A 57,293-nucleotide genomic window follows, 5' to 3' on the forward strand; every position below is an offset into this window, starting at 1 on the left:
GCAGGCCCCATCCATGGGGCCTCAGCGCTTGACGGGCATCCATGCCCGTCACCTCCCTCCGCAAGCCCTCCGCTCGGCCTCCTGAAGTCGCAATCTGCGGCGCCTGAACTACCGCGCGCTTAAAAGCAAAAGCCGAAGCAAGAGCAAGAGCAAGAGCAAGAGCAAGAGCAAGAGCAAGAGCAAGAGCAAGAGCAAGAGCAAAGCGATGGCGCTGTGCTCAGCGCGGTTTCAGATCGAGCCGGCGCAAGTGGCAAGTCACTTCCTCGCGGTCGTGATACAGCTGCTTGCAGGCAATCGACACCCTGATCTTGCGCGCCTTGAAGGTCGCCTCCATGCGGTCGAGCAACCGGCGTACTTCGGCATAGCGCTGCTTCATCGGCAGCTTCAGGTTGACCACCGCCTCGCGGCACAACCCCTCGCCCAGCCAGGTTTCGATCAACGAGGCGGTACGCGCCGGCTTCTCGACAATGTCGCACACCATCCAGTCCACCGGCTGCTTTGGCTGCCAGGTGAAACCATCGGCCATCAGATGCTGGACAAGGCCGGTGTCCATCAGGCTTTCGGCCATCGGCCCATTGTCGATGGCCGTCACCAGCATGCCGCGACGCACCAGCTGGTAGGTCCAGCCACCCGGCGAGGCGCCCAGGTCGACACCGGTCATGTCGTCGCCCAAACGCTGCTCCCACTGCTCGCGCGGGATGAACTGGTGCCAGGCCTCTTCCAGCTTGAGGGTCGAGCGGCTGGGTGCCTCACGCGGGAACTTCAGCCGCGGAATGCCCATGGGCCACAACGCGCTGTTGTTGGCCGGGGCAACGCCGACAAACACCCGTCGGCCGCTGATGAAAGTGAGCAGCAGGCGCGGGCGGCTGGCGTCTTCGACCAGGCGGCCGGCTTTTTCCAGGGCCTTGCGCAACGGCACTTCGAACTTGCGGCAGAAGGTGGACAGCTCCTTGCCTTCGTTGCTGTCCAGCACTTCCAGCCACAGGCTGCCGAACACCGGCAACCCGGCCAGTTGCGCCAACAGCACACTGATGCGGTCGGTCTCCGGCAGCTCGACATAACCGCCACGGGCCCACTGCCGAGGGAAAATCAGCTCGTTGAAGCGCAACGCCCCCATCAACCGCTCGGCACCGCCCTCTTCGGTACTGACAAATTCAGCGCTGGCACTTTGTGGTTTGCCTTTGGCATAGCCGGCGATGCCCAGGCGGGCAGCATGTTCGCTGATTTCGGCGCACACCTCGCCCTCGAAACCGGGCCGGCAATGCATGAACAGGGTATTCATCTCTCACTCCACTACGGCGGGCGCGCAACAGGCGCCGGCAGGGCCGCGATGATAAAGGAAGATCGGAACCAGCGACACGCCCCGCCGGTCCAGAAAAGGGTCAGGGGCCGCAAAGCGGTCTAACCTGACCACTCAGCCAGGTCCGTACCGTGCGGATCGATACAGAGCGGTGACACCGGCAGACCTTGAGTAATTGCCGGGCACCGGCGCAGAAGGAGTTGGCAATGCCCTCGCTCGATAGCCTGAACACCCTCAAGTCCCTCCAGGTCGGCGACCAGACCTATCACTACTTCAGCCTCACCGAGGCCGCCCGTCAGCTGGGCGACCTGCAACGCCTGCCCATGTCGCTGAAGGTGCTGCTGGAAAACCTGCTGCGCTGGGAAGACGGCCATACCGTCACTGGCGACGACCTGCGCGCCCTTGCCCAGTGGCTGGGCGAGCGGCGCTCCGACCGCGAGATCCAGTACCGCCCGGCGCGGGTGCTGATGCAGGACTTTACCGGCGTGCCGGCCGTGGTCGACCTGGCCGCCATGCGCGCGGCCATGGCCAAGGCCGGCGGTGACCCGCAACGTATCAACCCGCTGTCACCGGTGGACCTGGTGATCGACCATTCGGTGATGGTCGACCATTACGGCACGCCGCAGGCCTTCGGCGAGAATGTTGATATCGAAATGCAGCGCAATGGCGAGCGCTATGCCTTCCTGCGCTGGGGCCAGAGCGCCTTCGACAACTTCCGCGTGGTACCACCGGGCACCGGCATCTGCCACCAGGTCAACCTGGAATACCTGGGCCGCACGGTGTGGACCGGTGAAGCGGATGGCCGCACTTATGCCTTCCCCGACACCCTGGTGGGTACCGACTCGCACACCACCATGATCAATGGCCTGGGCGTGCTCGGCTGGGGTGTCGGTGGCATCGAGGCAGAGGCGGCCATGCTCGGCCAACCCGTGTCGATGCTGATCCCGGAAGTGATCGGTTTCAAACTGACCGGCAAGCTGCGCGAAGGCATCACCGCCACCGACCTGGTGCTGACGGTTACGCAAATGCTGCGCAAAAAGGGAGTGGTCGGCAAATTCGTCGAGTTCCATGGTGACGGCCTGGCCGAGCTGCCCCTGGCTGACCGTGCGACCATCGCCAACATGGCCCCGGAATATGGCGCCACCTGCGGCTTCTTCCCGGTTGACCAGGTTAACCTGGACTACCTGCGCCTGTCTGGCCGCCCCGAAGCGGCCGTGCAACTGGTCGAGCAGTACTGCAAGGCCCAGGGCCTGTGGCGCCTGCCGGGCCATGAGCCGCTGTTCAGCGACAACCTGGCGCTGGACATGCACGAGGTCGAGGCCAGCCTGGCCGGGCCCAAACGGCCGCAAGACCGCGTAGCGCTGGGCCAGGTAAGCCAGGCTTTCGACCACTTCATCGAGCTGCAGCCCAAGCCACTGGCCAAGGAAGTCGGCCGGCTGGAAAGCGAGGGCGGTGGCGGCGTAGCGGTGGGCAACGCCGACCAGGCTGGCGAGATCGACTATAGCCATGCAGGCCAGACCCACACCCTGCGCGATGGCGCCGTTGTAATCGCCGCGATCACCTCATGCACCAACACCTCCAACCCCAGTGTGATGATGGCCGCCGGGCTGGTGGCGAAAAAGGCGCTGGAAAAAGGCCTGCAGCGCAAACCCTGGGTCAAGAGCTCACTGGCGCCAGGTTCCAAAGTGGTTACCGACTACTTCAAGGCAGCCGGGCTCACCCCCTACCTCGACCAGTTGGGTTTCGACCTGGTCGGCTATGGCTGCACCACCTGCATCGGCAACTCCGGCCCGCTGGATGAGGCAATCGAAAAAGCCATCGGCAGCGCCGACCTCACCGTGGCCTCGGTGCTGTCGGGCAACCGCAACTTCGAAGGCCGCGTGCACCCACTGGTCAAGACCAACTGGCTGGCCTCGCCACCACTGGTGGTGGCTTACGCCCTGGCCGGCAGCGTACGCGTGGACCTGACGTGCGACCCGCTGGGCACCGGCAAGGATGGCCAGCCGGTGTACCTGCGCGACATCTGGCCCAGCCAGCAGGAAATTGCCGCAGCGGTGGCCAAGGTCGACACGGCGATGTTCCACAAGGAATATGCCGAAGTGTTCGCTGGCGATGCGCAATGGCAAGCCATCGAGGTGCCACAGGCTGCCACATACGTGTGGCAGGCCGACTCTACCTACATCCAGCACCCGCCATTCTTCGACGGCATCGGCGGGCCACCACCACGGATCGCCGACATACAGGGTGCGCGGGTGCTGGCGCTGCTGGGTGACTCGGTCACCACCGACCATATCTCGCCGGCCGGCAACATCAAGGCCGACAGCCCGGCCGGGCGCTACCTGCGTGAGCAAGGTGTAGAGCCACGTGATTTCAACTCCTACGGCTCGCGGCGCGGCAACCATGAAGTAATGATGCGCGGCACCTTCGCCAACATCCGTATCCGCAACGAAATGCTGGCCGGTGAAGAAGGCGGCAACACCATGCACGTGCCCAGCGGCGAGAAGCTGTCGATCTACGACGCGGCCATGCGCTACCAGCAGGAAGGCACACCGCTGGTGGTCATCGCCGGCCAGGAATACGGCACCGGCTCAAGCCGCGACTGGGCGGCCAAAGGCACCAACCTGCTGGGTATCAAGGCGGTGCTGGCAGAGAGCTTCGAGCGCATTCACCGCTCCAACCTGGTGGGCATGGGTGTGCTGCCACTGCAGTTCAAGGCAGGCAACGACCGCAAGCAACTGGGGCTGACCGGCAAGGAGCGGATCGATGTGCTGGGCCTGGACGGTGCACAGATCCGCCCGGGCATGAGCCTGCCGTTACGCATCACCCACGAGGATGGGCGACTGGAGCAGATCGAGGTGCTGTGCCGGATCGACACGTTGAATGAGGTGGAGTACTTCAAGGCAGGCGGGATTCTGCATTATGTGTTGCGCCAGTTGATTGCAAGCTGAGCCCCGAAAGCCTGGGCCACCGCGCTGTGGCCCAGGCAGGCTATGCCATGCCTGAAATCCATCACGTTAAATAATCATTCAATAAAACCAGTCCCTTGCCGATACCTCTCGAAAGCCTTGCGGACTATCCACCCATGCGTAACAACCAGCCGATTACCCAGAGAGAACGGACTTTCCCTGCCCAGCAGCGGTTGATCTCCACCACCAACGCCAAGGGTGTGATCACCTACTGCAACGATGCCTTCATCGAGATCAGTGGTTTCACCCGCGAAGAGCTGACGGGTGCGCCGCACAACCTGGTGCGTCACCCTGACGTTCCGCCTGCCGTGTTTGCCCATATGTGGCAAACCCTCAAGCAGGGCCAGCCGTGGATGGGCATCGTCAAGAACCGCTGCAAGTCTGGCGACCACTATTGGGTCAACGCTTACGTCACGCCGATCTACGACAACAACCAGGTCGTTGGCTTCGAGTCGGTGCGGGTCAAGCCCACCGCCGAGCAGATCCGTCGTGCCGAGGCGCTGTACCAGCGCATCTACCAGGGCAAACCGCCGGTACCGCGCCGCGACAAGTGGTTGCCGGTGCTGCAGGACTGGCTGCCGTTCATCCTGATCAGCCAGGCAGGGTTCCTGATCGGCAACTGGCTTGGCCACTCCTGGGGCTTTGCCCTGGCCGCCGGGCTGTCCATTCCGTTGGGCCTGCTGGGCCTGAGCTGGCAGCAACGCGGCCTCAAGCGCCTGCTGCGCCTGGCCGAACAGACCACCTCCGACCCGCTGATCGCACAAATGTTCACCGACAGCCGTGGTGTGCAGGCGCGCCTGGAAATGGCCATGCTCAGCCAGGACGCCCGCCTGAAAACCTGCCTGACCCGCCTGCAGGACAGTGCCGAACACCTCAGCGAACAGGCGCGCCAGTCGGACGCATTGGCGCACAAGAGCTCCTCGGGGCTGGAACGTCAGCGGGTGGAAACCGAACAAGTCGCCGCCGCCGTCAACCAGATGGCCGCCACCACCCAGGAAGTGGCCAACCACGTACAACGCACCGCCGACGCCACCCAGGAAGCCAACCGCCTGACCAGCCAGGGCCGGCAGATTGCCGGGGAAACCCGCGAGGCCATCGAGCGCCTGTCGACCGCGGTGGGCGAAACCGGCCAGACGGTCACCCAGCTGGCCAAGGACAGCGACGAGATTGGTGGCGTGGTCGATGTGATCAAAGGCATCGCCGACCAGACCAACCTGCTGGCACTGAACGCAGCCATCGAAGCAGCGCGTGCCGGGGAAATGGGCCGTGGCTTTGCCGTGGTGGCCGATGAAGTACGCCAGCTGGCCCAGCGCACTGCCGAGTCCACCGGGCAAATCCACGGCCTGATCGCCAAGCTGCAACAAACAGCCAGCAACGCCGTGCTGACCATGGAAACAGGCCACCGCCAGGCGCAGGAAGGCGTCGACCGGGTGATGCAAGCCGACGAGGCGCTGGTAGGCATCAGTGAAGCGGTGGCCAACATTACCGACATGGCCACCCAGATTGCTGCAGCCACCGAAGAACAGACAGCAGTGGCCGACGAAATCAGCCGCAACATCAGCACCATCGCCGAACTGGCCGACCAGACCGCCGAACAGGCCCAGCATTCGGCACTGCTCAGCGAGGAATTGACCAGCACGGCGGGCAGCCAGTATTCGCTGGTGGAGCGCTTCAACCGCTAACGCGACTGGCCCGCGAGGCAGGCGGCGCACTGGGTGGCACGGGCTTCGCCCGCCAGCACTCCTGTACTAGCCCTTCAGGAAGTCAGCCACTCTCTGCGCCGCTGCCTGCAAATGCTGCTCGTGGCTGAACCCTGAGGCCTTCAACGGCTTCAGGTCATGGTCCCCTGCCACTAGCCAGCTCACCTCGATCGCCGGCGACAATGCATACCCTACCACCGCTTCGCGGTTGCCCAGCGCATCCCGCTCGCCCTGCACGATCAAGGTCGGCGTCTGCAACCCGGCCAGGTGTTCCACCCGCGGCTTTTCCGGCTTGCCCACTGCGTAGAACGGATAACCCAGGCACACCAGCGCATCCGCACCCAATTCGTCGGCCAACAGGCTGGCCATGCGCCCGCCCATGGACTTACCGCCCACGGCCAGCTTTCCCGCGACCAAAGGTCGCACCTGCCGGTACACCTCGCGCCAGCATTCCAGCAACACCTTCTGCGGGTTAGGCGGCCGCTTGCCGCCGTTGACCCTGCGCTCGGCCATGTACGGGAACTCGAAGCGCACTACCGCTACCCCAAGTGCCGCAAGCCTTTGCGCCATTTCGTCCATGAACCCGCTGTCCATCGGCGCACCTGCGCCATGGGCCAGGATCAGGCAGCCCTTGTAGCCGCTTTTACCTTCAACCTGCGCAAGATCGCAGCGCAAGCCTGGGACATTTCCGACCTTCGCCCATTGATCCCCGTCAATACCGGCACTTTGCCCATTAATCATGCTTGCCTCGCTGTAAAGCCTGCCAAATAACCGTGGATGGGAACCCATACATGAACACAACCAGCAGTACCGCCTATAACTACAAGGTGGTCCGCCAATTCGCCATCATGACGGTGGTGTGGGGAATCGTCGGGATGGGGCTCGGCGTCTTCATCGCCGCCCAGCTTGCCTGGCCTTCCCTCAACTTCGACCTCCCCTGGACCAGCTTCGGCCGCCTGCGACCCCTGCATACCAATGCGGTGATCTTTGCCTTCGGCGGCTGCGCGCTGTTCGCCACCTCCTATTATTCGGTGCAACGCACCTGCCAGACCACCCTGTTCGCACCGCGCCTGGCCGCGTTCACCTTCTGGGGCTGGCAACTGGTGATCCTGCTGGCGGCCATCAGCCTGCCGCTGGGCTACACCAGCTCCAAGGAATACGCCGAACTGGAATGGCCGATCGACATCCTGATCACCATCGTCTGGGTGGGCTACGCCATTGTGTTCTTCGGCACGCTGATGAAGCGCAACACCAAGCATATCTACGTGGGTAACTGGTTCTTCGGCGCCTTCATCCTCACCGTGGCGCTGCTGCACATCGTCAACAACCTGGAACTGCCGGTCAGCCTGACCAAGTCATACTCGGTCTACGCCGGCGCCACCGATGCCATGGTGCAGTGGTGGTACGGCCACAACGCGGTGGGCTTCTTCCTGACTGCGGGCTTCTTGGGGATGATGTACTACTACGTGCCCAAGCAAGCCGAACGCCCGGTGTATTCCTATCGCCTGTCGATCGTGCACTTCTGGGCGCTGATCACCCTGTACATCTGGGCCGGCCCGCACCACCTGCACTACACCGCCCTGCCCGACTGGGCGCAATCGCTGGGCATGGTGATGTCGCTGATCCTGCTGGCACCGAGCTGGGGCGGCATGATCAACGGCATGATGACCCTGTCGGGGGCCTGGCACAAACTGCGCAGCGACCCGATCCTGCGCTTCCTGGTGGTGTCGCTGGCGTTCTACGGCATGTCCACCTTCGAAGGCCCGATGATGGCCATCAAGACGGTCAACGCCCTGTCCCACTACACCGACTGGACCATCGGCCACGTGCACGCCGGCGCCCTCGGCTGGGTGGCGATGATCTCGATTGGCGCGCTGTACCACACCATCCCGAAAGTGTTCGGCAAAGAGCGCATGTACAGCCTCGGCCTGATCAACGCGCACTTCTGGCTGGCCGCCATCGGCACCGTTTTGTACATCGCCTCGATGTGGGTCAACGGCATCGCCCAGGGCCTGATGTGGCGCGCCGTGAACAGCGACGGCACGCTCACCTACTCGTTCGTGGAAACCCTGGTGGCCAGCCACCCAGGCTTTGTCGTGCGCTTCGTTGGCGGCGCGATCTTCCTCAGCGGCATGTTCCTGATGGCCTGGAACACCTGGCGCACCGTGCGTTCCCCGGCGCTCGATGTCGCCCCTGCGAACGCCCAGCTGGCTTGAGGAGTAATGCCTGATGAAACATGAAGTCATCGAGAAAAACGTCGGCCTGATGGCCCTGCTGATGGTGTTTGCCGTCAGTATCGGCGGCCTCACCCAGATCGTCCCGCTGTTCTTCCAGGACGTGACCAACAAGCCGGTGGAAGGCATGAAGCCCTATACCGCGCTGCAACTGGAAGGCCGCGACATCTACATCCGCGAAGGCTGCGTGGGCTGCCACTCGCAGATGATCCGCCCGTTCCGCGCCGAAACCGAGCGCTACGGCCACTACTCGGTGGCCGGTGAAAGCGTATGGGACCACCCGTTCCTGTGGGGTTCCAAACGCACCGGGCCAGACCTGGCCCGCGTCGGTGGGCGCTACTCGGACGACTGGCACCGCGCGCACCTGTACAACCCGCGCAACGTGGTACCGGAGTCGAAGATGCCGTCGTACCCGTGGCTGGTCGCCCAGCAGGTCGACAACAGCCACACCGACACCAAGATGCGCACCTTGCGCACCCTGGGCGTGCCGTACACCGACGCCGACATTGCCGGCGCCCGCGACGCGGTCAAGGGCAACACCGAAATGGACGCGCTGGTCGCCTACCTGCAGGTGCTTGGCACCGCGATCAAGAACAAGAGGTGAGTGCGATGGAACTGGACATCGGCATGATCCGCGGCCTGGGCACCCTGGTGGTGATGATCGCCTTCATCGGCCTCTCGCTGTGGGTGTTCAACCGCCGCCGCGACCGTGATTTCGCCGAAGCGCGCCTGCTGCCCTTCGTCGACGACCGCCTGCCCCCTGCCGGGCAGGAACCTGCTGCAAAAAGGAGTAACGGGCAATGACCACCTTCTGGAGTACGTACATCAGCGTACTGACCATCGGTAGCCTGATTGGCCTGACGTGGCTATTGCTCGCCACCCGCAAGGGCGAGAGCAAGAACACCACCGATCAAACCATGGGCCACAGCTTCGACGGCATCGAGGAGTACGACAACCCACTGCCCAAGTGGTGGTTCTGGTTGTTCGTCGGCACGCTGGTGTTCTCGGTCGGCTACCTGATCCTCTACCCGGGCCTGGGCAACTGGAAAGGCATTCTGCCGGGCTATGAAAATGGCTGGACCGGCGCCAATGAATGGCAAAAGGAAATGGACAAGGCCGACGCCAGGTTCGGCCCGATCTTCGCCAAGTACGCGGCCATGCCCGTGGAAGAAGTGGCCAAGGACCCGCAAGCGCTGAAGATGGGCGGCCGCCTGTTTGCCTCCAACTGCTCGGTGTGCCACGGCTCGGACGCCAAGGGCGCCTTCGGCTTCCCCAACCTCACCGACAAGGACTGGCGCTGGGGGGGTGAAGCGGAAACCATCAAGGCTTCGATCATGAACGGGCGCCACGGCGTGATGCCGGCCTGGGCGGAGGTGATCGGTGATCAGGGCGTGGCCGATGTGGCCGCATTCGTGCTGACCAGCATGGACGGCCGCACCCTGCCGGAAGGCGCCAAGGCCGATGTGGTCAAGGGCAAGGAAATCTTCGCTGCCAACTGCGTGGCCTGCCACGGGCCGGAAGGTAAAGGCACCCCGGCCATGGGCGCACCCGACCTGACCCACCCGCAGGCGTTCATCTATGGCTCCAGCTTTGCCCAGTTGCAGCAGACCATTCGCTATGGTCGCCAGGGGCAAATGCCGGCGCAGGCCGAAATCCAGGGCAACGACAAGGTTCACCTGCTGGCAGCGTATGTCTACAGCCTGTCGCAGGAGCCTGAACACCTCACCGCCCAGTAACGCCCCAGGGCTGCTTTGCAGCCCATCGCCGGCAAGCCAGCTCCCACAGGTATTGCACAGCGCTGAAGCCTTGCACTGTACCTGTGGGAGCTGGCTTGCCGGCGATGGGCCGCAAAGCGGCCCCCGCTCCTCCCCGCCACATCCCCCTCCCTTGCACCCCCTTCGAACAGAACTAAGCTTGTTGCCACAGTGGGCTTCGCTCCGAAAGGACCGAAGCAGACGCGGCGCATGGCCTGTCGCCGTCCCGATAAAAAGCTTGACCGATCGATCAGAAAAAGGTGAAAAACGGTACACATTACAAATATTTATTTGTGTACAATCGTCCAGACCCGATCACTGCGGGACATCAGTGAACGGGCCCGGACACGGGTCGGCGTACCAAAGTTGCGTTGCGGTAACCCAGGTGGTTATCAATACTGGCGCCGATTTTTCGACCAACAAGAACATCAAAACCGTGGAACCTTAGCATGAGCACAGCAATCAGTCCGACTGCTTATAACTATAAGGTCGTCCGCCAGTTCGCCATCATGACGGTGGTCTGGGGGATCCTTGGCATGGGCCTCGGCGTCTTCATCGCCTCGCAGCTGGTATGGCCGCAACTGAACCTGGACCTGCCCTGGACCAGCTTCGGCCGCCTGCGCCCGCTGCACACCAACCTGGTGATCTTCGCCTTCGGGGGCTGTGCGCTGTTCGGCACCAGCTACTACGTGGTGCAGCGCACCTGCCAGACCCGGCTGATCTCCGACAGCATGGCCGCCTTCACCTTCTGGGGTTGGCAGGCAGTGATCGTCGGGGCGCTGATCACCCTGCCTATGGGCTACACCACCACCAAGGAGTATGCCGAGCTCGAATGGCCGCTGGCGATCCTGCTGGCCATCGTCTGGGTTACCTACGGGCTGGTGTTCTTCGGCACCATCGTCAAGCGCAAGACCAAGCACATCTATGTGGGCAACTGGTTCTACGGCGCGTTCATCGTGGTTACCGCGATGCTGCACATCGTCAACCACATCTCGCTGCCGGTAAGCCTGTTCAAGTCGTACTCGGCCTACGCCGGTGCCACCGACGCGATGATCCAGTGGTGGTACGGCCACAACGCCGTGGGCTTCTTCCTCACCACCGGCTTCCTGGGGATGATGTACTACTTCGTGCCCAAGCAGGCCGAGCGGCCGATCTACTCGTATCGCCTGTCGATCGTGCACTTCTGGGCGCTGATCACCCTGTACATCTGGGCTGGCCCGCACCACCTGCACTACACCGCCCTGCCCGACTGGGCGCAATCGCTGGGCATGGTGATGTCGATCATCCTGCTGGCACCGAGCTGGGGCGGCATGATCAACGGCATGATGACCCTGTCGGGCGCCTGGCACAAACTGCGCACCGACCCGATCCTGCGCTTCCTGGTCGTTTCCCTGGCGTTCTATGGCATGTCCACCTTCGAAGGCCCGATGATGGCCATCAAGACCGTGAACTCGCTGTCGCACTACACCGACTGGACCATCGGCCACGTGCACGCCGGCGCCCTCGGCTGGGTGGCGATGATCTCGATCGGCGCCGTGTACCACATGATCCCGAAACTCTATGGCCGCGAGCAGATGCACAGCGTTGGCCTGATCAACGCGCACTTCTGGCTGGCCACCATCGGTACCGTGCTGTACATCGCCTCGATGTGGGTCAACGGCATTACCCAAGGCCTGATGTGGCGCGCCATCAACGATGACGGCACCCTCACCTACTCCTTCGTCGAAGCCCTGCAGGCCAGCCACCCTGGCTATATCGTCCGCGCCCTGGGCGGTGCGTTCTTCGCCAGCGGCATGTTGCTGATGGCCTACAACGTGTTCCGTACCGTACGTGCCGCCAACCCGGCACAGGCTGAGGAAGCCGCCAAGATCGTCGTTGTGGGAGCGCACTGATGAAGCATGAAGCCGTCGAGAAGAACATAGGCCTGCTGGCCTTCTTCATGGTCATCGCCGTGAGCGTCGGTGGCCTGACCCAGATCGTCCCGCTGTTTTTCCAGGACGTCACCAACAAACCGGTCGAAGGCATGAAGCCGCGCACCGCGCTGGAAGTGGAAGGCCGCGATATCTACATCCGCGAAGGCTGCGTAGGCTGCCACTCGCAAATGATCCGCCCGTTCCGCGCCGAAACCGAGCGCTACGGCCACTATTCGGTAGCTGGCGAAAGCGTGTGGGACCACCCGTTCCTGTGGGGCTCCAAACGTACCGGGCCAGACCTGGCCCGCGTCGGCGGCCGCTACTCCGATGACTGGCACCGTGCGCACCTGTACAACCCGCGCAACGTGGTGCCGGAATCGAAGATGCCGTCCTACCCGTGGCTGGTCGAGAACAAGCTCGACGGCAAGGACACCGCCAAGAAGCTGGAAGTGCTGCGCACACTCGGTACCCCGTACACCGACGCCGACATTGCCGGCGCACGTGACGCGGTCAAGGGCAAGACCGAAATGGACGCCATCGTCGCGTACCTGCAGGGTCTTGGCACCATCATCAAAAGCAAACGGTGACGCTGATGGATATCGGGATGATTCGCGGCCTGGGCACCGTCGTGGTGATGGTGGCCTTCGTGGGCCTGGCGCTGTGGGTGTTCAACCCACGGCGTAAAAAGGACTTCGACGAAGCGACCCAACTGCCCTTCGCGGATGACCCCTCCGCCTGCCAGCACGTCGAGCAAGCAAAAGCTTCTGGGAGCAAACAACAATGACAACCTTCTGGAGTCTGTACGTTACCGTCCTGACCCTGGGCACCATTTTCTCGTTGACCTGGCTGCTGCTGTCTACCCGCAAGGGCCAGCGCGAAGAGGTTACCGACGAAACCGTCGGGCATGCCTTCGATGGCATCGAGGAATACGACAACCCACTGCCGAAATGGTGGTTCTGGCTGTTCGTCGGCACCATCATCTTCGCCCTCGGCTACCTGGTGCTGTACCCGGGGCTGGGTAACTGGAAAGGCATCCTGCCGGGCTACTCGTACCTGGACAGCGACAAACAGACCGAGTTTTCCAATGGCCAGCCAGGCTGGACCGGCGTGCACGAATGGGAAAAGGAAATGGCCAAGGCCGACGCTCGCTTCGGGCCGATCTTTGCCAAGTTCGCCGCCATGCCCATCGAGGACGTGGCCAAGGACCCGCAGGCGCTGAAAATGGGTGCTCGGCTGTTCGCCTCCAACTGCTCGGTGTGCCACGGTTCGGACGCCAAGGGTGCCTTCGGCTTCCCTAACCTCACCGACAACGACTGGCGCTGGGGCGGCGAGCCGGACACCATCAAGACCACCATCATGGGCGGCCGTCACGGGGTGATGCCGGCCTGGGCCGAAGTGATCGGTGACCAGGGCGTGGCTGACGTGGCTGCATTCGTGGTCAGCAAGCTGGATGGCCGCACGCTGCCCGAGGGCGCCAAGGCCGATGCCGAGAACGGGCAGAAGATCTTCGCCGCCAACTGCGTGGCCTGCCACGGACCGGAAGGCAAAGGCACGCCGGCCATGGGCGCGCCTAACCTGACCCACCCGCAGGCTTTCATCTACGGTTCGAGCTTTGCCCAGCTGCAGCAAACCATCCGTTATGGTCGCCAGGGCCAAATGCCGGCTCAGGAACAGTTGCAGGGTAATGACAAGGTGCACTTGCTGGCGGCTTATGTTTACAGCCTGTCGCACAAGGACCAGGAACAGGCCAAGGCTGAGTAAGGCAGGCCTGGCCCTATCGCCGGCAAGCCAGCTCCCACAGGTACTCCACAAGTTCCGAACTTGATATCGGACCTGTGGGAGCTGGCTTGCCGGCGATGAGGCCAGTACAGCCCTGCATTTCTTGCAGGCTGATGACCTGGATCAATTGACACCCGCCATAACACGATTCACACCACGAACCCAACGCGACAAAAGGTCGCATCGCGATCCCATACCGCCATCAGCGGCGTATCATGGACCGTAGAGCGCTAGCAGATTGCGCGAGACTGCGGCCGGCACGCACTGGCCGCGGCGTTTCTCCACTGCCGTGGGACTTGATGATGAGCAAGCAAATTCCGGTACATGACGTCACCCCGCCTGCCAGCAAAGGGAAGGATTCCGTCGACCTCTACGCCTCCCGCGAGAAGATCTACACCCGCGCCTTCACCGGCCTGTTCCGCCGCCTGCGCATGGTGGGCGGCGCAGTGCTGTTCCTGCTGTACTTCGGCACCGTGTGGCTGAACTGGGGTGGCCACCAGGCTGTGTGGTGGAACCTGCCCGAACGCAAGTTCTACATCTTCGGCGCCACCATCTGGCCGCAGGACTTCATCCTGCTCTCGGGCATCCTGATCGTCGCCGCCTTCGGCCTGTTCTTCATCACCGTGTTCGCCGGCCGGGTGTGGTGTGGCTACACCTGCCCGCAAAGCGTGTGGACGTGGATTTTCATGTGGTGCGAAAAGGTCACCGAAGGCGACCGCAACCAGCGCATCAAGCTCGACAAAGCCCCCATGAGCGGCAACAAGTTCCTGCGCAAGTTCGCCAAGCACAGCCTGTGGCTGCTGATCGGCTTTGTCACCGGCATGACCTTTGTCGGGTATTTCTCGCCCATCCGTGAACTGGTCATCGAGTTCTTCACAGGCCAGGCCGATGGCTGGGCCTACTTCTGGGTCGGCTTCTTCACCCTTGCCACCTACGGCAACGCCGGCTGGCTGCGCGAACAGGTGTGCGTGTACATGTGCCCTTACGCACGCTTCCAGAGCGTGATGTTCGACAAGGACACGCTGATCGTGTCCTACGACCCGCGCCGTGGCGAAACCCGCGGGCCACGTAAAAAAGATGCCGACTACAAGGCCCAAGGCCTGGGTGACTGCATCGACTGCACCCTGTGCGTGCAAGTCTGCCCCACCGGCATCGACATCCGTGACGGGCTGCAGATCGAGTGCATCGGCTGCGCCGCGTGCATCGACGCCTGCGACAACATCATGGACAAGATGAACTACCCCAAAGGGCTGATTAGCTACACCACCGAGCACAACCTGTCCGGGCAGAAAACCCACATGCTGCGCCCGCGCCTGATCGGCTACGCCGTGGTGCTGCTGGTGATGATCATCGGCCTGGCCACCGCCTTCGCCACCCGTTCGCTGGTCGGCTTCGACGTCAGCAAGGACCGGGTGCTGTACCGCGAGAACGCCCAGGGCCGGATCGAGAACGTGTACAGCCTGAAGGTAATGAACAAGGACCAGCGCGACCACGTCTACGTGCTGGACGCCGCCGGCTTGCCGGACCTCAAGCTTGAAGGCCAGCGCGAGATCCGCGTGGCTGCCGGTGATATCGTCAGCCTGCCGGTGCAGTTGTCGGTCGCGCCCGAGAAATTGCCCTCGACCACCAACGAAGTCACCTTCATCCTCAAGAGCGCCGATGACAGCGACGCCCAGGTTGAAGCCAAGAGCCGCTTCATTGGCCCACAGATCCGCTAAGAGAGATAACGCACAATGCCTGCCACCGCCGCCAGCCCCTGGTACAAGCACCTCTGGCCCTGGATCATCATCGGCATCCTCACCACCTCGGTGTGCCTCAGCCTGACCATGGTCAGCATTGCCGTGAACAACCCGGACAACCTGGTGAACGACAACTACTACGAGGCAGGCAAAGGTATCAACCGCTCGCTGGACCGCGAACTGCTGGCCCAGCAACTGGGCCTGAAGGCCAGCGTGCACCTGGACGAGCTGACCGGCGAAGTGGACTTGCGCCTGAGCGGCAGCAGTGGCCCGCAAAACCTGGAGCTGAACCTGATTTCGCCTACCCAGCCGGACAAGGACCGCAAGGTGCTGCTGAGCCGGATCGAATCGGGGCGCTACGTGGGGCAACTGGAAGACAAGGTTGACGGCCGGCGCTTCGTCGAATTGCTGGGTAGCGAGGGTGGCCAGGTGTGGCGCTTGTTCGAAGAGGAAAAAGTGGAGCATGGCGTGACCTTGCAGCTGGGTGACGAAGCCCTCCAGGGCGCCGAGCACCAACAGTAGCAATACCGCAAATCCCTGTGGGAGCGGGCATGCCCGCGAATGCGATAACTCAGGCGAAGGTGTTTTCAGGCCTGATGCTTTCGCGGGCATGCCCGCTCCCACAGGGTTCCATATCTGCCTGAGCTGTCGCTTATGACCCAACCCACCCCCTGCTACCACTGCGCCCTGCCCGTCCCCGCCGGCAGCCGCTTCACCGCCGTGGTCCTCGGCCAGCCCCGGCAGTTCTGCTGCCCTGGCTGCCAGGCGGTGGCCGAGTCGATCGTCGCCGGTGGCCTGGAGCACTACTACCAGCACCGCAGCGACACCAGCGCCAACCCTGAAGCCCTGCCCAGACAGCTGCAAGACGAGCTGGCCCTGTACGACCGCAGCGATGTGCAGCAAACCTTCGTCCGCCACCAGGGCGAATTGGCCGAAACCACCCTGTTGGTCGAGGGCATCAGCTGCGCCGCCTGCGGCTGGCTGATCGAGAAACACCTGCGTAACCTGCCCAGCGTTGCCGAAGCGCGCCTGAACCTGTCCAACCACCGCCTGCTGCTGAGCTGGGACGACAAGCAACTGCCGCTCTCGCGCCTGCTCGCCGAACTGCGCCAGATCGGCTACGCCGCCCACCCCTACCAGCCCGACAAGGCCGCCGAGCAGTTGGCCCAGGAGAACCGCAGTGCCCTGCGCCGCCTGGGCGTGGCCGGGCTGCTTTGGTTCCAGGCGATGATGGCGACCATGGCTACCTGGCCGGAATTCAACATCGACCTGTCACCCGAGCTGCACACCATCCTGCGCTGGGTGGCGCTGTTCCTCACCATCCCGATTGTGTTCTACAGCTGCGCGCCGTTCTTCAAAGGCGCTGCACGCGACCTGCGTACCCGCCACCTGACCATGGACGTTTCAGTGTCACTGGCCATCGCCCTGGCCTTCGGTGCCGGCATCTGGACCGCCATCACCGGTAGCGGCGAGCTGTATTTCGACACGGTGGGCATGTTCGCCCTGTTCCTGCTCACTGGCCGCTACCTGGAGCGCCGCGCCCGCGAACGCACGGCTGCGGCCACTGCGCAGCTGGTCAACCTGCTGCCAGCCTCATGCCTGCGCCTGGATACCATCGGCCGCAGCGAACGCATCCTGCTCAGCGAACTGCAATGCGGCGACACGGTGCAAGTGCTGCCGGGCGCCGTGATCCCCGCAGACGGGCGCATTGTCGAAGGCCGCTCCAGCGTGGACGAGTCGCTGCTGACCGGCGAGTACCTGCCACAACCGCGCCGGGTGGGTGAGCGGGTCACCGGCGGCACGCTGAACGTCGAAAGCACGCTGAACGTGGAAGTCGAAGCGCTGGGCCACGATTCGCGCCTTTCGGCCATCGTCCGCCTGCTGGAGCGCGCCCAGACCGAAAAGCCGCGCCTGGCCGAAATCGCCGACCGGGCCTCGCAGTGGTTCCTGCTGTTCTCGTTGCTGGCTGCCGCGGCCATCGGCCTGTGGTGGTGGTACCTGGACCCTGCGCGGGCATTCTGGATCGTGCTGGCGATGCTGGTAGCCACCTGCCCCTGTGCGCTGTCGCTGGCCACGCCAACGGCGCTTACAGCCGCTACCGGCACCCTGCACAAGCTGGGCCTGCTGATAACCCGAGGCCATGTGCTGGAAGGCCTGAACCAGATCGACACCGTCATTTTCGACAAGACCGGCACCCTCACCGAAGGCCGCCTGACGTTGCGCAGCATCCGCCCGCTCGGCAGCCTGCCTGCCGACCGCTGCCTGGCCTTGGCCGCTGCCCTGGAAAACCGCTCCGAACACCCTATCGCCCGCGCCTTTGGCCGCACCGCCACGCCAGCGGACGATGTGCAGACCGTGCCTGGGCTGGGCCTGGAAGGGCTGGTGGGCGGTCAACGCCTGCGCATCGGCCAGGCTACCTTCGTCTGCGCCCTGAGCGGCGCAGAAATCCCCGGCGTGCCGGAACCACGCGGCCAGTGGCTGCTGCTGGGCGACCGCCAGGGGCCGCTGGCCTGGTTTGGCCTGGACGACCGCCTGCGTGACGACGCCCCGGCCCTGCTCGCCGCCTGCAAGGCCCGTGGCTGGCGCACCCTGCTGCTGTCGGGCGACAGCTCGCCGATGGTCGCCGAAGTGGCCGCGCAACTGGGTATCGACCAGGCCATTGGCGGCCTGCGCCCGGACGACAAGCTGGACCGGCTAAAAGCCTTGCAGGCAGCCGGGCGCAAGGTGCTGATGCTGGGTGACGGGGTCAACGACGTACCGGTACTGGCCGCCGCCGACATCAGCATCGCCATGGGCAGCGCCACCGACCTTGCCAAGACCAGCGCCGACGCCGTGCTGCTGTCCAACCGTTTGCAGGCGCTGGTGCAGGCCTTCGACCTGGCCGGCCGCACCCGCCGCAACATCCTCGAGAACCTGCTGTGGGCGTCCCTGTATAATGGCCTGATGTTGCCATTTGCCGCGCTCGGCTGGATCACCCCGGTGTGGGCAGCCATCGGCATGTCGGTCAGCTCGCTGATCGTGGTGCTCAACGCCCTGCGCCTGACCCGCATGCCCCCGGCATCGGCCCTGCCGAAAACCGAAGCATCCCTTTCCGGGAGGAAGTCGCCATGCCCGCACTCTATGTCATGATCCCCGCAGCCCTGCTGCTGGTCGGTGTGGCCGTGTACATCTTCTTCTGGGCGGTGGACAGTGGTCAGTACGACGATCTGGAAGGGCCCGCCCACAGCATCCTGTTCGACGACCAGGACCCACGCCACCAGGCGGCGGTGAAGCCTGACGAAACCCCGGCCGACGCCGACAAGGAACCACCGCCCCGTGCCTGACCTGCTTCCCCTGATTGGCTCGGCACTGGTACTTGGCCTGCTTGGCGGCGGCCACTGCCTGGGCATGTGCGGCGGCCTGATGGGCGCGCTGACCCTGGCCATCCCCCCCGAACAACGCGGCAAGCGCCTGCGCCTGCTGCTGGCTTACAACCTCGGGCGCATCCTCAGCTATGCCTGCGCCGGCCTGTTGCTGGGCCTGGCCGGCTGGGCCGTGGCCAGCAGCCCGGCCGCCATGGGGCTGAGGGTGGTGGCGGCGCTGTTGTTGATCGCCATGGGCCTGTACCTGGCCGGCTGGTGGAGCGGGCTGACCCGCATCGAAGCCCTGGGGCGTGGGCTGTGGCGGCACATCCAGCCGGTGGCCTCGCGCTTGCTGCCGGTGTCCAGCCTGCCTCGGGCGTTGCTGCTGGGGGCGCTGTGGGGGTGGCTGCCGTGCGGGCTGGTGTACAGCACCCTGCTGTGGGCGGCCAGCCAGGGCAACGCCGGGCACAGCGCGGCGTTGATGCTGGCGTTCGGGCTAGGGACCTGGCCGGTGCTGCTGGCCACCGGGTTGGCGGCGGAGCGGGTGAATGCCGTGTTGAGGCGGCGCAGTGTGCGGGTGGCTGGCGGGGTGCTGGTGATGCTGTTTGGTATCTGGACCATGCCTGGGCCGCACCAGCATTGGCTGATGGGGCATTGATTGGGGCCGCTTTGCGGCCCTTCGCGGGCTCGCCCGCTCCCACAGGATTGCGCCCCCCCTGTGGGAGCGGGCGAGCCCGCGAAGGGCTGCAAAGCAGCCCCCAGTGCCCTTGATGCAAATCAAAACAGATTCCTACAGACAGCCATAGACTCCGGTGCACTGCTGCTCTTTCCGGGGACCGCCCACATGCTCGCCGACCTACGTTGGGATGCCGACCTGATCCGCCGCTACGATCTCGCCGGCCCACGCTACACCTCCTACCCGACCGCGGTGCAACTGCACAGCCAGGTAGGCTCGTTCGACCTGCTCCACGCCCTGCGCGAGAGCCGCCGGGCCGTGCGCCCGCTGTCGCTGTACGTGCACGTGCCGTTCTGCGCCAACATCTGCTATTACTGCGCCTGCAACAAGGTCATCACCAAGGACCGCGCCCGTGCGGCGCCCTACTTGCAGCGCCTGGAGCAGGAAATCCAGCTGATCGCCTGCCACCTGGGCCCTAAACAGCGTGTCGAGCAGCTGCATTTTGGCGGTGGCACGCCAACCTTCCTCAGCCATGTGGAACTGCGCCAGCTGATGGCCACCCTGCGCCAGCACTTCCACCTGCTGGACGACGATTCCGGCGACTATGGCATCGAGATCGACCCGCGCGAGGCCGACTGGTCGACCATGGGGCTGCTGCGCGAGCTGGGCTTCAACCGCGTCAGCCTGGGCGTGCAGGACCTCGACCCGGCCGTGCAGCGTGCAGTCAACCGCCTGCAAAGCCTGGAGCAGACCCGCACCCTGATCGAAGCTGCACGCACGTTGCAGTTCCGCTCGGTCAACCTCGACCTGATCTACGGCCTGCCCAAGCAAACCCCGGAAGGCTTTGCCCGCACCGTCGAAGAGGTGATCCGCCTGCAGCCCGACCGCCTGTCGGTGTTCAACTACGCCCACCTGCCCGACCGCTTCATGCCGCAGCGGCGCATCGACAGCAACGACCTGCCCAGCGCGGCTGCCAAGCTGGAGATGCTGCACGCCACCATCGACCAGCTGACCGCCGCCGGCTATCGCTACATCGGCATGGACCACTTTGCCCTGCCCGACGACGAACTGGCCATCGCCCAGGAAGAAGGTACCCTGCAGCGTAACTTCCAGGGCTACACCACCCACGGCCACTGTGACCTGATTGGCCTGGGCGTGTCGGCCATCAGCCAGATCGGCGACCTGTACTGCCAGAACAGCAGCGACCTCAACACCTATCAGGACAGCCTGTCCAATGCCCAGCTGGCCACCCAACGCGGCCTGCTGTGCAACCATGACGACCGCATCCGCCGGGCCGTGATCCAGCAGCTGATCTGCCATTTCGAGCTGGACTTCGAGCCGATCGAACAGGCCTTCACCCTCGATTTTCGCGGTTACTTCAACGACCTCTGGCCGGAGCTGCTGACCTTGCAGCGCGACGGCCTGATCAGCCTGGACGACAAGGGCATCCGCATCCTGCCGGCCGGCCGCCTGCTGGCGCGCTCGGTGTGCATGGTGTTCGACGCCTACCTGGCCATGCACAACCGCCAGCGTTTCTCGCGGGTAATCTGAAAACCGAGTCGTTCGACCACATGGACAAGCTTCCTTGTCGGGCACACTATTGGTACACAAGGACTCCCGGCAGGTCGCCTGCCGGGGTTTCGCCAGGGCGCACCAAAAACGCGCACGCTGGCCTACACCCTGTGTCGTGAGTTACCCTTACGACTTATGTGTGCTTTCCCACAAGGATCGATTCAAATGTCCGAGCCAGTCAAACTGCGCCCACACAACCAGGCCCATTGCAAGGATTGCAGCCTGGCCCCCCTGTGCCTGCCTCTTTCGCTGAACCTGGAAGACATGGATGCACTGGATGAAATCGTCAAACGCGGTCGCCCGCTGAAGAAAGGCGAGTTCCTGTTCCGCCAGGGTGACAATTTCGGCTCGGTCTACGCTGTACGTTCCGGTGCCCTGAAAACCTTCAGCCTCAGCGACAGCGGCGAAGAGCAGATCACCGGCTTCCACCTGCCCAGCGAGCTGGTCGGCCTGTCGGGCATGGACACCGAGGCCTACCCGGTATCCGCCCAGGCCCAGGAAACCACGTCGGTGTGCGAGATTCCCTTCGAACGCCTGGACGAACTGTCGGTACAGCTGCCGCAGCTACGCCGCCAGCTGATGCGGGTCATGAGCCGGGAAATCCGCGATGACCAGCAAATGATGCTGCTGCTGTCTAAGAAAACCGCCGACGAGCGCATTGCTACCTTCCTGGTCAACCTGTCGGCACGCTTCCGCGCCCGCGGTTATTCGGCCAACCAGTTCCGCCTGAGCATGTCGCGCAACGAAATCGGCAACTACCTGGGCCTGGCAGTGGAAACCGTGTCGCGGGTGTTCACCCGCTTCCAGCAGAACGGCCTGCTGCGTGCCGAGGGCAAGGAAGTGCACATTCTCGACCCGATCCAGCTGTGCGCGCTGGCCGGTGGCGCAATGGAGGCCTGAGGCCTGCGTTTAGCGGGTATACTTGGGCATTCGTTTTCCCAGGATACCCGCAACAATGCACAGCGACGCCTTCGACCTCAAAGCCCTGATCCGCCCGGTAGTGGACTTCCCCAAACCTGGAGTGATCTTCCGCGATATCACCCCGCTGTTTCAGTCGCCGCGCGGGCTGCGCTATGTGGCCGACCAGTTCATCGAGCGCTATGTCGAGGCTGAATTCAGCCACATCGGTGCCATGGACGCGCGGGGTTTCCTGATTGGCTCGATCATCGCCCACCAGCTGAACAAGCCGCTGATCCTGTTCCGCAAGCAAGGCAAACTGCCGGCTGACGTGCTGAGCGAGGGTTACCAGACCGAGTACGGCGAGGCCTTCCTGGAAGTGCATGCCGACAGCCTGTGTGAAGGGGACTCGGTGTTGATCTTCGATGATTTGATCGCCACGGGCGGTACCTTGCTGGCGGCTGCCAATCTGGTACGCCGTACCGGGGCGCAGGTGTTTGAGGCGGCAGCGATCATTGACCTGCCGGAGCTGGACGGGTCGCGCCGGTTGCAGGCGGCCGGGGTGCCAACCTTCTGCCTGACCGAGTTTTCTCTCAGCGAGTACTGAGTTGGCTTTTGGGGCTGCTTTGCACCCCATTCGCGGGCTTGCCCGCTCCCACAGGATCGCCGCAGGCCTGAAGGCAGCGCCGTACCTGTGGGAGCGGGCAAGCCCGCGAATGGGCCGCAAAGCGGCCCCGACAATTTCAAATCAGAGCGAAATTGGCCGCCGCCCTGCAAAAGCATGGGCCAAAGTACCGCCGTCGACCAGCTCCAGCTCACCCCCCAGCGGCACGCCATGGGCAATCCGCGAAGCCACCAACCCCTTCTCACTCAGCAACTGCGCAATGTAATGCGCCGTCGCCTCCCCTTCCACCGTCGGGTTGGTCGCCAGGATCACTTCGGTAAAGGTGCCCTGCTCCTCGATCCGCGCCATCAGCTGTGGAATACCGATCGCCTCCGGCCCCAGGCCATCCAGCGGCGACAAGTGGCCCTTGAGCACGAAGTAACGGCCCCGGTAGCCCGTCTGCTCCACCGCATACACATCGGTTGGCCCCTCGACCACGCACAGTTGGGTATCGTCACGGCGTACGTCGGCGCATTGCGGGCACAGCTCCTGCTCGGTCAGGGTGCGGCACTGGCGGCAATGGCCCACCCCTTCCATGGCCTGGGTCAACGCCTGGGCCAGGCGCAGGCCGCCACTGCGGTCGCGCTCGAGCAGTTGCAGGGCCATGCGCTGGGCGGTCTTCTGGCCGACACCGGGCAGAATACGCAGGCCATCGATCAGTTGGCGGATGAGGGGGCTGAAGCTCATGAGAAAGGCCTGACAATTCAATAAGAGGCGGTTTATACCCAGCGTGGGCAGTGGCGTCAAATCAGCTCACCCCAAGCTTACGCGGTCTGCTTTTTTGTGGGAGCGGCCTTGCGTCGCGATTGGGCTGCGCAGCAGCCCCGGCAATTCATGCGGCGAAGCTGAAACCCTGGGGCGGCTGCGCAGCCCAATCGCGACGCTAGGCCGCTCCCACAATAAAAGCAGACCGCGACGGCTGCGAGTACGCACAAAAAAACCGCCGCTGTTGCCAGCGGCGGTTTTCGGTATCGCAATGCCCTTAGAACGGCATCTTGAAGCCTGGCGGCAGTTGCATGCCAGCGGTCATGCCGCCCATCTTTTCCTGGCTGCTCTGCTCGACCTTGCGCACAGCGTCGTTCAGCGCGGCGGCGATCAGGTCTTCAAGCACTTCCTTGTCGTCCTCTTCGGTCGACATCAGGCTCTGGTCGATGCTGACGCGCTTGACGTCGTGACGACCGGTCATCACCACGCTCACCAAGCCACCACCGGACTGACCGGTGACTTCGGCGTTGGCCAGCTCTTCCTGCATCTTTTGCATCTTTTCCTGCATCTGCTGGGCCTGCTTCATCAGGCCGGCCATGCCACCTTTCATCATGGGGGTATACCTCGATTGGGTCATGTGATGCGGCCCGGCGCAGGGCCGGCCGCATGGTTATCCGTTACTGGCCCTGATTGGCCAGGGCCTCTACAGGCTCAATAGTATCCTGCCGCACCTTGGCGCCGAACAACTTGATCATCTGCTGGATCAATGGATCCTGCTCGATCGAGGTGACCGCGTCCTGCTGCCGCTCGGCACGTTTGCGCGCTGCAGCCTGGGCCGGGGTTTCCTGTTCGGGCAGGATCAGCTCGATGCGCAGGTTCAGCGTACGCCCCAGGTGTTGGTTGAGCGCCTCGTTCAGGCGGCGCTGCTGGGTGCTGTTGAACAGCGCACCCTGGCCCGGGTCAAGGTGCAGCAGCCAGTCGTCGCCGTCTGCGCTGATCAGCGTACAGTTTGCCGCGATGTTGCCTGTCATCCCGGACACAGGCAACTGCGGGAATAATTCCAGCCATTGCAGGGCCAGGCCCGTGGCCGGCTTGGCCGCTGGCAGCGGCTGGGCTGCCGGCTTGGGCGCCTCTTCCTGGACATGCTCGGCCAGTTCGTCGAGGTAGCTGAAACCGACGGGGTCGCTTTCACCGCCGTAATAGTCCTCGTCCAGCGGCGGCTCGTCGTCGCGATCCATGCCCACGGCGGCATAGGCAGACGGGTCGAAAGGCGGTTCGTCATCGTCGGCCGGGGCAGCCTGTGGCACTGGCGCAGCAGGTACGGGCGCCGGTGCCTGCACGGGTTCTGGCTCGGCTAACGCTGCCTCAGGCGCTGCCACGGGTTCCTCCCATGGCAGGTCGACGACTTCTGCCACCGGCTCTGCTGCAGGTGCACTGGCAGGAGCAGGCGCAGGCTCGACGGTCGCAACAGGTTCGGCCACCAGCTGAGGCAGCGGTTCGACTGGCGCGGGGGCCTGTACTTGTGGCGCAGCAGGTTCTACCACAACAGCTGGCGGCGCTACGGCAACTGCCGTCGCTGCCACTGGTGTTGCAGGATCAGCTGTGGCCTGGCTGATCCCCACTGGCTTTAGCACCGGTTTCGGTGCGTCGTCGGTATCGGCCGGGCGGAACGCCAGCATGCGTAGCAGGACCATTTCGAAACCGCCACGCGGGTCCGGCGCCAACGGCAGGTCACGACGGCCGATCAGGCCCATCTGGTAATAGAACTGCACGTCCTCGGCCGGCAGCGCCTGGGCCAGCGCCAGCACCTGCTCACGGTCGCCCTGGCCGTTATCGACCGCCTCAGGCAGCGCCTGGGCAATGGCCACCCGGTGCAGCACGTTGAGCATTTCAGCCAGCACGCCAGCCCAGTCCGGGCCCTGCTCGGCCAGGTTGCGCACGGCCTCCAGCAAGGCCCGGGCATCGCCTTCAAGCAACGCCTGCAGCACGCCATAAACCTGGCCGTGGTCAAGGCTGCCAAGCATGGCCCGCACATCGGCGGCCATCACCTTGCCTTCGCCAAAGGCAATGGCCTGGTCCGTCAGGCTCATGGCATCACGCATGGAGCCATCGGCAGCGCGACCCAACAGCCACAGGGCATCCGGCTCGAACGGCACGTTCTCTTCTGCCAGTACATGGCTCAGGTGCTCGACCACCCGTTCCGGGCTCATGTTCTTCAGCGAGAACTGCAGGCAGCGCGACAGGATCGTGGCCGGCAGCTTCTGCGGGTCGGTGGTGGCAAGAATGAACTTGACGTAGGGCGGCGGCTCTTCCAGCGTCTTGAGCAAGGCGTTGAACGAGTGGGTGGAGAGCATGTGCACTTCGTCGATCAGGTAGACCTTGAAACGCCCACGACTCGGGGCGTACTGCACGTTGTCGAGCAGTTCGCGGGTGTCTTCGACCTTGGTGCGGCTGGCGGCGTCGATTTCGATAAGGTCTACGAAACGGCCTTCATCGATCTCCCGGCACACCGAACAGGTGCCGCACGGCGTGGAAGTGATGCCGGTTTCGCAGTTCAGGCACTTGGCGATGATACGGGCGATAGTGGTCTTGCCCACGCCCCGGGTACCGGTGAACAGATAGGCATGGTGCAGGCGCTGGTTGTCCAAGGCATTGATCAAGGCCTTGAGCACATGGGCCTGGCCGACCATTTCGCGGAACGAGCGCGGACGCCATTTACGTGCAAGAACCTGATAACTCATCGAAAAACCATCGTAGCCTGATAGAGCGGAAGAGCGCTAATGCTAGCGGAGCGGGGGCAAAATTGCACCCTGTGCGAGTCGTCTAAGCTGTGAGGCAGGCGCGTTGTTCAGGGAGGATACGCCTTTGCGAAGTTTACTGGCCCTGCTATTGCTCTGGTCCACTCACAGCCTGGCTGAACAGCCGGTGCTGCGTTTCTCCGTGGCAGAGAGCTGGGGCATGCCGCTGGTGCGTATTGAAGGTGACCAGCCGGTAGAAGGGTTGCTGTACGACCTGATGCAGGCCGTGGCCAGGGAAGTGGGCGCACGCCCCGAATACCACGTCATGGCCCGCCTGCGCCTGGAAGAGGCGATGAACAGCGGGGATATCGACGTGCGCTGCTATGTCAGTACGCAGTGGCTCAATGACCGGCCCAGGGATTTTGTGTGGAGCATCCCGCTGATCCACCAGCGCGACGTGCTGGTAGGGCGCGTGGGCGACAGCAGCCCCATGCCCCCGGACCATCTGCCGCCGCAGGCTATTGGCACGGTGCTGGGCTACACCTATTCGACGCTGCAGCCGTTGCTGGACCAGGGCAAGCTGCGCCGTGAAGACAGCCGCAGCCAGTTGCTGGTGCTGCAGAAACTGCATGCGGGACGGTACCGGCATGCAGTGAGCAATCAACTGTCTTTGCAGTGGTTTAACCAAGGGTTGCCAGCGGATCAGCAGTTGCAGGTGCTGGCGGTGCTGGAGGAACAGGACCTGGGCTGCATGGTGCGTAGCGACCCGGCGATACCGACCCAAGGGCTGCTGCGGGCGCTGGTCAGGATGAAGCAGTCGGGGGAAATCGAGCGGATTGTGCAGCGGTATGGGGGAGCGGGCTATCAGGAGCCCATGTCTGTGGCTCACCCCTGACTGCTGTACACCTGACATTGCCCGCTGTGGGGCTCACCTACGAACACCGGAAAAGCCGGTGCCATTTAGCTTTACAGTGGCAAAGAAAATGCCCTTGAGGGGAAATGGACTACACCCTTTATTGGAAGACGGCGATTCCACCCCTGCCCCTGATTGCACATAGTCAGAGCCCAGCCAAGGCAAATTCGCCGCAACTTGAAAAGACAACCCGATGCTTCAGGATGATCGTGAGTACCTCGAACTTGAGAAGTTACAAAATGAAGGCCACAAGCTAAGGGCCGAGACCCAGAAATTTGTAGCAGAAGCGCGTAAGCTCAGGGAGGAGGCGTTCTGGTACCCAATCGCAACGGGTTCAGCAGTTGTCACAACCATCGTTGGCATCATGGCACTGGCTAGCAAACTCTGAGCTTCGATTGATACAGCCACAAGGAGCAGCAAATGCACCGTTCCACCCAAGATCACACTAGAAGCGCGCGGATTGAAGCGGAAGTGTTCGCCGAAGAAATGCGCAACCTCAGAGCGTCTTCACCTTGGACAGGTGTGATCCTCTTTTACCTCGGAGTAATCTCAACTGGGGTATTGCTGATAGCAGGTATGCTTATACAGCGAGCGCTCTGACCGAACGCTCCGCGCTCACACCAAAGCCAGCAAGCCCGCACTCAAGAACAACCCCACGCCAAACACAAAATGCGTAGCCAGGCTCTTCAGGCAGTTACGTAAAGGCGTCGGCGTCCTGGACGCAAACAACCCCGCCCCCATCGCCGGCTGCATGAAGCAAAGTGGCGCCACGACCGTACTCACACCAACTACTAATGCTGGTACCAACGTAGGCGACAGCAACCACCCCTCCCCTACGATCACAACCAGCAGCATCGCGAACACCACGCCGATGGCGTAATGAATCACCCACCCCCACACCAGCTCATTTCGCACCGGTTCGGCTCTGGCAATCGCTTGATGCAGTACCCGCCCCTTGAGCAGATGCCCCGCCCAACGCCCGACCATGGCGAAGTTCAACGTGGCCACACCCAACCGCCTCAGCAGCAGCCCCCACGCGTCCATCACCATCGTGGCACCGATGCCAATCGGCAAGGCAGCTGTAAACATCGCAGTAATCATCATTGAAAAATCCCTCGAAGATTGACGGTCATCACCATGCCGCGCAGCATAGAAGTTGAAGTCAACTTCAAGTCAAGGGCCCGAAATGGACATTGCCGACGTCGCCAAACGCACAGGCGTACCCGCTTCGACACTGCGTTACTACGAGAAGAAAGGCTTGCTCAAGTCACTTGCCGGGCGCGGCCAGCGGCGGCAGTTTGCAGCCGATGTGGCGGACAGGCTGGCCCTGATCGCCCTGGGACAAGCTGCGGGGTTTTCGCTGGATGAGGTGGGAACGATGCTGGTGGACCTGCAAGTCGACCGGCAAATGCTGCTGGCCAAGGCAGATGAGCTGGATGCGCGGATCAAGCGCTTGCAGGCGATGAGCAAGGGCTTGCGACACGCGGCGCAGTGCCCGGAAGAAGATCATCTGACATGCCCGAAATTCCAACGGCTAATGAAGCTTTCAGCGGCGGGGCTTGGAAAAAGCAAGGGATGCATCGCTTTAACAAGATGATGGCATAATGATTCTAATGCGCCACCACTCAGTGTAAAGTTACGCGCCTCGACGCCCAGCCGTGCGCGAGAACAGCACTTACACTTAGGAAATGTTGCATGTCCACAATTAGAAATCTGACCGCTGCCGCCCTGATATCATTGACCACTGGTTGCGCTACCGGCCTCAATTCGGCCCAAGAGTCAGAACTTGCCAGCTATCGCGCCAGAAACCTTGCGGTTGAAGAAAAAAGCCCTGGGCTTGCTGCCGGCCTCGGCCTGCTTCCGGGTGGCGGTTCGTTCTATGGCCGCGCCTACGGTTTTGGCGTGGTAAACCTGCTGTTCTGGCCGCTTTCCATACTCTGGGACCCAGTTAGCGGGCATGACGCTGCTGAGTTCATCAACTACCAGGCAACCAAAGCTCACGTTGCATCGCTGAAAAAGCACGACATGGACGAACTGGATGCCAAGTTGGAGTCTGATGCGATCGACCTCAAGCGTTACACGCTGGACAAACGCCAAATCGATGAAAAGTACAACTTGTAAAGGCATCTGAAATGCTGCGCAAAGCGGCCTTTCAATCGTTACAGCCATGCACGATGCATGGCTTCGTCTCGCACTACCGGCCTATCGCTTAAGGACTATTCGAGTGACCTACTTCCGCCTGCTTCTAGCCTCGGCATTTATCGCCCTCTGCACAGGCTGCGCCTCACCTGCCCAGATCTCCGGCATGTCCGTCACCTCTGATCAAACCGATGCGCATTTTTATGATCAGCGCTTGCACCGCAACATCCAGGTGACCGAAGTAAATGGCGGGGATGCCACCAACCCGCTCTGGACCTCCGAGATCGACGGGCCCGACTTTGGCGCTGCACTCAAACAATCGCTGGCCAGCGCCGATCTGCTTAGCGAAGCACCCGCTGCTTATACCCTGCGCGCCAACCTGCTACGCGTCGACCAACCCATTTTTGGCCTGGATTTCGAAGTCACCTGCGAGGCTGAGTACACGCTGACCGAGTCAAGTTCGAACACCGTTATCTTTCGGGAGATCATTCGAACGCCCTTTACCGCCGGTGTGGGCGACTCGGTTATCGCGATCAAGCGCCTGCGCCTGGCCAATGAAGGTTCGGCACGTACCAATATCAGCACGCTGTTGAAACGCCTGAAGGGCCTGAACCTTGAGGCCAAGCAGGTTTCCCTGAAGAACTGAGTACCCGCTGTTACTGGCACTTCGGCGTGTGCAGGATCAAGACCCCTGCTCCGCCGCATTCAGACCAGTGAAGGCTTGAAAAATCGCCAAGCCAGCCACCGCCCCGTACTCAGGCAAACCACCAGCACGGCAACACCTTCAACGCTGAGCATCATTGCATCAATCCCCAGCTGCGAGATCAGCCGGCTGACAACAAAGGGAAACCCGAATACGCCAATGAAATAAGACAAGCTGAACAACAGGAGCGCCTGCGCCGTAAGGCCCGCCGGTGCCTCGTTGGCGGCCAGCCCGTTTATCACGGAGTAATTCAAGCCGTAGCCGACACCCAGGAGCATGGCCATGGCCAGGTAGCTTTCAGTGCTGTGCACCCACTGGTGAAACCCCAGCACGGCAGTTGCCATGATTACGGTCAACACCCACGAAGTCGCCAGCGGAGGCTGCTTCACAACCCAGCCGGCCAGCAGCAGCCTGCAAACAATTGCAGCGCCCATGAAGCCGATGAAGAAAATCGAGTAATCGAGCCCGAGGCGGGCGGCATAGCTGGTCTGGAAACTGCCCATGGTGCCGAAAATTGCCCCACCCAGCCCTACCATCAGAATTGAGAGGCCAGAGCGCGAACTCAACACTTCAAGCGAGCTAGCCCTGCCTACTTGAACCTTTTCCGTAGGCCGCCGACCTGCAACTGTTGCCCCTAACCTGGCGAAGTAAGCTGCGGCCAACGCAGCAGCGCCTGCAGCCACCCAAAAGGCGAGCGTGGAAGGCAGGGCAACCCAAGTAGCGAGCTTGCCCAACAGTGGCCCGGTCCCGATGCCAGTCAGCATGCTGCCGGAAAGCAGGGCAAAACTGTGGGTACGCCGTGACGGCTCGACCATCTGGGCAACCATGATCGGACCTACTGTGTAGAACAGCCCCCAACCAACCCCAAGCATCAGGCCGCAAGCCAGCAACGCGCCACCCACGCTTGAGACCAATGCAAAGCCTAGCGAAGCAACGACCAGGCATACTCCCCCGACAGCAATCGAGCGAGCAGCGCCGAGACGCTGCAAAACATGCCCCGAACCCAAAACAGACAGCAAGGTACTCAACATCGCGACAGCGAATACCTGCCCCGCATCGCGCTCCCCGCCCCCTAACGCCTCCACCCTCACCAACAGCAGGAAGGTGGTGCCGTAGCTTATGGACAGCAGAAAGCAGGCAATGCAAAACACAGTGAATTGCTGAAACCGGGGCAGGTCGGGGGACGACTTCATGGACACAGTCCTTGCTGGCAGGACTTGCTTTCTATCACGGCAAGGCACGCACAAAGGCAAGCATTCACTTGAGTTGAGATCGGCAAACCATTAACTGAATGCCAAGCGGCCCTGTCTGAAGGTGACAGAAGATACGTGTGGCGATGAGCCTTTGAGAATTCAAGGGCCTGAAATGGTGGCGGCCCCACCAGCCACACCCCGGCACTCGATGTTCCCGCTATGGCTGCTCCCTTCCGGGCCTGACCAGGTTAACGGGTAATCAATGCGGGGGGACCGATGGGGCCACCACTACATGCCTCGCTGAGCAGCGAGTGGCGCCATTGTACCGGTCTTGGGGGCAGATACAACCTCTGGAGGAGAAAAAGTCATCATTTCTCAATGACTTGTCAGGGGTGGGGGCTGTAGCAGGCGAGAAAGTCGCCCCCACAAGCACAGCGCCAACTCGGGGCGAACACTTTACCTGCGGGAGCGGGCGTGCCCGCGAAGCAGGCGCTGCGGTGTATGGCACCGGCTTCGCCGGTGTTCGCGGGCATGCCCGCTCCCACAATGACCGTGCAAGCCCCCGGGATCTGGCTTCAGCTTTTAGATGGCGATGCCCTGCCCGGCCAGGAAGGCGATGAAGGCATCTTCATCGAGCACTTTCACGCCAAGCTCGCTGGCCTTGGCCAGCTTGGACCCTGCCCCAGGCCCGGCCACCACGCAGTGGGTCTTGCCAGACACCGAGCCGGCTACCTTGGCGCCCAGGCTTTCCAGCTTGTCCTTGGCGATGTCGCGGCTCATGCGCTCCAGGGTACCGGTCAGCACCCAGGTCTGGCCGGCCAGCGGCAAGCCCTCTGCAACTTTCTTCTCGCAGCTCCAGTGCATGCCGAATGCCAGCAACTGCGCTTCGATGTCCCGCGCCAGCTTCTGGTTCGCTTCATCCTTGAAGAACTCGCGCACCGCATCAGCCTGCTTGGCCGCCAAGGCCTGGCGAAGGTCGATGCCGTCGGCGGCGATGATCTTCTCCAGGGTGTCGAGCTTGGCCACCAGCTTTTCGGCGCCGGTCGGGCCGACCGAGGCGATATCGAGCTTGGCAATCATGCCAGCCAGGGTAGTGCTGGCGGCGAACTCGGCAGCCAGTTCGCCTTCGTCCTGCAACTGCATGCCGCTATCAAGCAATTGCTTGATGACCTTGCGGTTGTGCTCGTCTTCGAAGAAGTTGTGGATCTCGTAGGCAACCTCCAGGCCGATGTCCGGCAAGTAGGTGAGCACCTGCGGCAATGCCTGCTGCACGCGCGCCAGGCTGCCCAGCGAGCGCGCCAGCACCTTGGCGGTCTCTTCGCCTACATCCGGAATGCCCAGGGCGTAGATGAAGCGCGCCAGGCTCGGGCGCTTGCTGGCTTCGATGGCATCGAGCAGCTTCTGGGTAGACACCTCGGCGAAGCCTTCCAGGCCAACAACCTGCTCGAACTCAAGCTTGTACAGGTCAGCCGGCGAGCCGATCAGGCCTTCGTCCACCAGTTGCTCGACGCTCTTCTCACCCAAGCCATCAATGTCCATGGCGCGCCGCGACACGTAGTGAATGATCGCCTGCTTGAGCTGGGCGCCACAGGCCAGGCGGCCGACGCAGCGGTACACCGCGCCTTCGCTGGTGGTTTCCTTGCCTTTGCTGCGCTTGACCAGCTGGGTGCGCTCGACCTGCGAGCCACACACCGGGCACTCGCTTGGCACTGCTACCGGGCGCGCATCTTCCGGGCGACGCTCCAGCACCACCTGCATCACCTGCGGGATCACATCACCGGCGCGGCGGATAATTACCGTGTCGCCAATGCGCAGGCCCAGGCGGGCGATTTCGTCCATGTTGTGCAGGGTGGCGTTGGACACGGTCACGCCAGCCACCTTGACCGGCTTCAGGCGCGCCACAGGGGTTACCGCGCCGGTACGGCCGACCTGGAACTCGACGTCCAGCACTTCGGTCAGTTCTTCCATCGCCGGGAACTTATGGGCAATCGCCCAGCGTGGCTCACGGGCGCGGAAGCCCAGCTCACGCTGGGCGGCCAGGCTGTTGACCTTGAACACCACGCCATCGATTTCATACGGCAGGCTGTTACGCCGCTCGCCGATGTCGCGGTAGTAATCCAGACACTCTTCGATCCCCGCCGCATGCTTGAGCTCGCGACTGATCGGCATGCCCCAGGCCTTGAGCTGCTCAAGAATGCCGATATGGCTATCGCCGATGCTCTCGGACAGTTGGCCGACGCCGTAGCAGCAAAACTCCAATGGGCGGCTGGCGGTAATTTTCGAATCCAGCTGACGCAGGCTGCCCGCTGCGGCGTTGCGCGGATTGGCGAAGGTCTTGCCGCCGGCCTCGGCCTGGGCGGCATTGAGCCGGTCGAAACCAGCCTTGCTCATGTACACCTCGCCACGCACCTCGAGCACTGCCGGCCAGCCCTCGCCCTGCAGCTTGAGCGGGATGTTGCGCACGGTGCGCACGTTGGCGCTGATGTCTTCGCCGGTGGTGCCGTCGCCACGGGTGGCGCCCTGCACCAATTTACCATCGCGATACAGCAGGCTCACGGCCAAACCGTCGAGCTTGGGCTCACAGCTGTAGTCGACCGCGCCGGGCTGGTCGAGGCCTTCGACTACGCGGCGGCCGAACTCGCGCAGGTCGGCTTCCTCGAAGGCGTTGCCCAGGCTGAGCATGGGGACTTCGTGGCGTACTTGACTGAATGCGGCCAGGGCAGCACCGCCAACGCGCTGGGTGGGCGAGTCGGGTGTTACCAGGTGCGGGTGTTCGGCTTCCAGCGCCTTCAGCTCATTGAACAGGCGGTCGTATTCGGCATCGGGCACGCTGGGTTCATCGAGCACGTAGTAGCGGTAGTTGTGCTGGTCCAGCTCGGCGCGCAGTTCGTGGATACGGGTTTCGGCGGTCATGGGATTGTCTTCTCTTGCAAAGCAAAAGAGCAGCCTCGAGTGGTGTCTGGGGTCTGGATTAGCAATTGTCTGTCCTGGCCCTATCGCCGGCAAGCCAGCTCCCACAGGTACACCATAGGCCTGGAAGGCAGTGGTACTCCTGTGGGAGCTGGCTTGCCGGCGATAGGGCCGAAACAGGCAACAACAACACCTGAACCGACCAGCACGCCCTCAGGCTGCTCTTTCGTCTGGATCTGTCAGCGTTTCTGGGTCAGCGCACGGCGCTCGAACTCGACAATGCGCTGGCGATAATGCTCGATGGTCTGGGCGGTCAGCACGCTGCGCTGGTCGTCCTTGAGCTCGCCGTTCAGTTCGTGGGCCAGCTTGCGGGCTGCGGCCACCATCACGTCGAAGGCCTGCTTCGGATGACGCGGACCCGGCAGGCCGAGGAAGAAGCTGACGGCACGGGTACTGAAGTGGTCGATGTCGTCCAGGTCGAACACACCCGGCTTGACCGCGTTGGCCATGGAGAACAGCACCTCGCCGTGGCCGGCCATGCTCTCGTGGCGGTGGAAGATGTCCATTTCGCCAAAGCGCAGGCCACTTTCCAGAATGTTCTGCAGCAACGCCGGGCCTTTGAAGCCGCCTTCGTCGCGGGAAATCACGCTGATGACCAGCACTTCCTCGGCCGGTGGCAGCTCCTTGACGCTGCTGCTGGCAGGTGCCGCACCGTTACTACGGGTGTTGTCGGCGTCAAAATCGTCATCGCTGTCAGCGAACAGGTCGGGCTCGCGCGGCTCGGCGCTCAGGTTCAGGTCGCCCTGTTGTGCGTCAGCGGCGGCGGTGCGTTTGCCACGCTTGCCGGCCTTGGCTGGCTTGGGCTCGCGCTCGCGATCACGCCCGGAAGCGCTGAGCGACGGCAAGTCGCTTTCGTCCAGCTCAGGCTCCTTGTGGTTGTCCAGCACGCGCGACGGGCCAAGCACCTCGGCACCGCCACCCTCATCGTCCGGCAGGTTGGAATAGCTGCGATCCAGACGGAATTTCAACTTGCCTTTCCCGCCGCGCATGCGGCGCCAGCCGTCGAAAAGAATCCCGGCAATGACAATGATGCCGATGACGATCAGCCACTCGCGCAGACCGATTTCCATGTAATCCCGTGCCTCTATAAAAATATGCTTGAAAACAAAGGGTTCAAAGCCCTTTAACACGTGGCGCCAACTCTATGTTCTGACAGGCGTTTTACCCACGCAAAAAACGAGTGACATTAAGCTAGCACGACCAAAGACAACTTTACACCGTCTGTCGCACATGGCGGGGGCATTTCGCTACAGAATGTGCCCCCATTGTCACGCATCACGCGTCGACCATGGCCATGGCCGCCTCCACATCAACTGCAACAAGACGTGAACAGCCCGGCTCATGCATGGTCACCCCCATCAATTGGTCCGCCATCTCCATGGCAATCTTGTTATGGGTGATGTAGATGAACTGCACCGTTTCACTCATTTCCTTAACCAGGCGGGCGTAACGCCCGACGTTGGCATCGTCCAGCGGCGCATCGACCTCGTCGAGCATGCAGAACGGTGCGGGGTTCAACTTGAAGATGGCAAACACCAGCGCCAACGCGGTCAGTGCCTTTTCGCCGCCGGACAGCAGATGGATGGTGCTGTTCTTCTTGCCCGGTGGTCGCGCCATGATCGTCACCCCTGTATCGAGTAGATCTTCGCCCGTCAGTTCCAGATAAGCGCTGCCGCCACCGAAAACTTTTGGGAAAAGTGCCTGTAATCCGGCATTTATCTGATCAAAGGTATCCTTGAAGCGATTGCGCGTTTCCTTGTCGATCTTGCGGATGACGTTTTCCAGGGTCTCCAGCGCTTCGACGAGGTCGGCATCCTGGGCGTCCAGGTAGCGCTTGCGCTCGGACTGCTGTTCGTACTCTTCAATGGCGGCCAGGTTGATTGCACCCAGGCGCTGGATGCGCCCATCGAGCTGCTCCAGCTCCTGTTCGGTACCCTGTTCGGTGGCCTCGGCCTCCAGGGTGGCGAGAACCCCTTGCAGGTCGTAGCCGTCGGCCAGCAGCTGCTCCTGCAAGGTCTTGCGTCGCACATCCAGGCCCTGGCACTCCAGGCGCAACTGTTCCAGCTGGCCGCGTAACACCAGCGCCTGTTGCTCGGCCTGAGTGCGGCGCTTTTCGGCGTCGCGCAGTTCGCGGTCGGCTTCGTCCATGTGCAGGCGGGCCTTGCGCATTTCCTCATCGACACTCATGCGCCGCTCCAGCAGCTCTTCAAGCTTCAGGCGCAGCTCTTCCTGCGGCGCCTCGCCCTCCTCCAGGTTAAGGCTCAGTTGCTCCTGGCGTTCGGTCAGGCGCGCAGCCTGCTGCTCCAGGCGCTCCAGGGCCTGACGGGTGGAGTCGTGTTGCGCACGCAGCGAGCCCAGGCGCACGGCCAACTGGTGGGCGTGGTCCTTGTGCTGGCGGGCATCCTGGCGCACCCGGTCGAGGCTTTCACGCAGGGTGTCGCGGCGGGCCATCAACTGCTCGCGCTGCTCGGTGTCCTGGGCCATCAGCTCCAGGGCTTCTTGCAGCAACAGGCGTGACTCACCCAGTTGCTCGTGCTCCAGAGCGCGCTGTTCGTCCAGCTCGGCCAGCTCTTCCAGCAGGCGTCGGCGGCGTAGCTCGACCTGCTCGGCGCGGGCACGGCTGGCCGAAAGGCTGGCCTTGAGCTCGCCGTGCAGGCGGTTTTCTTCCTGGCTGCGGCGGCGCAGCTGTTCGCGCTGCTCTTCCTGGTCCAATTGCTGCTCACGCAGGGCCTGTAGCTGTTGCTCCAGCTGTTCCAGCGCCGCTTCCTGTTCCTGTTGCTCCTGGCCCAGGCGCTCGATTTCCTGCCCGCGCGCCAGCACACCGCCTTGTGCGTCACCGCCACGACAAACCCGCAGGAAGTGCTGACCAACCCAGTAACCATCGCGGCTGACCAGGCTCTGCCCTTCGCCAAGCGATGCACGTTGCGCCAGTGCCTGAGCCAGGTCTTCCACAGGTTTGATCTGGCCCAGCCAGGGTGCCAGATCGACGCGGCCTTCAACCTTCTCCAGCAGGCTGCCGGGCAACGATGAGCCGGCACTGCCCGCCACCAGCAAGCGCAATTCACCCTGCTCCAGAGCGGCAAAATCGAGGCCATTGAAATCATCCACCAGCACGGCTTGCAGGTCGGCACCCAGCACCGTTTCCACAGCCAGCTCCCAGCCCGGCTCCACCCGCAAGCCTTCAGCCAGCCGCGGCTTTTGCTCCAGGCCCTGGCCTTGCAGCCAGTCAGCCGCACCTGCACCCGGCTCCAGGGCTGCCTGCTGCAAGGCTTCCAGAGAGGCCAGGCGACCGCCCAGGCGCTGCAGGTCACCTTGCGCCTGCTGCTGTGCCTGGGTGGCCTGATGCAGCTGCTCACGCACACCTTCTACGCGCTCCACCACCTGCTCTTCGGACAGTTGCAGTTCTTCCAGCAGCATTTCGCTGCTGGCCAGCTGCTCAGCCAGTTCGAGCATGGCGGCATCCTGTGGGTCGATACCCAGTTGCTCACGCTCTTCACCCAGCTTGCGCTGACGCTCGGCCAGACGCTCCAGGCTGGCTTCCAGCTGTTGCAGGCGCGCCTGCTGCACTTCAGCCTGGCGGCGCGGTTCGGCGGAGCGGCTGTTGAAGTTGTCCCACTGTTCCTGCCAGCCGTGCATGCCCGACTCGGCCTCTTCAAGGGCAGCAGCAGCTTCTTCGGCAGCGGCGAGGGTCATTTCCTGCTCGGGTTCGAGCATGGCCAGCTCTTCGCCAAGGGTGGCCAGCAAGGTGCGGTCGTGGCCCAGGTGCGATTCGGTTTCCAGCCGCGTGCGCTCAGCTTCCTTGAAGTCGTCCTGCAACTGGCGCAGGCGCTGCTGGCCATGCTGGATGCTCTGCTCGACCCGGGCAATATCGCCGGCTACCGAATAGAAGCGGCCCTGCACCTGATTGAAGCGTTCGGACAGCTCATGATGGCCGTCGCGCAGGCGCTCGATGCTGGCATCGGCATTGCGCTGCTCGGCCACCAGCGCCTCATGGGACACATCCTGGTCGCCAATCACCGACTCGCGCTGGCGCACCCGTTCATCCAGGTCACGCCAGCGCAACGCCGACAGGCGCGCCTTCATCTGGCGCTCCTGGGCCTTGTACTCACGGTACTTCTCGGCCGCCTGGGCCTGGCGGTGCAAGCGCTCCAGCTGGCGTTCCAGCTCTTCGCGCAGGTCGGTCAGGCGGGCCAGGTTTTCCTGGGTGCGGCGGATGCGGTTCTCGGTTTCGCGGCGGCGTTCCTTGTACTTGGAAATGCCGGCCGCTTCCTCGATGAAGTTGCGCAGTTCCTCGGGCTTGGCCTCGATCAGCTTGGAGATCATGCCCTGCTCGATGATCGAATAGCTGCGTGGCCCCAGGCCGGTACCAAGGAAAATATCGGTGATGTCGCGGCGGCGGCACTTGGTGCCGTTGAGGTAATAGCTGTTCTGCCCGTCGCGGGTGACCTTGCGCCGGATCGAGATCTCGGCGTAGGCGGCATACTCGCCAACCAGGGTGGTTTCGCTGTTGTCGAACACCAGTTCGATGCTGGCCTGGCTGACTGGCTTGCGGCCGCTGGAGCCGTTGAAGATGACGTCGGTCATCGACTCGCCGCGCAGGTTCTTCGCCGAACTCTCGCCCATCACCCAGCGCACCGCGTCGATGATGTTGGACTTGCCACAGCCGTTGGGGCCGACCACGGCCGCCATGTTGCTGGGGAAGTTGACCGTGGTAGGGTCGACGAACGACTTGAACCCGGCCAGGCGAATGCACTTCAGCCGCATCGGTCAGCCTCGGGCCAGCGCCGCCAGCACCAGTTCGCAGCTGCGCTGGCCGTAGGCGGTAAGCACCTCGCGAATGCGCGGCAAATCGCGGGCGACCACAGCTTCGAGCAAGCGGGCGAACAGGTCGAGGTAGTCGATCATGTTGGCCTGGCGCTGGTCCAGCGACAGGTAGTAGGCACGGCTCATGGCCGGTTGCAGGTTTTCCACGGTTTCCTGCAGGAACGGGTTGTCGGCAAACGGGTATGCCGCCCGCATTACCGCAAAGCTGTCGGCGACGAAGGCCTTGATATCCAGCTGGTCATGGGCGCGCTGCAAGCGCTGCTGGATCTCCAGAAACGGGCGCAGGTCGGCCTCGGTGCGCCATTTTTGCGCAACCGCGTTGCCCAGCAGGATGTAGAACTCGCCCATCAATGAACACAGGCTGCGCACGCTGCGCTCATCCAGTTCGGTTACGTGGGCGCCCCGGCGCGGCAGGATTGCCACCAGGTGGCGGCGCTCAAGGATGAGCAACGCTTCGCGCACCGAGCCGCGGCTGACGTTGAGCGCCTGGGTGACCTTCTGCTCCTGGATACGCTCGCCTGGCGCCAGCTCGCCACGGATGATGCGTTCGGCCAGGTAATCGGCAATCTGCTCGGAAAGGCTGTCCGGGGCCTTGAACGTCATGGTTTTCCTTCAAAATCATTGAACTGGGCACAAGGGGCGGATTGTAGCGTACTTGACCGGTAATCGCGCAGAGGGGCAAGCCGGTTTATTTGACCCGCCAGACAGCCCCGCGCCCGGCGCGATCTATGCTTTGAATAGGGTGATTGTGTTCGGCCGGGCATGGACACGAGTAATTTCTTGACCTTTGAGTCAGAAAAATATTGACCTGCCAGACAGGTGTTGCTTAGAGTCCACCCAACAACAATAAAACCATTGCGAGGCTATCCCCGTGATCCAGTTTCTTGTCAACCAGGAGTTGCGCAGTGAGCACGCCCTGGACCCGAACATGACGGTGCTGCAGTACCTGCGCGAGCACCTGGGCAAACCTGGCACCAAGGAGGGCTGCGCCAGTGGTGACTGCGGCGCCTGCACCGTGGTGGTCGGCGAACTGACCCAGGACGAACAGGGCAACGACAGCCTGCGTTATCGCAGCCTCAACTCATGCCTGACGTTTGTCTCGTCGCTGCACGGCAAGCAACTGATCAGTGTCGAAGGCCTCAAGCACCAAGGTCAGCTGCACAGCGTGCAACAGGCCATGGCCGATTGCCATGGCTCGCAATGCGGCTTCTGCACCCCCGGCTTCGTGATGTCGCTGTTCGCCCTGCAAAAGAACAGCAGCGGCCCTGACCTGCACCAGGCCCAGGAAGCCCTGGCCGGCAACCTGTGCCGCTGCACGGGCTACCGGCCGATCCTCGACGCCGCCGAGCAAAGCTGCCGCCAGCCCTGCCGCGACCAGTTCGATGCCCAACAAACGCAAACCATCAGCCGCCTGAAGGCCATTGCCCCAACCCAGACCGGCGAGCTGAACAGCGGCGACAAACGCTGCCTGGTGCCGCTGACCGTGGCCGACCTGGCCGACCTGTACAGCTCGCACCCCGAAGCCCGCCTGCTGGCCGGCGGCACCGACCTGGCCCTGGAAGTCACCCAGTTCCACAAGACCCTGCCGGTGATGATCTATGTCGGCCACGTGGCCGAACTCAAGCGCATCGAGAAAACCGCCAGCCACCTGGAAATCGGCGCTGCCACCCCGCTCACCGACTGCTACGGCGCACTTCACGAGGAATACCCGGACTTCGGCGACCTGCTGCACCGTTTTGCCTCGCTGCAAATCCGCAACCAGGGCACCCTGGGCGGGAACATCGGCAACGCTTCGCCCATCGGTGACTCGCCACCCCTGCTGATTGCCCTGGACGCGCAAATCGTCCTGCGCCAAGGCGAGCGTCAGCGCACCATGGCGCTGGAGGACTACTTCATCGACTACCGCATCACTGCCCGCCAGGACAGCGAGTTCATCGAGAAGATCATCGTGCCGCGCGCTACCCACGACTGGGCGTTCCGCGCCTACAAAGTGTCCAAGCGCCTGGACGACGACATTTCCGCCGTGTGCGCGGCTTTCAACCTCAGCATCGAAGACGGCGTGGTCAGCGGTGTGCGCATTGCATTCGGCGGCATGGCGGCCATCCCCAAACGCGCCCGCGCCTGTGAAGCCGCATTGCGCGGCAAGCCGTGGAACCAGGCTGCCATCGAGCGCGCCTGCCAGGCCCTGGCCGAAGATTTCACCCCGCTCAGCGACTTCCGCGCCAGCAAGGAATACCGCCTGCTGACTGCGCAGAACCTGCTGCGCAAATACTTCATCGAACAGCAAACGCCGTATATCGAAACCCGGGTGACCGCTTATGTCTAACCATCACGTAGCCAAAAGCCAGGCCGAGATGGCCGAACTGTTCAGCCAGGGCCTGACCACCGGGGTTGGCCGCAGCGTCAAGCACGACAGTGCCGACAAGCATGTATCCGGCGAGGCGCAGTATATTGACGACCGCCTGGAATTCCCCAACCAGTTGCACGTGTATGCGCGCACCGCCGACCGCGCCCATGCGCGCATCCTGCGCATCGACACCACGCCCTGCTATGCCTTCGAGGGTGTGCGCATCGCCATCACCCATGAAGACATCCCCGGCCTGAAAGACATCGGCCCGGTGGTGGCCGGCGACCCGCTGCTGGCCATCGACAAGGTCGAGTTCTTCGGCCAGCCGGTGCTTGCCGTCGCGGCCCGCGACCTGGAAACCGCCCGCCGTGCGGCCATGGCCGCCATTGTGGAATATGAAGACCTGGAACCGGTGCTGGATGTAGTCGATGCGCTGCGCAAGAAACACTTCGTGCTCGACAGCCACACCCACCAGCGCGGTGATTCCGCGACGGCCCTGGCGGGCGCCCCGCACCGTATTCAAGGCACCCTGCATATCGGCGGCCAGGAACACTTCTACCTGGAAACGCAGATTTCCTCGGTGATGCCCACCGAAGACGGCGGCATGATCGTCTACTGCTCTACGCAGAACCCTACCGAAGTGCAGAAACTGGTCGCCGAAGTGCTCGACGTGCCGATGAACAAGGTGGTGCTGGACATGCGCCGCATGGGTGGCGGTTTTGGCGGCAAGGAAACCCAGGCCGCCAGCCCGGCATGCCTGTGCGCAGTGGTGGCACGCCTGACTGGCCAACCGACCAAGATGCGCCTGCCACGGGTCGAAGACATGACCATGACCGGCAAGCGCCACCCGTTCTACGTCGAGTATGACGTGGGCTTTGACGACAACGGTCGCCTGCACGGCATCAACTTCGACCTGGCCGGCAACTGCGGTTACTCCCCCGACCTGTCCGGCTCGATCGTCGACCGCGCCATGTTCCACTCCGACAACGCCTACTACCTTGGCGATGCCACCGTGCACGGCCACCGCTGCAAGACCAACACCGCTTCCAACACGGCTTACCGCGGCTTTGGCGGCCCGCAGGGCATGGTTGCCATCGAGCAGGTCATGGACCATATCGCCCGTCACCTGGGCCGCGACCCGCTGGCCGTGCGCAAGGCCAACTACTACGGCAAGACCGAGCGTAACGTCACCCACTACTACCAGACCGTCGAGCACAACATGCTCGAAGAGATGACCGCCGACCTGGAAACCAGCAGCGACTATGCCGAGCGCCGTGAGTCGATCCGCCGCTTCAATGCCAACAGCCCGGTACTGAAAAAGGGCCTGGCGCTGACGCCGGTCAAGTTCGGCATCTCGTTCACCGCCACCTTCCTCAACCAGGCCGGTGCGCTGATCCACATCTATACCGACGGCAGCATCCACCTGAACCACGGCGGCACCGAGATGGGCCAAGGCCTGAATACCAAGGTGGCGCAGGTGGTGGCCGAGGTGTTCCAGGTCGATTTCAGCCGTATCCAGATCACCGCCACCAACACCGACAAGGTGCCCAACACTTCGCCGACCGCTGCTTCCAGCGGCGCCGACCTGAACGGCAAGGCGGCGCAGAACGCTGCTGAAATCCTCAAGAAACGCCTCACCGAGTTCGCCGCACGGCACTACAACGTCACCGAGGAAGACGTCGAGTTCCGCAATGGCCATGTACGCGTGCGCGACCAGATCGTCAGCTTCGAGCAACTGGTGCAGCTGGCTTACTTCGCCCAGGTGTCGCTGTCCAGCACCGGCTTCTACCGCACGCCAAAAATCTACTACGACCGTAGCCAGGCGCGTGGCCGGCCGTTCTACTACTTCGCCTTTGGCGCCGCCTGCGTGGAAGTGATCGTCGATAGCCTGACCGGCGAATACAAGATGCTGCGCGCCGACATCCTGCACGACGTGGGCGATTCGCTGAACCCGGCCATCGACATCGGCCAGGTGGAGGGCGGCTTCATCCAGGGCATGGGCTGGCTGACCACCGAAGAGTTGGTGTGGAACGCCAAGGGCAAGCTGATGACCAACGGCCCGGCCAGCTACAAGATCCCGGCGGTAGCCGACATGCCGCTGGATTTGCGGGTAAAGCTGGTGGAAAACCGCAAGAACCCGGAAGACACCGTGTTCCATTCCAAGGCCGTGGGCGAGCCACCGTTCATGCTTGGCATCGCCGCCTGGTGTGCGATCAAGGACGCCGTGGCGAGCATTGCCGATTACCGGGTGCAGCCGAACATTGACGCACCGGCAACACCGGAGCGGGTGCTGTGGGGCTGTGAGCAGATGCGCAAGGCGGTGGCTGCCGCGCAACCTGCCGAACAGGAACTGGAAACCGTCACCCACTGACAGTGAGGAGCCCTGTGGGAGCGGGCATGCCCGCGAATGCGATGGTGGCTTAACTGCCCTCTTCGCGGGCACGCCCGCTCCCACAGGATCTGCGGCGCGACATAGAGAGGTTGCATCATGCACCAATGGATCAACGCCCTCGCCGACCACCAGTCCCGCGGCGAAGCCTGCGTACTGGTGACCATCATCGAAGAGCGCGGCTCGACCCCGCGCAACGCCGGCTCGAAGATGGTCGTCAGCGCCAGCGCCCTGTTCGACACCATCGGCGGCGGCCACCTGGAATACAAGGCCCTGCACATCGCCCGGCAAATGCTCGAAGAGCAGCGCACCACACCGCACCTGGAGCGCTTCAGCCTCGGCGCCAGCCTGGGCCAGTGCTGCGGTGGCGTCACCGTGCTGCTGTTCGAACCCATGGCTGCGGTACAGGCGCAGATCGCCGTGTTCGGCGCGGGCCATGTCGGCCGGGCTCTGGTACCCTTGCTCGCCGCGCTGCCCTGCCGGGTACGCTGGATCGACTCGCGTGAACAGGAATTCCCCGAACTCATCCCCAACGGGGTGACCAAGGTCGTCAGTGAGGAGCCGGTCGACGAAGTCTCAGAGCTGCCACCAGGCTGCTACTGCATCGTCATGACCCACAACCACCAGCTCGACCTGGAACTGACCGCCGCCATTCTCAAGCGCAACGACTTCACCTGGTTCGGCCTGATCGGCTCGAAAACCAAACGGGTCAAGTTCGAGCACCGCCTGCGCGAGCGTGGCTACGACGATGCCGTGCTGGCGCGCATGCGCTGCCCGATGGGCCTGCCAGAGGTGAAGGGCAAGCTACCCATCGAAATCGCCGTGTCCATTGCCGGCGAAATCATCGCCACCTACAACGCCTGCTTCGGCCAGCACGACGCTGCCGCCAATGCCGGCCCCATTGCCCAGTTGCTGCCGCCCTCCCGGCGCAGCCAAGCCATTTGACGAGTGTGTTATGACCGTTACCCGCAAAGCCTACCGTGCCGCCATCCTGCACAGCATCGCCGACCCGGCCGAGGTGGGCCTGGAGGCATCCCATGAGTACTTTGAAGACGGCCTGCTGGTAGTCGACGATGGCCGCATCAGCGCCATTGGCCATGCCGGCGACCTGCTGCCGACACTGGCCGCCGACATCCCGGTGGAGCACTACCAGGACGCGCTGATCACCCCGGGCTTTATCGATACCCATATTCATTTCCCACAGACCGGCATGATCGGCTCCTACGGCGAGCAACTACTGGACTGGCTGAACACCTACACCTTCCCGTGTGAAAAGCAGTTCGCCGACAAAGACCACGCCGACCAGGTAGCGAAGATCTTCCTCAAGGAACTGCTGCGCAACGGCACCACCACCGCGCTGGTGTTCGGCAGCGTGCACCCGGAATCGGTCAATGCCCTGTTCGAAGAGGCCGAGCGCCTGGACCTGCGCCTGATCGCCGGCAAGGTGATGATGGACCGCAACGCCCCGGACTACCTGACCGACACCGCGGAATCCGGCTATGCCGAAAGCAAGGCGCTGATCGAGCGCTGGCACGGCAAGGGCCGCCTGCACTATGCGGTCACCCCACGCTTTGCGCCAACCAGCACACCGGAGCAATTGACCCTGGCCGGGCAACTGCTGAAGGAACACCCAGGCGTGTACATGCACACGCACCTGTCGGAAAACCTCAAGGAAATCGACTGGGTCAAGTCGCTGTTCCCCGAGCAGAAGGGCTACCTGGACGTCTACGACCACTTCGAGCTGCTGGGCGAGCGCTCGGTGTTCGCCCACGGCGTGCACCTGTGCGACGAAGAATGCCAGCGCCTGGCTGAAACCGGCTCGGCGGTGGCCTTCTGCCCTACCTCCAACCTGTTCCTCGGCAGCGGCCTGTTCAACCTGCCGCAAGCGGAGCGCTTCAAGGTCAATGTTGGCCTGGGCACCGATGTGGGTGCCGGTACCAGCTTCTCGCTGCTCAATACGCTGAACGAAGCGTACAAGGTGATGCAACTGCAAGGCGCGCGCCTGCACCCGTACAAGTCACTGTACCTGGCGACCCTGGGCGGTGCCCGTGCGCTGCGCCTGGACGACCGCATCGGCAGCCTGCGCCCCGGCAACGATGCCGACTTCGTGGTGCTGGACTACAAGGCCACGCCGCTGCTGGACTACCGGATTCAGCAATCCAACAGCATCGAAGAGACCCTGTTCGTGCTCACCACCCTGGGCGATGACCGCACCGTGCGTGAAACCTACGCTGCCGGGCGCTGCGTGCACCAGCGCTAAGGTTCTTTGGCAAGCCCCCGGTACAGTGCGCCGCCGATTGCCGCCCCAATCAGCGGCGCCACCCAGAACAGCCACAGCTGTTGCAGGGCCCAGCCACCGACGAACAAGGCCGGCCCCGTGCTACGCGCGGGGTTGACCGAGGTATTGGTCACCGGAATGGAGATCAGGTGGATCAGGGTCAGGGCCAAGCCTATGGCGATGGGTGCAAAGCCTGCCGGCGCACGGGAGTCCGTGGCGCCCATGATCACCACCAGGAACATGGCGGTCATCACCACTTCACTGATAAAGCCCGCCCCCAGCGTGTAGCCGCCGGGGGAATGGTCGGCGTACCCGTTCGAAGCCAGCCCCGAAGACAATTCGAAACCGGCCTTGCCGCTGGCGATGAGATAGATCACACCCGCAGCCAGGATGGCGCCAGTCACTTGTGCGATCACGTAGGGCAACAGCTCTTTGGCCGGGAATCGCCCGCCCACCACCAGGCCGAACGACACGGCAGGGTTGAGGTGACAGCCAGAGATATGGCCGATGGCGAAGGCCATGGTCAGCACCGTGAGGCCGAAGGCGAAAGCGACACCGAGAACGCCGATGCCTACAGGAGAACTGGCTGCGAGTACTGCACTGCCACAGCCGCCAAGCACTAACCAGAAGGTGCCGATCAGCTCGGCACCCATTCGTTTACCCAGAGACATGGTCATGGACCTTTCCTCAACAAGTAGTGGAACGCAATGGATGCGCAAGCCCAACTGCTTGATGAAGGTTTGCCCACAAGAATTTAGCAGACCTTTGGCTAATGGCGAGGAATGGCAATGGTCTCTGTGGGAGCGGGCGTGCCCGCGAAGCAAGCACCGCGGTGGATGGCACGGGCGTTGCCCGTGTTCGCGGGCACGCCCGCTCCCACAGAGTCTGCCCAAGGCCTGGCTTAAGCGCTTGCCCTTCGATCACCCAGGCAAACGATCAACCCTTGGCGGAAGCCTTGGGCTTTTTCAGCAAATGCGAGAACACTGCATGCAGGTCGTCCGAGGCGCTTTCCTCGTCCAGGTTCAGCTTGCTGTCGATGTGGTCCATGTGGTGCATCATCAGGCTTACCGCCTGCTCGGCATCACGCGCCTCGATGGCATCGATCAGCTGCATGTGCTCGTCATACGAGCAATGCGAGCGGGTGCCGGTTTCGTACTGGGCAATGATCAGCGAGGTTTGCGACACCAGGCTGCGCTGGAAGCTCACCAGCGGTGCATTGCCCGCTGCCTCGGCCAGCTTGAGGTGGAACTCGCCGGAAAGGCGAATGCCGGCGCCACGGTCGCCACGCGAGAAGCTGTCGCGCTCCTCGCGCACCATCTGCCGCAGCTCATTCAGCTGATCCAGGGTGGCGTGCTGCACGGCCAGTTCGGTAATGGCCCGCTCCACCATGCGCCGCGAGAAGAACACCTGGCGCGCTTCTTCCACCGTCGGGCTGGCCACCACCGCACCGCGGTTCGGCCGCAGCAGCACCACGCTTTCGTGGGCCAGGCGCGACAAGGCGCGGCGGATGATGGTGCGGCTGACGCCAAAGATTTCGCCCAGCGCTTCCTCGCTCAACTTGGTGCCCGGTGCCAGACGCTGCTCGAGGATCGCCTCGAAAATATGCGCGTAGACGATGTCGTCCTGGGTACCGCTGCGGCCGGCCTTGCCGACACGTGCAGGTTTTTTCAGAGGTTGCAGCTGTTCGTTCATGGGCTCTCGAGGCACGAAGAGAAAGTATGGCGCCATTGTACACAGGCTGAGGCGATTCCGCAGGGGGCGTTTTACCTATATAGCCGTTGTACGACGCATTGCGCACACAAAACATAAAACATTATTTGCATTCTTTGTACACAAAAGCATAATCCATCGAGCAACTTCTTGACCCATGAGTCAACAAACCGGTCAGACGTCTGCCTTCCCTCACGGAGCCGCCAAGTGCATTGCTCAGGAATGGCTCCATAACAACAAGAAAGACTTGAGGAGTACTCGCTGTGGAAAGCCGCAAATCCGAAGCCCCTACGCTGGATCTTGCCCCACCGCTCGAAACGAGCTGGCTGGAGCGGATTTTCAAACTCAAGCAACACGGCAGCACCGTCAGAACCGAGCTGATCGCCGGGGTGACCACCTTCATCACCATGGCCTACATCATCTTCGTCAACCCCAACATCATGGCCGACGCCGGCATCGACCATGGTGCCGCCTTCGTCGCCACCTGCATCGCCGCCGCGCTGGGTTGCCTGCTGATGGGCCTGTACGCCAACTGGCCGGTGGGCCTGGCGCCGGGCATGGGGCTTAACGCGTTCTTCACCTACACCGTGGTCGGCACCATGGGCTACAACTGGGAAACGGCGCTGGGGGCGGTGTTCGTCTCGGGCGTGCTGTTCATGTTCCTGACCTTGTCGAAAGTGCGCGAATGGTTGCTCAACAGCATCCCCGTCAGCCTGCGCCATGCCATGGGGGCCGGCGTCGGATTGTTTCTCGGGCTGATCGGCCTGAAAACGGCAGGCATCATCGTCGACAGCCCCGCCACCCTGATCAAGCTGGGCTCGCTGCATGAGCCGGGGCCGCTGCTGGCAGCGGTGTGCTTCTTGCTGATTGCCATCCTCAGCTACAAGCGGGTGTTTGGCGCCATCCTGATCAGCATCATCGGCGTTACCCTGGCCGGCTGGGGCCTGGGGCTGGTCAAGTTTGGCGGGGTGATGTCGATGCCGCCAAGCCTGGCACCGACCTGGATGGCCATGGATGTGGCTGGCGTGTTCAACGTCAGCATGATCAGCGTGGTGCTGGCGTTCCTGTTCGTGCACATGTTCGACACCGCTGGCACGTTGATGGGCGTGGCGCAGCGGGCCAACCTGGTGGCGCCGGATGGGCGTATCGAGAACCTGTCGCGGGCGTTGAAGGCTGACAGTGCTTCGAGCGTGTTTGGTGCGGTGGTGGGTGTGCCGCCAGTGACCAGCTATGTAGAAAGTGCTGCCGGTGTTGCTGCCGGTGGTCGTACTGGCCTGACAGCGGTGGTGGTTGGCCTGCTATTCGTTGCGGCGATGTTCTTTGCACCGCTGGCCGGGATGATTCCTGCCTACGCGACCGCCGGCGCGCTGATCTATGTGGCGATGCTGATGATGGGCAGCATGGCACACATCCACTGGGACGAAGCCACCGACAGCATTCCGGCGATTGTCACGGTGATCATGATGCCGCTAACCTTCTCGGTTGCCGATGGTATTGCCCTGGGCTTCATCAGCTATGTGGCGTTGAAGGCAGGTACTGGCAAATACAAGGAGATCTCTGCCAGCCTGTGGGTGCTGTGCGCGATCTTTATTGCCAAGTTTGTGTTCCTCTGACAACGCTACCCTAGCGGGGCGCCTCGGCGCCCTGTGTTCTATCCACTGCCGTGGTGGGCTTACCGCGCCTACCTGATAAATTTGCCAGGTGAAAGGCATTCAGCCACTGAGTATAAAGGAGCTTGTAAAGAAGTCGACTCAACCTCTGAGATTTCATACACGCATCGGAGTTACGACATGGAGCGCTTCTTCTATAGCGGCTCAAAACTGCATACTCTCAAAACTGACAGTGGCGCTAACATTATTTTTCGCACCAACGCCTGTGCATCAGCAGTAAAATATCCCAATAAAGCAGAGCCCAACGCGACAATCCTTGGGACCGACCAGGCAGGTTCCGCTATTGCGGATTACAGCAATCACGAGCAAAACATTACCAGCTACACGCCCTACGGTTATACCCACGCTCGTGGTTCAGGCTCTCACCACTCAGGGTTTAATGACCAGTGGCTATGGCCGGAGCTGGAAGGTTATCTACTTGGTAACGGCCATCGCTTGTACCTGCCTCGTTCAATGCGCCTTGCCTCACCCGACAGCCACAGCCCTTTCGGCAAAGGTGGGCTGAACACTTACGCCTATTGCTCGGGAGATCCAATCAATTACAGTGATCCAAGCGGCCGATGGCCTATCAAGCCCCTCAGTGATGCGATGATTTTATCCAACCCGCCACGCGCCTCCCTGTACCGTGCACTAGAACGGACCGCCTACCAACAAGACCTGTTCAACACTCTCCTCAAAGATCCATCACCCGAGTTCTTTGACCCGGTGTTTAAGCGTCTTGATCAACAATCATTTAACAACCTACGGTTAGCATCCAAGGACCTATACAAAAAAACGGAGCAATACTCAAGGACTTATGCCCTCAGGCTAGGAAGTGAGGAGCATATTTTCTTTACCACCCGTGTTCCAATGGTACCTCAGGACCATTACCTAGCAAAGAATACTTCGCGAGCCATATACACGGCGAGCCGCGAACCGACATCCCATGCAGTACAGATCCGTACTCAGGGGAGTAGAGCACTGCAATACAATGCAACAAATCTTGACAAACCAAGAAAATCTCTAACCCAGCGTTTCAACATAGATACACATTTGTCCCAACAATACTATGAAGAAAGAGAAATTATCGTAGCAAGACGAGCTGCAGCGGATCTTCGACGTTCAGGTTGACGACTTTCCTTTGTTATATTTTCGCCGAATTTTGCAATCGCGCCCTTGAGCACCCCTATATTGAGCACAATCACAATAATTTTGCCAAGCATTGGACTTTAAACGGCATGATAAATATTTCGCAGGTAACGTAGCAGCGATAGCGGGCGACAAACCAGTGCAGAAGGCACTCTTTCGGCCTTCCCATACACCATTCGACCGAAGCGCTCTTGGCCAAAGCCTGCTGGCATCCTATGGAGAGCGTCAACACGGGTGACGGGCCTTTCCTTTAGCCAACGGATATGTAGCTCGCTGCCCGTGACAGCGGCGGTGGTTGGGCTGCTGTTCATCGCGGCAATGTTCTGTGCACCGCTGGCCCGGATGATTCCTGCCTACGCGACTGCCGGCGCGCTGATCTATGTGGCGATGCTGATGATGGGCAGCATGGCGCATATTCACTGGGACGAAGCCACCGACAGCATTCCGGCGATTGTCACAGTCATCATGATGCCGCTTACCTCCTCCGTCGCCGACGGTATCAACGGTATTGCCCTGGGCTTCATCAGCTATGTGGCGCTGAAGGCCGGTACAGGTAAGTACAAGGAAATTTCCGCCAGCCTGTGGGTGCTGTGCGCGATCTTTATTGCCAAGTTTGTGTTCCCCAGACCTCCCCCACACCAACACAGGGCGCCTCAGCGCCCTTTTGTCATTTCCAAGGTCGCTACGCGCCCCTTTCACGACACAAAACTGCTTCTAGAATCACCGCCTAAGCCTGATATTTTTGCCAGGTGCCGATTGTGCCCTGGCCTGATACAAGCTATGCGAGACATTGCATCAATAGTCGCAGGAGGCAGCTCAATGCGGAAAGGTAATCCTGTACGGCTGTACACCCCTTATGGCCACAGCACGGTCAGCAAGAATCTGCTCGGTTTTAATGGCGAGTTTCATGATCCGATTTCCGGCCTGTACGCACTTGGTAACGGGTTCAGATCGTTCAGTACCACGTTGATGAGATTCATTAGGCCTGATGACCACAGCCCATTCGGGCAAGGGGGGCCAAACACCTACGCGTACTGCCTGGGAGATCCAATAAACTACATAGACCCGAGTGGAAAAAACGGATTTTTGAACGCATTGAAAACGTCGCTGCGTAAATTCCCCAGGGAATTCGCAAAAACGGCAGCAGAAACCGCATGGAATAAAAAGCGCGAGTTAGATCACCTCGTCAACCATCGTGATGAACATTACTCAAACAAGGGCATGCGCGTTACTCAGACCACCTCGGTGCAAACTTCGCAGCCAAAGACAATATTGAAACCAGCATCAGTACCGACACCATCCTCAACATTCCCAACCCAGCTCGTTGGCCGAGACAATAACAGAACCTCAATCTTACAACAGCTTTCGGCTCATGGCCTTGATCAAGCCGACGGTGCCAATGCAATCATGTTATTGCGTCAATCAAATCATGCTGCTTTACCCAACTCCCACATTTCTGATGCTTTTGCAACCACCGACTCAAAGGGAGAGCATGGCCGCATTCGCCAAACGTGAAGCTGGCACAAGTCTCGTGGTACCGGCGTGATGCGACCGAAGGCGTCAGCCGGTAGAACTGATATTTTTGCCAAGTGCTTAGTGTAATGGTGCTTGGTACAAGCCATCTGTGAATATCAGCAAGAAGCACTGAGGGAAACCCGATGCGCCATACACCTCAACACGCATGGTCGTATACTCCGTATGGTTATAAAGCAAACCGCGACTGCAAGGTCGGTTTCAACGGCGAGTTTCAAGATCCGGCCACGGGTCTTTACCCGCTCGGTAACGGGCATCGCATGTACAACCCGACGCTCATGAGGTTCTGCAGTCGAGACGACCTGAGTCCTTTCAGCGAAGGAGGACTGAATTCATATACTTACTGTTTGGGCGACCCAGTGAATCTGAGCGATCCGACAGGTAGGGCCGGCCTGTTCAGCAGGATAAAAAAAAATGTGACCAACACCTGGGATCTTGCCGGTAACTCCCTATTCCCACAACGTTCACAATCCGAACAAGGCTTCCATGGAGGAAGAGCCTTGATCAAAGACTACACGAGCAAGCACTCCTCCAGCACGCCCTTCATTGAAAAGCTAGGCACTGTGAACAGCAACCTGGCCAGCCATGGTGATGCCTCCCTGACCAGCGAACATGCTAAAGCCTATATCGATATTGCCGAGCGCACCAGAAGCGGAAGCATCTCAAATACCTCTGCCCATGTACTCGCCAGCCGAGAGTGGATGAAAGAACAAGGCGCACCGCGAATAGTCGGCACAAGCTTTAACTTATTAGCTGCACTGGCTGCCGGCGCAGAAGATCAGGCGTTGCTCAAGACAGGCAAGTCGCTGGGACATACACAACAAGTCATCCGTACCGAGACTACAAACATCCAGACGAAAAAAAGCCCGCCAGTGTGAGAGCGGGCCAAAGGACCTACGAAGATTCTTCTAGCGACCAACTAGCTTCCACGATAGGTCGAATAGCTGTACGGCGAGATCAACAGCGGCACGTGGTAGTGCTCCTGCTGCTCGTCGATGCCAAAGCGCAGCACTACAACATCCAGAAACGCCTGGGCCGGCAGTTGCACGCCACGGGCGCGGTAGTAATCACCCGCGCTGAACTGCAATTGGTAAACGCCGGAACGGTAATCGTCACCCTGCAGCAACGGCGCGTCGACGCGGCCATCGCTGTTGGTCAGGGCGGTGTTCACCAGCTCCAGCTGCTGGCCTTCGACACGGTACAACTCGACCTTGATCGAGCTGCCCGGGCAGCCATGCGCGGCATCCAGTACGTGTGTGGTCAAACGTCCCATTGCGTGTCGCCTCTTGTTCAATCTGTGGGCAAGAAATACTCAGCCAGCGCACCCAAGCAGGGCCTGCGGCAGGCGGGAATGGCGCCATTAAGACATTTCATCGCAAAATTGTACACAATTTTTTGTACCCATCCGTCGTACCCGGTGTTTCTTGCCCGCAAACGACCCATCGGTCGCAAATACAGGCACTGTAACGACCCTAATGTCATTAGCTGACCAATCAGGCAGGTTTCTTGCACTGTATTTCCCGGTCGCCGCGAAGCGACAAAAGGGAAGAAATGCGGAAAAACAGGCTTACAAAAGATTTCAGAAGTTGTATACAATCAGCCCATCCGGTGGTGCGACATCCCGACGCGGCCCGCCCACCACCCGCACAAACGCACAAGAAGGAAGACTGCAGTGAGCGCTGACTACCCTCGCGACCTGATCGGTTACGGCAACAACCCTCCTCACCCGCAATGGCCGGGCAACGCTCGCATCGCGCTGTCTTTCGTTCTGAATTACGAAGAAGGCGGCGAACGCAACATCCTGCACGGTGACAAAGAGTCCGAAGCCTTCCTGTCCGAAATGGTCGCTGCCCAGCCGTTGCAGGGCCAGCGCAACATGAGCATGGAGTCGCTGTACGAATACGGCAGCCGTGCCGGCGTGTGGCGCCTGCTCAAGCTGTTCAAGGACAGCGGCGTGCCACTGACCGTGTTCGCCGTGGCCATGGCCGCCCAGCGCCACCCTGACGTGATCCGTGCCATGGTCGAAGCCGGCCACGAGATCTGCAGCCACGGCTACCGCTGGATCGACTACCAGAACATGGACGAGGCCCAGGAGCGCGAGCACATGCTCGAAGCCATCCGCATCCTCACCGAACTCACCGGCGAGCGCCCCGTGGGCTGGTACACCGGCCGCACCGGCCCGAACACCCGCCGCCTGGTCATGGAAGAAGGCGGGTTCCTGTACGACAGCGACACCTACGATGACGACCTGCCCTACTGGGAGCCGAACAACCCTACCGGCAAGCCGCACCTGGTGATCCCGTACACCCTGGACACCAACGACATGCGCTTCACCCAGGTGCAGGGGTTCAACTGCGGTGAGCAGTTCTTCCAGTACCTGAAGGACGCCTTCGATGTGCTGTACGCCGAAGGCGCCGAAGCGCCGAAAATGCTCTCCATCGGCCTGCACTGCCGCCTGGTTGGCCGCCCGGCACGCCTGGCCGCACTGAAGCGCTTTGTCGATTACGCAAAAAGCCATGACCAGGTCTGGTTCGCCCGTCGCGCAGACATCGCCCGCCACTGGCACACCACCCACCCGTACAAGAAAGAGAACGCCTGATGACCGCCTTCAACACCCTCAAGCCATCCGCCCTGGGCCGCGACGCCTTCGTCAACGCCTTCGCCGACATCTACGAGCACTCGCCGTGGGTGGCCGAAAAGGCCTATGACCTGGGCCAACTGGGCGAACTGGACGAAATCGAGGCGCTGCACCAGCGCATGAGCGACATCCTGCTCAGCGCCAACCACGCCGACCAACTGGCGCTGATCAACGCCCACCCGGACCTGGCCGGCAAAGCTGCCGTCCAGGGCGAACTGACCGAATCGAGCACCAACGAACAGGCCGGCGCCGGCATTCACCAATGCACCGCCGAAGAGTTCGCCCGCTTCACCGAGCTGAACGACGCCTACAAAGCCAAGTTCCAGTTCCCGTTCATCATGGCGGTGAAGGGCAGCAACCGGCACCAGATCCTCGCCTCCTTCGAAAAGCGCATCCACAACGATGTGGATGCCGAGTTCAAGGAAGCCCTGGCGCAGATCAACCTGATCGCCCTGTTCCGCCTGCTGCAGCTGTAAGCAACAGCCGAACCTTTTTCAGTACAACGAACATATAAGAGAGACCCGCATGCGCACCCTGATGATCGAGCCCCTGACCAAAGAAGCCTTCGCCCAATTCGGAGACGTGATCGAAACCGACGGCAGCGACCACTTCATGATCAACAACGGCTCGACCATGCGCTTTCACAAGCTCGCCACGGTCGAAACCGCCGAGCCTGAAGACAAGGCGATCATCAGCATCTTCCGCGCCGACGCGCTGGACATGCCGCTGACCGTACGCATGCTGGAACGCCATCCGCTGGGCAGCCAGGCTTTCATTCCGCTGCTCGGCAACCCCTTTCTGATCGTGGTCGCGCCCGTTGGCGATGCACCTGTATCAGGCTTGGTCCGCGCCTTCCGCAGTAATGGCAGGCAGGGCATCAATTACCATCGCGGCGTCTGGCACCACCCGGTGCTGACGATCGAAAAGCGGGATGACTTCCTGGTGGTTGATCGCAGTGGTTCTGGCAACAACTGCGATGAGCATTACTTCACCGAGGAACAGATGCTGATCCTCAATCCCCACCAATAAGAAAAGGTCGATCATCGTTCACGGTGATCGGCAGAGGTACATACTGTGGAAGCACACCTTCACGAATGGCTGAACCTGAGCATTCGCTGGGTTCACATGATCACCGGTGTCGCCTGGATCGGTGCATCGTTCTACTTCGTCTGGCTGGAGAACCACCTGAACCGAAGCAACCCGCGCGATGGGTTGTCGGGTGATCTCTGGGCGATTCACGGCGGTGGTATCTACCACCTGGAGAAATACAAGCTCGCACCCCCGAAAATGCCCGAGAACCTGCACTGGTTCAAATGGGAAGCCTACTTCACCTGGATGTCCGGTATCGCCCTGCTGTGCGTGGTGTTCTACTGGAACCCGACCCTGTACCTGCTGGCCCCTGGCAGCACCCTGAGCGGTGCCGAAGGCGTGGCTATCGGTATCGGTTCGCTGATCGCTGGCTGGTTCATCTATGACTTCCTGTGCGACTCGCCCCTGGGCAAGAAGCCAGCGCTGCTCGGTGGTGTGCTGTTCGTGCTGATCATTGCTGCCTGCTGGGGCTTCAGCCTGGTGTTCAGCGGCCGTGGTGCGTACCTGCACACCGGCGCGATCATCGGCACCATCATGGTCGGCAACGTGTTCCGCATCATCATGCCGGCCCAGCGCCAGCTGGTGGCGGCGATCGAGAACAACCAGACGCCCGACCCGGTACTGCCGGCCAAGGGCCTGCTGCGCTCGCGTCACAACAACTACTTCACCCTGCCGGTGCTGTTCATCATGATCAGCAACCATTTCCCGAGCACCTACGGTAGCCAGTACAACTGGCTGATCCTGGCCGGTATCGCAGTGGCCGCGGTTCTGATCCGCCACTACTTCAACACCCGCCACGACAGCAACAAGTACGCCTGGACCCTGCCGGTCGGTGCCCTGGCGATGATCTGCCTGGCCTACGTCACCGGTCCGAAACCGATGGCTGTAAGCCCGGAGCAAGCCGCAGCGAAGATCGAGTACCAGCCGCTGCCCGCTACCGCTGTAGGTGGCAAGACCGCTGCCGAGCAGCGCGCCGAAGACGCCGCCAAGGCTGCTGCTGCACCTGCTGCACCTGCCGAAGCACCGGCTCAGGCCGCCGCACAGGCCGGGGGTGGTGACTTCGACAAGATCCACAATGTCATCCAGGAACGCTGCACCGTGTGCCACTCGTCCAAGCCGACCAGCCCACTGTTCAGCGCCGCCCCTGCCGGCGTGATGTTCGACACCCCGCAGCAGATCCAGGCCCAGGCCGCGCGCATTCAGGCGCAAGCGGTCGCCAGCCAGATCATGCCACTGGGCAACATCACCCAGATGACCACCGAAGAGCGCAAGCTCGTCGGTGACTGGATCGCCAAAGGCGCCCAGGTCAACTGACAGCACCTCGCAGGCCAACCCGCCCCCCCAAGGGAAACCACTTTCCCTGTGGGAGCGGGCGCGCCCGCGAAGAGGCCGGCAGCCCCGGCCTCAAGTTCAATGTGTTACGCAACAAGCAAGCATCGAGCGCCAGGCTTCACCGCGGGAACCCTGAGCTTCTTATGGAAGCTTGCCGCCTGAAACCTGCCGCTTGGATCCGAGAATAAAAACAAAACTCGAGGTGCTGCATGTCCGAGTCACGCAAGGCGTACATCCCCATTGCGCCGCCGCGCGAACCCTTGCCCCTGTTCCAACTGATCCTGGTTGGCCTGCAACACGTCCTGCTGATGTACGGTGGCGCCATCGCCGTGCCGCTCATCATTGGCCAGGCTGCCGGGTTGTCCCGTGAAGAAGTCGCTTTCCTGATCAACGCCGACCTGCTGGTCGCTGGCGTCGCCACCATTATCCAGTCGTTCGGTATCGGCCCAGTGGGCATCC

Annotated in this window: 50 protein-coding genes, 1 other RNA gene and 1 pseudogene (1 of these 52 running past the window's edge); 37 read left to right on the forward strand and 15 right to left on the reverse strand. The window is 62.1% G+C overall.

Annotation, left to right across the window (positions count from 1 at the left end; all coding sequences use genetic code 11):
* Positions 1–217 precede the first annotated feature (217 nt).
* Positions 218–1,282: a 23S rRNA (cytidine(2498)-2'-O)-methyltransferase RlmM gene (gene rlmM, locus ACFY9W_RS20125; protein WP_391133629.1), complete on the reverse strand. Its 1,065-nt coding sequence runs from the start codon at positions 1,280–1,282 to the stop codon at positions 218–220.
* Between the two features lie 224 nt (positions 1,283–1,506).
* Here rlmM and acnA point away from each other — a divergent pair, with 224 nt between their 5' ends.
* The gene (gene acnA, locus ACFY9W_RS20130; protein WP_391133632.1) at positions 1,507–4,248 is read left to right on the forward strand and encodes an aconitate hydratase AcnA; all 2,742 of its coding nucleotides are present in this window, start codon (positions 1,507–1,509) and stop codon (positions 4,246–4,248) included.
* Between the two features lie 134 nt (positions 4,249–4,382).
* A complete protein-coding gene (locus ACFY9W_RS20135) occupies positions 4,383–5,948 on the forward strand; it encodes a methyl-accepting chemotaxis protein (protein WP_391133635.1) in 1,566 nt (521 codons plus the stop codon).
* Between the two features lie 66 nt (positions 5,949–6,014).
* Here the strand turns inward: ACFY9W_RS20135 and ACFY9W_RS20140 are convergent, their stop codons facing one another.
* Positions 6,015–6,707, reverse strand: coding sequence for an alpha/beta family hydrolase (locus tag ACFY9W_RS20140; protein WP_391133638.1), 693 nt, complete (start codon positions 6,705–6,707; stop codon positions 6,015–6,017).
* A gap of 50 nt (positions 6,708–6,757) precedes the next feature.
* Between ACFY9W_RS20140 and ccoN (ACFY9W_RS20145) the strand changes: the two genes are divergently transcribed.
* The 16 genes from ccoN (ACFY9W_RS20145) to ACFY9W_RS20220 all read left to right on the forward strand — a co-directional run bounded on the left by ccoN (ACFY9W_RS20145) (position 6,758) and on the right by ACFY9W_RS20220 (position 22,478).
* A complete protein-coding gene (gene ccoN, locus ACFY9W_RS20145; protein ID WP_391133641.1) occupies positions 6,758–8,182 on the forward strand; it encodes a cytochrome-c oxidase, cbb3-type subunit I in 1,425 nt (474 codons plus the stop codon).
* A 13-nt stretch (positions 8,183–8,195) separates the two neighbouring features.
* Positions 8,196–8,804: a cytochrome-c oxidase, cbb3-type subunit II gene (gene ccoO, locus ACFY9W_RS20150; protein ID WP_391133644.1), complete on the forward strand. Its 609-nt coding sequence runs from the start codon at positions 8,196–8,198 to the stop codon at positions 8,802–8,804.
* Positions 8,805–8,809: 5 nt separating this feature from the next.
* Positions 8,810–9,004 (forward strand): cbb3-type cytochrome c oxidase subunit 3, encoded by a 195-nt coding sequence (locus tag ACFY9W_RS20155; protein WP_016711696.1) that lies wholly within the window; start codon positions 8,810–8,812, stop codon positions 9,002–9,004.
* A complete protein-coding gene (gene ccoP, locus ACFY9W_RS20160; protein ID WP_391133648.1) occupies positions 9,001–9,936 on the forward strand; it encodes a cytochrome-c oxidase, cbb3-type subunit III in 936 nt (311 codons plus the stop codon). Before ACFY9W_RS20155 ends, ccoP (ACFY9W_RS20160) begins: the two co-directional genes overlap by 4 nt.
* 467 nt (positions 9,937–10,403) lie before the next feature.
* Positions 10,404–11,846 carry a cytochrome-c oxidase, cbb3-type subunit I gene (ccoN, locus tag ACFY9W_RS20165; protein WP_012273407.1) on the forward strand — a complete coding sequence of 481 codons (1,443 nt, stop codon included), beginning with the start codon at positions 10,404–10,406 and terminating at the stop codon, positions 11,844–11,846.
* Entirely contained in the window at positions 11,846–12,454 is a 609-nt protein-coding gene (gene ccoO / locus ACFY9W_RS20170; RefSeq protein ID WP_016488340.1) for a cytochrome-c oxidase, cbb3-type subunit II, read from the forward strand. Before ccoN (ACFY9W_RS20165) ends, ccoO (ACFY9W_RS20170) begins: the two co-directional genes overlap by 1 nt.
* A gap of 5 nt (positions 12,455–12,459) precedes the next feature.
* Positions 12,460–12,651 (forward strand): cbb3-type cytochrome c oxidase subunit 3, encoded by a 192-nt coding sequence (locus ACFY9W_RS20175; protein WP_313201875.1) that lies wholly within the window; start codon positions 12,460–12,462, stop codon positions 12,649–12,651.
* A complete protein-coding gene (gene ccoP, locus ACFY9W_RS20180) occupies positions 12,648–13,628 on the forward strand; it encodes a cytochrome-c oxidase, cbb3-type subunit III (RefSeq protein WP_391133653.1) in 981 nt (326 codons plus the stop codon). Before ACFY9W_RS20175 ends, ccoP (ACFY9W_RS20180) begins: the two co-directional genes overlap by 4 nt.
* Positions 13,629–13,948: 320 nt before the next feature.
* Positions 13,949–15,364 (forward strand): cytochrome c oxidase accessory protein CcoG, encoded by a 1,416-nt coding sequence (ccoG, locus tag ACFY9W_RS20185; RefSeq protein WP_391133656.1) that lies wholly within the window; start codon positions 13,949–13,951, stop codon positions 15,362–15,364.
* Between the two features lie 15 nt (positions 15,365–15,379).
* Positions 15,380–15,907, forward strand: a complete 528-nt coding sequence (locus ACFY9W_RS20190; protein ID WP_391133659.1) for a FixH family protein — start codon at positions 15,380–15,382, stop codon at positions 15,905–15,907.
* A 132-nt stretch (positions 15,908–16,039) separates the two neighbouring features.
* Positions 16,040–18,514, forward strand: a complete 2,475-nt coding sequence (locus ACFY9W_RS20195; protein WP_391133661.1) for a heavy metal translocating P-type ATPase metal-binding domain-containing protein — start codon at positions 16,040–16,042, stop codon at positions 18,512–18,514.
* Positions 18,493–18,708: a cbb3-type cytochrome oxidase assembly protein CcoS gene (gene ccoS, locus ACFY9W_RS20200; RefSeq protein ID WP_391133664.1), complete on the forward strand. Its 216-nt coding sequence runs from the start codon at positions 18,493–18,495 to the stop codon at positions 18,706–18,708. Before ACFY9W_RS20195 ends, ccoS begins: the two co-directional genes overlap by 22 nt.
* Positions 18,701–19,384 (forward strand): sulfite exporter TauE/SafE family protein, encoded by a 684-nt coding sequence (locus ACFY9W_RS20205; RefSeq protein WP_391133667.1) that lies wholly within the window; start codon positions 18,701–18,703, stop codon positions 19,382–19,384. Before ccoS ends, ACFY9W_RS20205 begins: the two co-directional genes overlap by 8 nt.
* Before the next feature lie 186 nt (positions 19,385–19,570).
* On the forward strand, positions 19,571–20,953 hold the full coding sequence (gene hemN, locus ACFY9W_RS20210) for an oxygen-independent coproporphyrinogen III oxidase (RefSeq protein ID WP_391133670.1): 1,383 nt from the start codon (positions 19,571–19,573) through the stop codon (positions 20,951–20,953).
* 186 nt (positions 20,954–21,139) lie between these two features.
* Complete coding sequence (fnrA, locus tag ACFY9W_RS20215) at positions 21,140–21,874, forward strand: Crp/Fnr family transcriptional regulator FnrA (protein ID WP_009683909.1); 735 nt, start codon at positions 21,140–21,142, stop codon at positions 21,872–21,874.
* Positions 21,875–21,929: 55 nt separating this feature from the next.
* Positions 21,930–22,478, forward strand: a complete 549-nt coding sequence (locus ACFY9W_RS20220; RefSeq protein WP_009683910.1) for an adenine phosphoribosyltransferase — start codon at positions 21,930–21,932, stop codon at positions 22,476–22,478.
* Between the two features lie 141 nt (positions 22,479–22,619).
* Here the strand turns inward: ACFY9W_RS20220 and recR are convergent, their stop codons facing one another.
* The 3 genes from recR to dnaX form a co-directional block, all read right to left on the reverse strand.
* Complete coding sequence (recR, locus tag ACFY9W_RS20225; protein ID WP_391133675.1) at positions 22,620–23,222, reverse strand: recombination mediator RecR; 603 nt, start codon at positions 23,220–23,222, stop codon at positions 22,620–22,622.
* A gap of 295 nt (positions 23,223–23,517) precedes the next feature.
* Positions 23,518–23,853 carry a YbaB/EbfC family nucleoid-associated protein gene (locus ACFY9W_RS20230; RefSeq protein WP_201199092.1) on the reverse strand — a complete coding sequence of 112 codons (336 nt, stop codon included), beginning with the start codon at positions 23,851–23,853 and terminating at the stop codon, positions 23,518–23,520.
* A 64-nt stretch (positions 23,854–23,917) separates the two neighbouring features.
* Positions 23,918–25,981 carry a DNA polymerase III subunit gamma/tau gene (gene dnaX / locus ACFY9W_RS20235; RefSeq protein ID WP_391133679.1) on the reverse strand — a complete coding sequence of 688 codons (2,064 nt, stop codon included), beginning with the start codon at positions 25,979–25,981 and terminating at the stop codon, positions 23,918–23,920.
* Between the two features lie 124 nt (positions 25,982–26,105).
* Here dnaX and ACFY9W_RS20240 point away from each other — a divergent pair, with 124 nt between their 5' ends.
* Both ACFY9W_RS20240 and ACFY9W_RS20245 read left to right on the forward strand, forming a co-directional pair.
* Complete coding sequence (locus ACFY9W_RS20240; RefSeq protein WP_391133682.1) at positions 26,106–26,873, forward strand: transporter substrate-binding domain-containing protein; 768 nt, start codon at positions 26,106–26,108, stop codon at positions 26,871–26,873.
* Between the two features lie 211 nt (positions 26,874–27,084).
* Positions 27,085–27,279: a hypothetical protein gene (locus ACFY9W_RS20245; protein WP_391133685.1), complete on the forward strand. Its 195-nt coding sequence runs from the start codon at positions 27,085–27,087 to the stop codon at positions 27,277–27,279.
* A gap of 227 nt (positions 27,280–27,506) precedes the next feature.
* On the opposite strand, the gene ACFY9W_RS20250 is transcribed toward ACFY9W_RS20245, so the two are convergent.
* On the reverse strand, positions 27,507–27,995 hold the full coding sequence (locus ACFY9W_RS20250; protein ID WP_391133688.1) for a DUF2938 family protein: 489 nt from the start codon (positions 27,993–27,995) through the stop codon (positions 27,507–27,509).
* Positions 27,996–28,077: 82 nt separating this feature from the next.
* On the opposite strand from ACFY9W_RS20250, the gene ACFY9W_RS20255 reads away from it, so the two are divergent.
* From ACFY9W_RS20255 to ACFY9W_RS20265, 3 genes are all read left to right on the forward strand, one after another.
* Positions 28,078–28,488, forward strand: coding sequence for a MerR family transcriptional regulator (locus ACFY9W_RS20255; RefSeq protein WP_391133691.1), 411 nt, complete (start codon positions 28,078–28,080; stop codon positions 28,486–28,488).
* 98 nt (positions 28,489–28,586) lie between these two features.
* Positions 28,587–29,012, forward strand: a complete 426-nt coding sequence (locus tag ACFY9W_RS20260; RefSeq protein WP_391133694.1) for a hypothetical protein — start codon at positions 28,587–28,589, stop codon at positions 29,010–29,012.
* A 46-nt stretch (positions 29,013–29,058) separates the two neighbouring features.
* Entirely contained in the window at positions 29,059–29,676 is a 618-nt protein-coding gene (locus tag ACFY9W_RS20265) for a hypothetical protein (protein WP_391133697.1), read from the forward strand.
* Positions 29,677–29,735: 59 nt separating this feature from the next.
* Here the strand turns inward: ACFY9W_RS20265 and ACFY9W_RS20270 are convergent, their stop codons facing one another.
* The 6 genes from ACFY9W_RS20270 to ACFY9W_RS20295 all read right to left on the reverse strand — a co-directional run bounded on the left by ACFY9W_RS20270 (position 29,736) and on the right by ACFY9W_RS20295 (position 39,323).
* The gene (locus ACFY9W_RS20270) at positions 29,736–30,926 is read right to left on the reverse strand and encodes an MFS transporter (RefSeq protein ID WP_391133700.1); all 1,191 of its coding nucleotides are present in this window, start codon (positions 30,924–30,926) and stop codon (positions 29,736–29,738) included.
* Positions 30,927–31,108: 182 nt separating this feature from the next.
* Positions 31,109–31,205: signal recognition particle sRNA small type (gene ffs, locus ACFY9W_RS20275), an RNA gene on the reverse strand.
* A 303-nt stretch (positions 31,206–31,508) separates the two neighbouring features.
* Entirely contained in the window at positions 31,509–33,839 is a 2,331-nt protein-coding gene (ligA, locus tag ACFY9W_RS20280) for an NAD-dependent DNA ligase LigA (RefSeq protein WP_391133703.1), read from the reverse strand.
* A gap of 236 nt (positions 33,840–34,075) precedes the next feature.
* Positions 34,076–34,966 carry a cell division protein ZipA gene (zipA, locus tag ACFY9W_RS20285; protein WP_391133706.1) on the reverse strand — a complete coding sequence of 297 codons (891 nt, stop codon included), beginning with the start codon at positions 34,964–34,966 and terminating at the stop codon, positions 34,076–34,078.
* Between the two features lie 205 nt (positions 34,967–35,171).
* Entirely contained in the window at positions 35,172–38,660 is a 3,489-nt protein-coding gene (gene smc, locus ACFY9W_RS20290) for a chromosome segregation protein SMC (protein WP_391133709.1), read from the reverse strand.
* 3 nt (positions 38,661–38,663) lie between these two features.
* Positions 38,664–39,323, reverse strand: coding sequence for a GntR family transcriptional regulator (locus ACFY9W_RS20295; protein ID WP_105946150.1), 660 nt, complete (start codon positions 39,321–39,323; stop codon positions 38,664–38,666).
* 268 nt (positions 39,324–39,591) lie between these two features.
* Between ACFY9W_RS20295 and xdhA the strand changes: the two genes are divergently transcribed.
* The 4 genes from xdhA (at position 39,592) to guaD (ending at position 45,716) form a co-directional block, all read left to right on the forward strand.
* Complete coding sequence (xdhA, locus tag ACFY9W_RS20300; protein WP_391133713.1) at positions 39,592–41,046, forward strand: xanthine dehydrogenase small subunit; 1,455 nt, start codon at positions 39,592–39,594, stop codon at positions 41,044–41,046.
* Positions 41,039–43,438: a xanthine dehydrogenase molybdopterin binding subunit gene (gene xdhB / locus ACFY9W_RS20305; RefSeq protein ID WP_391133716.1), complete on the forward strand. Its 2,400-nt coding sequence runs from the start codon at positions 41,039–41,041 to the stop codon at positions 43,436–43,438. The genes xdhA and xdhB overlap by 8 nt, the downstream gene beginning before the upstream one ends.
* 117 nt (positions 43,439–43,555) lie before the next feature.
* Entirely contained in the window at positions 43,556–44,401 is an 846-nt protein-coding gene (gene xdhC / locus ACFY9W_RS20310; RefSeq protein ID WP_391133720.1) for a xanthine dehydrogenase accessory protein XdhC, read from the forward strand.
* A 10-nt stretch (positions 44,402–44,411) separates the two neighbouring features.
* A complete protein-coding gene (gene guaD, locus ACFY9W_RS20315) occupies positions 44,412–45,716 on the forward strand; it encodes a guanine deaminase (RefSeq protein WP_391133723.1) in 1,305 nt (434 codons plus the stop codon).
* On the opposite strand, the gene aqpZ is transcribed toward guaD, so the two are convergent.
* Positions 45,713–46,411 carry an aquaporin Z gene (gene aqpZ, locus ACFY9W_RS20320; protein WP_391133726.1) on the reverse strand — a complete coding sequence of 233 codons (699 nt, stop codon included), beginning with the start codon at positions 46,409–46,411 and terminating at the stop codon, positions 45,713–45,715. The two genes, guaD and aqpZ, sit on opposite strands and share 4 nt — an antisense overlap.
* Positions 46,412–46,670: 259 nt before the next feature.
* Positions 46,671–47,426, reverse strand: coding sequence for a GntR family transcriptional regulator (locus tag ACFY9W_RS20325; RefSeq protein ID WP_300031195.1), 756 nt, complete (start codon positions 47,424–47,426; stop codon positions 46,671–46,673).
* Between the two features lie 281 nt (positions 47,427–47,707).
* Here ACFY9W_RS20325 and ACFY9W_RS20330 point away from each other — a divergent pair, with 281 nt between their 5' ends.
* The 5 genes and pseudogenes from ACFY9W_RS20330 to ACFY9W_RS20350 all read left to right on the forward strand — a co-directional run bounded on the left by ACFY9W_RS20330 (position 47,708) and on the right by ACFY9W_RS20350 (position 52,653).
* Positions 47,708–49,057 carry an NCS2 family permease gene (locus ACFY9W_RS20330; RefSeq protein ID WP_054881410.1) on the forward strand — a complete coding sequence of 450 codons (1,350 nt, stop codon included), beginning with the start codon at positions 47,708–47,710 and terminating at the stop codon, positions 49,055–49,057.
* Positions 49,058–49,234: 177 nt separating this feature from the next.
* The gene (locus ACFY9W_RS20335) at positions 49,235–50,224 is read left to right on the forward strand and encodes an RHS repeat-associated core domain-containing protein (RefSeq protein ID WP_391133729.1); all 990 of its coding nucleotides are present in this window, start codon (positions 49,235–49,237) and stop codon (positions 50,222–50,224) included.
* Positions 50,225–50,521: 297 nt separating this feature from the next.
* Positions 50,522–50,863, forward strand: a pseudogene (locus tag ACFY9W_RS20340) (NCS2 family permease); the annotation flags it as partial.
* A complete protein-coding gene (locus ACFY9W_RS20345; protein WP_391133832.1) occupies positions 50,858–51,757 on the forward strand; it encodes an RHS repeat-associated core domain-containing protein in 900 nt (299 codons plus the stop codon). The pseudogene ACFY9W_RS20340 and the gene ACFY9W_RS20345, both read left to right, overlap by 6 nt.
* Positions 51,758–51,900: 143 nt before the next feature.
* Positions 51,901–52,653 (forward strand): RHS repeat-associated core domain-containing protein, encoded by a 753-nt coding sequence (locus ACFY9W_RS20350; protein ID WP_391133732.1) that lies wholly within the window; start codon positions 51,901–51,903, stop codon positions 52,651–52,653.
* A 41-nt stretch (positions 52,654–52,694) separates the two neighbouring features.
* Here ACFY9W_RS20350 and uraH read toward each other — a convergent pair whose 3' ends face one another.
* Complete coding sequence (uraH, locus tag ACFY9W_RS20355; protein ID WP_016711727.1) at positions 52,695–53,048, reverse strand: hydroxyisourate hydrolase; 354 nt, start codon at positions 53,046–53,048, stop codon at positions 52,695–52,697.
* 399 nt (positions 53,049–53,447) lie between these two features.
* Between uraH and puuE the strand changes: the two genes are divergently transcribed.
* The 5 genes from puuE to ACFY9W_RS20380 form a co-directional block, all read left to right on the forward strand.
* The gene (puuE, locus tag ACFY9W_RS20360; RefSeq protein WP_027592956.1) at positions 53,448–54,374 is read left to right on the forward strand and encodes an allantoinase PuuE; all 927 of its coding nucleotides are present in this window, start codon (positions 53,448–53,450) and stop codon (positions 54,372–54,374) included.
* Positions 54,374–54,889, forward strand: coding sequence for a 2-oxo-4-hydroxy-4-carboxy-5-ureidoimidazoline decarboxylase (uraD, locus tag ACFY9W_RS20365; protein WP_391133735.1), 516 nt, complete (start codon positions 54,374–54,376; stop codon positions 54,887–54,889). Before puuE ends, uraD begins: the two co-directional genes overlap by 1 nt.
* 49 nt (positions 54,890–54,938) lie before the next feature.
* The gene (locus ACFY9W_RS20370; protein WP_016488365.1) at positions 54,939–55,442 is read left to right on the forward strand and encodes an ureidoglycolate lyase; all 504 of its coding nucleotides are present in this window, start codon (positions 54,939–54,941) and stop codon (positions 55,440–55,442) included.
* A gap of 45 nt (positions 55,443–55,487) precedes the next feature.
* The gene (locus ACFY9W_RS20375; protein ID WP_391133738.1) at positions 55,488–56,816 is read left to right on the forward strand and encodes a urate hydroxylase PuuD; all 1,329 of its coding nucleotides are present in this window, start codon (positions 55,488–55,490) and stop codon (positions 56,814–56,816) included.
* Positions 56,817–57,043: 227 nt separating this feature from the next.
* A protein-coding gene (locus tag ACFY9W_RS20380; protein WP_391133741.1) for a solute carrier family 23 protein crosses the window boundary here: on the forward strand, positions 57,044–57,293 show its start. It continues 1,106 nt past the right edge of the window; the window shows 250 of its 1,356 coding nt (coding positions 1–250); its start codon is at positions 57,044–57,046; the stop codon falls past the right edge of the window.

It is taken from the genome of Pseudomonas sp. NPDC008258 (assembly GCF_042956345.1).
Lineage (GTDB): Bacteria > Pseudomonadota > Gammaproteobacteria > Pseudomonadales > Pseudomonadaceae > Aquipseudomonas.

What these genes read in the sequence shown, in the direction of transcription:
- rlmM (WP_391133629.1), bottom strand. Translation starts at nt 1,282, where the DNA reads ATGAATACCCTGTTCATGCATTGCCGGCCCGGTTTCGAGGGCGAGGTG.
- acnA (WP_391133632.1), top strand. Translation starts at nt 1,507, where the DNA reads ATGCCCTCGCTCGATAGCCTGAACACCCTCAAGTCCCTCCAGGTCGGC.
- ACFY9W_RS20135 (WP_391133635.1), top strand. Translation starts at nt 4,383, where the DNA reads ATGCGTAACAACCAGCCGATTACCCAGAGAGAACGGACTTTCCCTGCC.
- ACFY9W_RS20140 (WP_391133638.1), bottom strand. Translation starts at nt 6,707, where the DNA reads ATGATTAATGGGCAAAGTGCCGGTATTGACGGGGATCAATGGGCGAAG.
- ccoN (WP_391133641.1), top strand. Translation starts at nt 6,758, where the DNA reads ATGAACACAACCAGCAGTACCGCCTATAACTACAAGGTGGTCCGCCAA.
- ccoO (WP_391133644.1), top strand. Translation starts at nt 8,196, where the DNA reads ATGAAACATGAAGTCATCGAGAAAAACGTCGGCCTGATGGCCCTGCTG.
- ACFY9W_RS20155 (WP_016711696.1), top strand. Translation starts at nt 8,810, where the DNA reads ATGGAACTGGACATCGGCATGATCCGCGGCCTGGGCACCCTGGTGGTG.
- ccoP (WP_391133648.1), top strand. Translation starts at nt 9,001, where the DNA reads ATGACCACCTTCTGGAGTACGTACATCAGCGTACTGACCATCGGTAGC.
- ccoN (WP_012273407.1), top strand. Translation starts at nt 10,404, where the DNA reads ATGAGCACAGCAATCAGTCCGACTGCTTATAACTATAAGGTCGTCCGC.
- ccoO (WP_016488340.1), top strand. Translation starts at nt 11,846, where the DNA reads ATGAAGCATGAAGCCGTCGAGAAGAACATAGGCCTGCTGGCCTTCTTC.
- ACFY9W_RS20175 (WP_313201875.1), top strand. Translation starts at nt 12,460, where the DNA reads ATGGATATCGGGATGATTCGCGGCCTGGGCACCGTCGTGGTGATGGTG.
- ccoP (WP_391133653.1), top strand. Translation starts at nt 12,648, where the DNA reads ATGACAACCTTCTGGAGTCTGTACGTTACCGTCCTGACCCTGGGCACC.
- ccoG (WP_391133656.1), top strand. Translation starts at nt 13,949, where the DNA reads ATGAGCAAGCAAATTCCGGTACATGACGTCACCCCGCCTGCCAGCAAA.
- ACFY9W_RS20190 (WP_391133659.1), top strand. Translation starts at nt 15,380, where the DNA reads ATGCCTGCCACCGCCGCCAGCCCCTGGTACAAGCACCTCTGGCCCTGG.
- ACFY9W_RS20195 (WP_391133661.1), top strand. Translation starts at nt 16,040, where the DNA reads ATGACCCAACCCACCCCCTGCTACCACTGCGCCCTGCCCGTCCCCGCC.
- ccoS (WP_391133664.1), top strand. Translation starts at nt 18,493, where the DNA reads ATGCCCGCACTCTATGTCATGATCCCCGCAGCCCTGCTGCTGGTCGGT.
- hemN (WP_391133670.1), top strand. Translation starts at nt 19,571, where the DNA reads ATGCTCGCCGACCTACGTTGGGATGCCGACCTGATCCGCCGCTACGAT.
- fnrA (WP_009683909.1), top strand. Translation starts at nt 21,140, where the DNA reads ATGTCCGAGCCAGTCAAACTGCGCCCACACAACCAGGCCCATTGCAAG.
- ACFY9W_RS20220 (WP_009683910.1), top strand. Translation starts at nt 21,930, where the DNA reads ATGCACAGCGACGCCTTCGACCTCAAAGCCCTGATCCGCCCGGTAGTG.
- recR (WP_391133675.1), bottom strand. Translation starts at nt 23,222, where the DNA reads ATGAGCTTCAGCCCCCTCATCCGCCAACTGATCGATGGCCTGCGTATT.
- ACFY9W_RS20230 (WP_201199092.1), bottom strand. Translation starts at nt 23,853, where the DNA reads ATGATGAAAGGTGGCATGGCCGGCCTGATGAAGCAGGCCCAGCAGATG.
- dnaX (WP_391133679.1), bottom strand. Translation starts at nt 25,981, where the DNA reads ATGAGTTATCAGGTTCTTGCACGTAAATGGCGTCCGCGCTCGTTCCGC.
- ACFY9W_RS20245 (WP_391133685.1), top strand. Translation starts at nt 27,085, where the DNA reads ATGCTTCAGGATGATCGTGAGTACCTCGAACTTGAGAAGTTACAAAAT.
- ACFY9W_RS20250 (WP_391133688.1), bottom strand. Translation starts at nt 27,995, where the DNA reads ATGATGATTACTGCGATGTTTACAGCTGCCTTGCCGATTGGCATCGGT.
- ACFY9W_RS20255 (WP_391133691.1), top strand. Translation starts at nt 28,078, where the DNA reads ATGGACATTGCCGACGTCGCCAAACGCACAGGCGTACCCGCTTCGACA.
- ACFY9W_RS20260 (WP_391133694.1), top strand. Translation starts at nt 28,587, where the DNA reads ATGTCCACAATTAGAAATCTGACCGCTGCCGCCCTGATATCATTGACC.
- ACFY9W_RS20265 (WP_391133697.1), top strand. Translation starts at nt 29,059, where the DNA reads ATGCACGATGCATGGCTTCGTCTCGCACTACCGGCCTATCGCTTAAGG.
- ACFY9W_RS20270 (WP_391133700.1), bottom strand. Translation starts at nt 30,926, where the DNA reads ATGAAGTCGTCCCCCGACCTGCCCCGGTTTCAGCAATTCACTGTGTTT.
- ligA (WP_391133703.1), bottom strand. Translation starts at nt 33,839, where the DNA reads ATGACCGCCGAAACCCGTATCCACGAACTGCGCGCCGAGCTGGACCAG.
- zipA (WP_391133706.1), bottom strand. Translation starts at nt 34,966, where the DNA reads ATGGAAATCGGTCTGCGCGAGTGGCTGATCGTCATCGGCATCATTGTC.
- smc (WP_391133709.1), bottom strand. Translation starts at nt 38,660, where the DNA reads ATGCGGCTGAAGTGCATTCGCCTGGCCGGGTTCAAGTCGTTCGTCGAC.
- ACFY9W_RS20295 (WP_105946150.1), bottom strand. Translation starts at nt 39,323, where the DNA reads ATGACGTTCAAGGCCCCGGACAGCCTTTCCGAGCAGATTGCCGATTAC.
- xdhB (WP_391133716.1), top strand. Translation starts at nt 41,039, where the DNA reads ATGTCTAACCATCACGTAGCCAAAAGCCAGGCCGAGATGGCCGAACTG.
- xdhC (WP_391133720.1), top strand. Translation starts at nt 43,556, where the DNA reads ATGCACCAATGGATCAACGCCCTCGCCGACCACCAGTCCCGCGGCGAA.
- guaD (WP_391133723.1), top strand. Translation starts at nt 44,412, where the DNA reads ATGACCGTTACCCGCAAAGCCTACCGTGCCGCCATCCTGCACAGCATC.
- aqpZ (WP_391133726.1), bottom strand. Translation starts at nt 46,411, where the DNA reads ATGACCATGTCTCTGGGTAAACGAATGGGTGCCGAGCTGATCGGCACC.
- ACFY9W_RS20325 (WP_300031195.1), bottom strand. Translation starts at nt 47,426, where the DNA reads ATGAACGAACAGCTGCAACCTCTGAAAAAACCTGCACGTGTCGGCAAG.
- ACFY9W_RS20335 (WP_391133729.1), top strand. Translation starts at nt 49,235, where the DNA reads ATGGAGCGCTTCTTCTATAGCGGCTCAAAACTGCATACTCTCAAAACT.
- ACFY9W_RS20350 (WP_391133732.1), top strand. Translation starts at nt 51,901, where the DNA reads ATGCGCCATACACCTCAACACGCATGGTCGTATACTCCGTATGGTTAT.
- uraH (WP_016711727.1), bottom strand. Translation starts at nt 53,048, where the DNA reads ATGGGACGTTTGACCACACACGTACTGGATGCCGCGCATGGCTGCCCG.
- uraD (WP_391133735.1), top strand. Translation starts at nt 54,374, where the DNA reads ATGACCGCCTTCAACACCCTCAAGCCATCCGCCCTGGGCCGCGACGCC.
- ACFY9W_RS20370 (WP_016488365.1), top strand. Translation starts at nt 54,939, where the DNA reads ATGCGCACCCTGATGATCGAGCCCCTGACCAAAGAAGCCTTCGCCCAA.